The 55975-nt window shown below is 70.9% G+C and carries 54 protein-coding genes (2 of these 54 cut by a window edge); 27 read left to right on the forward strand and 27 right to left on the reverse strand.

Annotated features, from left to right (window positions below; genetic code table 11):
• From M8H82_RS20150 to mce, 7 genes are all read right to left on the reverse strand, one after another.
• Nucleotides 1-351: the beginning of an ABC transporter permease subunit gene (locus tag M8H82_RS20150; RefSeq protein ID WP_250076041.1), read on the reverse strand. 522 nt of this gene lie to the left of the window's left edge; the window shows 351 of its 873 coding nt (coding positions 1-351); the start codon lies at nt 349-351; its stop codon lies beyond the left edge, outside the window.
• Nucleotides 348-1556 carry an ABC transporter ATP-binding protein gene (locus M8H82_RS20155; protein WP_250076042.1) on the reverse strand — a complete coding sequence of 403 codons (1209 nt, stop codon included), beginning with the start codon at nt 1554-1556 and terminating at the stop codon, nt 348-350. Before M8H82_RS20155 ends, M8H82_RS20150 begins: the two co-directional genes overlap by 4 nt.
• A gap of 132 nt (nt 1557-1688) precedes the next feature.
• Nucleotides 1689-2459 (reverse strand): ABC transporter permease, encoded by a 771-nt coding sequence (locus tag M8H82_RS20160; protein ID WP_250076045.1) that lies wholly within the window; start codon nt 2457-2459, stop codon nt 1689-1691.
• A 3-nt stretch (nt 2460-2462) separates the two neighbouring features.
• Nucleotides 2463-3422: an ABC transporter ATP-binding protein gene (locus M8H82_RS20165; RefSeq protein ID WP_250076047.1), complete on the reverse strand. Its 960-nt coding sequence runs from the start codon at nt 3420-3422 to the stop codon at nt 2463-2465.
• Between the two features lie 85 nt (nt 3423-3507).
• Complete coding sequence (locus tag M8H82_RS20170; RefSeq protein WP_250076049.1) at nt 3508-4443, reverse strand: cellulose-binding protein; 936 nt, start codon at nt 4441-4443, stop codon at nt 3508-3510.
• A gap of 183 nt (nt 4444-4626) precedes the next feature.
• Nucleotides 4627-8541 carry a polarized growth protein Scy gene (gene scy / locus M8H82_RS20175; protein WP_250076050.1) on the reverse strand — a complete coding sequence of 1305 codons (3915 nt, stop codon included), beginning with the start codon at nt 8539-8541 and terminating at the stop codon, nt 4627-4629.
• A gap of 210 nt (nt 8542-8751) precedes the next feature.
• A complete protein-coding gene (mce, locus tag M8H82_RS20180; RefSeq protein ID WP_250076052.1) occupies nt 8752-9192 on the reverse strand; it encodes a methylmalonyl-CoA epimerase in 441 nt (146 codons plus the stop codon).
• A gap of 147 nt (nt 9193-9339) precedes the next feature.
• Here mce and M8H82_RS20185 point away from each other — a divergent pair, with 147 nt between their 5' ends.
• Together M8H82_RS20185 and meaB are read left to right on the forward strand one after the other, a co-directional pair.
• A complete protein-coding gene (locus M8H82_RS20185) occupies nt 9340-10533 on the forward strand; it encodes an acetyl-CoA C-acetyltransferase (RefSeq protein ID WP_250076054.1) in 1194 nt (397 codons plus the stop codon).
• Nucleotides 10534-10563: 30 nt separating this feature from the next.
• Nucleotides 10564-11520 (forward strand): methylmalonyl Co-A mutase-associated GTPase MeaB, encoded by a 957-nt coding sequence (gene meaB, locus M8H82_RS20190; protein WP_250076157.1) that lies wholly within the window; start codon nt 10564-10566, stop codon nt 11518-11520.
• Between the two features lie 50 nt (nt 11521-11570).
• Here meaB and M8H82_RS20195 read toward each other — a convergent pair whose 3' ends face one another.
• Complete coding sequence (locus M8H82_RS20195) at nt 11571-12200, reverse strand: PepSY domain-containing protein (RefSeq protein WP_250076056.1); 630 nt, start codon at nt 12198-12200, stop codon at nt 11571-11573.
• Nucleotides 12201-12330: 130 nt separating this feature from the next.
• On the opposite strand from M8H82_RS20195, the gene M8H82_RS20200 reads away from it, so the two are divergent.
• Both M8H82_RS20200 and M8H82_RS20205 read left to right on the forward strand, forming a co-directional pair.
• Complete coding sequence (locus tag M8H82_RS20200) at nt 12331-12996, forward strand: response regulator transcription factor (protein ID WP_250076058.1); 666 nt, start codon at nt 12331-12333, stop codon at nt 12994-12996.
• The gene (locus M8H82_RS20205; RefSeq protein ID WP_250076059.1) at nt 12993-14399 is read left to right on the forward strand and encodes a cell wall metabolism sensor histidine kinase WalK; all 1407 of its coding nucleotides are present in this window, start codon (nt 12993-12995) and stop codon (nt 14397-14399) included. Before M8H82_RS20200 ends, M8H82_RS20205 begins: the two co-directional genes overlap by 4 nt.
• Before the next feature lie 7 nt (nt 14400-14406).
• Here M8H82_RS20205 and M8H82_RS20210 read toward each other — a convergent pair whose 3' ends face one another.
• The 4 genes from M8H82_RS20210 to M8H82_RS20225 form a co-directional block, all read right to left on the reverse strand.
• Entirely contained in the window at nt 14407-14883 is a 477-nt protein-coding gene (locus M8H82_RS20210) for a MarR family winged helix-turn-helix transcriptional regulator (protein ID WP_250076061.1), read from the reverse strand.
• Between the two features lie 95 nt (nt 14884-14978).
• The gene (locus M8H82_RS20215) at nt 14979-15773 is read right to left on the reverse strand and encodes an AIM24 family protein (protein WP_250076064.1); all 795 of its coding nucleotides are present in this window, start codon (nt 15771-15773) and stop codon (nt 14979-14981) included.
• Nucleotides 15770-16420 (reverse strand): AIM24 family protein, encoded by a 651-nt coding sequence (locus tag M8H82_RS20220; RefSeq protein WP_250076067.1) that lies wholly within the window; start codon nt 16418-16420, stop codon nt 15770-15772. Before M8H82_RS20220 ends, M8H82_RS20215 begins: the two co-directional genes overlap by 4 nt.
• Before the next feature lies 1 nt (nt 16421).
• Nucleotides 16422-17054, reverse strand: a complete 633-nt coding sequence (locus tag M8H82_RS20225) for an AIM24 family protein (protein ID WP_250076159.1) — start codon at nt 17052-17054, stop codon at nt 16422-16424.
• 204 nt (nt 17055-17258) lie between these two features.
• Here M8H82_RS20225 and M8H82_RS20230 point away from each other — a divergent pair, with 204 nt between their 5' ends.
• The 7 genes from M8H82_RS20230 (at nt 17259) to M8H82_RS20260 (ending at nt 24475) form a co-directional block, all read left to right on the forward strand.
• Nucleotides 17259-17606: a DUF3817 domain-containing protein gene (locus M8H82_RS20230; protein WP_250076070.1), complete on the forward strand. Its 348-nt coding sequence runs from the start codon at nt 17259-17261 to the stop codon at nt 17604-17606.
• On the forward strand, nt 17603-17899 hold the full coding sequence (locus M8H82_RS20235) for an MTH1187 family thiamine-binding protein (protein ID WP_250076072.1): 297 nt from the start codon (nt 17603-17605) through the stop codon (nt 17897-17899). Before M8H82_RS20230 ends, M8H82_RS20235 begins: the two co-directional genes overlap by 4 nt.
• A gap of 146 nt (nt 17900-18045) precedes the next feature.
• On the forward strand, nt 18046-18807 hold the full coding sequence (locus M8H82_RS20240; protein WP_250076161.1) for a hypothetical protein: 762 nt from the start codon (nt 18046-18048) through the stop codon (nt 18805-18807).
• A complete protein-coding gene (locus M8H82_RS20245) occupies nt 18804-19484 on the forward strand; it encodes a DUF4166 domain-containing protein (protein WP_250076074.1) in 681 nt (226 codons plus the stop codon). Before M8H82_RS20240 ends, M8H82_RS20245 begins: the two co-directional genes overlap by 4 nt.
• A complete protein-coding gene (locus M8H82_RS20250; RefSeq protein ID WP_250076076.1) occupies nt 19481-20128 on the forward strand; it encodes a TetR/AcrR family transcriptional regulator in 648 nt (215 codons plus the stop codon). The genes M8H82_RS20245 and M8H82_RS20250 overlap by 4 nt, the downstream gene beginning before the upstream one ends.
• A gap of 582 nt (nt 20129-20710) precedes the next feature.
• Nucleotides 20711-22516, forward strand: coding sequence for a glycosyltransferase family 2 protein (locus M8H82_RS20255; RefSeq protein WP_250076078.1), 1806 nt, complete (start codon nt 20711-20713; stop codon nt 22514-22516).
• Between the two features lie 3 nt (nt 22517-22519).
• Nucleotides 22520-24475, forward strand: coding sequence for a kelch motif-containing protein (locus tag M8H82_RS20260; protein WP_250076079.1), 1956 nt, complete (start codon nt 22520-22522; stop codon nt 24473-24475).
• 24 nt (nt 24476-24499) lie between these two features.
• Here the strand turns inward: M8H82_RS20260 and M8H82_RS20265 are convergent, their stop codons facing one another.
• Nucleotides 24500-25501 (reverse strand): glycoside hydrolase family 6 protein, encoded by a 1002-nt coding sequence (locus M8H82_RS20265; RefSeq protein WP_250076082.1) that lies wholly within the window; start codon nt 25499-25501, stop codon nt 24500-24502.
• Nucleotides 25502-25678: 177 nt separating this feature from the next.
• Between M8H82_RS20265 and M8H82_RS20270 the strand changes: the two genes are divergently transcribed.
• The 3 genes from M8H82_RS20270 (at nt 25679) to M8H82_RS20280 (ending at nt 28393) form a co-directional block, all read left to right on the forward strand.
• A complete protein-coding gene (locus M8H82_RS20270) occupies nt 25679-26188 on the forward strand; it encodes a MarR family transcriptional regulator (RefSeq protein ID WP_250076084.1) in 510 nt (169 codons plus the stop codon).
• 43 nt (nt 26189-26231) lie between these two features.
• Nucleotides 26232-26570 (forward strand): DUF3817 domain-containing protein, encoded by a 339-nt coding sequence (locus M8H82_RS20275; RefSeq protein WP_250076086.1) that lies wholly within the window; start codon nt 26232-26234, stop codon nt 26568-26570.
• A gap of 122 nt (nt 26571-26692) precedes the next feature.
• On the forward strand, nt 26693-28393 hold the full coding sequence (locus M8H82_RS20280) for a methylmalonyl-CoA mutase (protein ID WP_250076088.1): 1701 nt from the start codon (nt 26693-26695) through the stop codon (nt 28391-28393).
• Between the two features lie 64 nt (nt 28394-28457).
• On the opposite strand, the gene M8H82_RS20285 is transcribed toward M8H82_RS20280, so the two are convergent.
• Nucleotides 28458-29084 carry a TetR/AcrR family transcriptional regulator gene (locus tag M8H82_RS20285; RefSeq protein WP_250076090.1) on the reverse strand — a complete coding sequence of 209 codons (627 nt, stop codon included), beginning with the start codon at nt 29082-29084 and terminating at the stop codon, nt 28458-28460.
• A gap of 192 nt (nt 29085-29276) precedes the next feature.
• On the opposite strand from M8H82_RS20285, the gene M8H82_RS20290 reads away from it, so the two are divergent.
• From M8H82_RS20290 to M8H82_RS20305, 4 genes are all read left to right on the forward strand, one after another.
• Nucleotides 29277-30251, forward strand: coding sequence for a tetratricopeptide repeat protein (locus M8H82_RS20290; protein ID WP_250076092.1), 975 nt, complete (start codon nt 29277-29279; stop codon nt 30249-30251).
• A gap of 651 nt (nt 30252-30902) precedes the next feature.
• Nucleotides 30903-31541, forward strand: a complete 639-nt coding sequence (locus tag M8H82_RS20295; RefSeq protein ID WP_250076094.1) for a DUF6230 family protein — start codon at nt 30903-30905, stop codon at nt 31539-31541.
• Nucleotides 31542-31669: 128 nt separating this feature from the next.
• Nucleotides 31670-32227 (forward strand): DUF6114 domain-containing protein, encoded by a 558-nt coding sequence (locus tag M8H82_RS20300; RefSeq protein ID WP_250076096.1) that lies wholly within the window; start codon nt 31670-31672, stop codon nt 32225-32227.
• On the forward strand, nt 32217-33503 hold the full coding sequence (locus M8H82_RS20305; protein WP_250076098.1) for a hypothetical protein: 1287 nt from the start codon (nt 32217-32219) through the stop codon (nt 33501-33503). Before M8H82_RS20300 ends, M8H82_RS20305 begins: the two co-directional genes overlap by 11 nt.
• Before the next feature lie 99 nt (nt 33504-33602).
• Here the strand turns inward: M8H82_RS20305 and pyk are convergent, their stop codons facing one another.
• The 3 genes from pyk to pta all read right to left on the reverse strand — a co-directional run bounded on the left by pyk (nt 33603) and on the right by pta (nt 38417).
• Entirely contained in the window at nt 33603-35033 is a 1431-nt protein-coding gene (pyk, locus tag M8H82_RS20310) for a pyruvate kinase (RefSeq protein ID WP_250076100.1), read from the reverse strand.
• A gap of 73 nt (nt 35034-35106) precedes the next feature.
• Nucleotides 35107-36330 carry an acetate kinase gene (locus M8H82_RS20315; protein ID WP_250076102.1) on the reverse strand — a complete coding sequence of 408 codons (1224 nt, stop codon included), beginning with the start codon at nt 36328-36330 and terminating at the stop codon, nt 35107-35109.
• Nucleotides 36327-38417: a phosphate acetyltransferase gene (gene pta, locus M8H82_RS20320; protein ID WP_250076104.1), complete on the reverse strand. Its 2091-nt coding sequence runs from the start codon at nt 38415-38417 to the stop codon at nt 36327-36329. The genes M8H82_RS20315 and pta overlap by 4 nt, the downstream gene beginning before the upstream one ends.
• A gap of 206 nt (nt 38418-38623) precedes the next feature.
• On the opposite strand from pta, the gene M8H82_RS20325 reads away from it, so the two are divergent.
• Entirely contained in the window at nt 38624-39649 is a 1026-nt protein-coding gene (locus M8H82_RS20325) for an ATP-dependent 6-phosphofructokinase (protein ID WP_250076106.1), read from the forward strand.
• A 38-nt stretch (nt 39650-39687) separates the two neighbouring features.
• On the opposite strand, the gene M8H82_RS20330 is transcribed toward M8H82_RS20325, so the two are convergent.
• From M8H82_RS20330 to M8H82_RS20350, 5 genes are all read right to left on the reverse strand, one after another.
• Nucleotides 39688-40422: an XRE family transcriptional regulator gene (locus M8H82_RS20330; protein ID WP_250076108.1), complete on the reverse strand. Its 735-nt coding sequence runs from the start codon at nt 40420-40422 to the stop codon at nt 39688-39690.
• Nucleotides 40423-40782: 360 nt separating this feature from the next.
• Entirely contained in the window at nt 40783-41610 is an 828-nt protein-coding gene (locus M8H82_RS20335) for a carbohydrate ABC transporter permease (RefSeq protein ID WP_250076110.1), read from the reverse strand.
• A gap of 3 nt (nt 41611-41613) precedes the next feature.
• Complete coding sequence (locus M8H82_RS20340) at nt 41614-42465, reverse strand: carbohydrate ABC transporter permease (RefSeq protein WP_250076112.1); 852 nt, start codon at nt 42463-42465, stop codon at nt 41614-41616.
• A gap of 10 nt (nt 42466-42475) precedes the next feature.
• Complete coding sequence (locus M8H82_RS20345) at nt 42476-43837, reverse strand: ABC transporter substrate-binding protein (protein WP_250076115.1); 1362 nt, start codon at nt 43835-43837, stop codon at nt 42476-42478.
• A gap of 114 nt (nt 43838-43951) precedes the next feature.
• Nucleotides 43952-44797, reverse strand: a complete 846-nt coding sequence (locus M8H82_RS20350) for a 5'-methylthioadenosine/S-adenosylhomocysteine nucleosidase (protein WP_250076117.1) — start codon at nt 44795-44797, stop codon at nt 43952-43954.
• A 48-nt stretch (nt 44798-44845) separates the two neighbouring features.
• Between M8H82_RS20350 and M8H82_RS20355 the strand changes: the two genes are divergently transcribed.
• Entirely contained in the window at nt 44846-45379 is a 534-nt protein-coding gene (locus M8H82_RS20355; protein ID WP_250076119.1) for a hypothetical protein, read from the forward strand.
• Here M8H82_RS20355 and M8H82_RS20360 read toward each other — a convergent pair.
• Nucleotides 45358-46062, reverse strand: coding sequence for a response regulator (locus tag M8H82_RS20360; RefSeq protein WP_250076120.1), 705 nt, complete (start codon nt 46060-46062; stop codon nt 45358-45360). The genes M8H82_RS20355 and M8H82_RS20360 overlap by 22 nt on opposite strands.
• Nucleotides 46059-47708 (reverse strand): sensor histidine kinase, encoded by a 1650-nt coding sequence (locus M8H82_RS20365; protein ID WP_250076121.1) that lies wholly within the window; start codon nt 47706-47708, stop codon nt 46059-46061. The genes M8H82_RS20360 and M8H82_RS20365 overlap by 4 nt, the downstream gene beginning before the upstream one ends.
• Before the next feature lie 120 nt (nt 47709-47828).
• Between M8H82_RS20365 and M8H82_RS20370 the strand changes: the two genes are divergently transcribed.
• Entirely contained in the window at nt 47829-49241 is a 1413-nt protein-coding gene (locus tag M8H82_RS20370; protein ID WP_250076163.1) for a cation:dicarboxylate symporter family transporter, read from the forward strand.
• Between the two features lie 61 nt (nt 49242-49302).
• Here M8H82_RS20370 and M8H82_RS20375 read toward each other — a convergent pair whose 3' ends face one another.
• Together M8H82_RS20375 and M8H82_RS20380 are read right to left on the reverse strand one after the other, a co-directional pair.
• On the reverse strand, nt 49303-49920 hold the full coding sequence (locus M8H82_RS20375; RefSeq protein WP_250076123.1) for a TetR/AcrR family transcriptional regulator: 618 nt from the start codon (nt 49918-49920) through the stop codon (nt 49303-49305).
• 30 nt (nt 49921-49950) lie between these two features.
• Nucleotides 49951-50391: a MarR family transcriptional regulator gene (locus M8H82_RS20380; protein ID WP_250076125.1), complete on the reverse strand. Its 441-nt coding sequence runs from the start codon at nt 50389-50391 to the stop codon at nt 49951-49953.
• Between the two features lie 84 nt (nt 50392-50475).
• On the opposite strand from M8H82_RS20380, the gene M8H82_RS20385 reads away from it, so the two are divergent.
• Nucleotides 50476-51087 (forward strand): maleylpyruvate isomerase family mycothiol-dependent enzyme, encoded by a 612-nt coding sequence (locus M8H82_RS20385; RefSeq protein WP_250076126.1) that lies wholly within the window; start codon nt 50476-50478, stop codon nt 51085-51087.
• 290 nt (nt 51088-51377) lie between these two features.
• Nucleotides 51378-52028, forward strand: a complete 651-nt coding sequence (locus M8H82_RS20390; protein ID WP_250076128.1) for a TetR/AcrR family transcriptional regulator — start codon at nt 51378-51380, stop codon at nt 52026-52028.
• 34 nt (nt 52029-52062) lie between these two features.
• On the opposite strand, the gene M8H82_RS20395 is transcribed toward M8H82_RS20390, so the two are convergent.
• A complete protein-coding gene (locus tag M8H82_RS20395; RefSeq protein ID WP_250076130.1) occupies nt 52063-52968 on the reverse strand; it encodes an NAD-dependent epimerase/dehydratase family protein in 906 nt (301 codons plus the stop codon).
• Between the two features lie 111 nt (nt 52969-53079).
• On the opposite strand from M8H82_RS20395, the gene M8H82_RS20400 reads away from it, so the two are divergent.
• From M8H82_RS20400 to M8H82_RS20415, 4 genes are all read left to right on the forward strand, one after another.
• Nucleotides 53080-53523: an Lrp/AsnC family transcriptional regulator gene (locus M8H82_RS20400; RefSeq protein ID WP_250076165.1), complete on the forward strand. Its 444-nt coding sequence runs from the start codon at nt 53080-53082 to the stop codon at nt 53521-53523.
• 29 nt (nt 53524-53552) lie between these two features.
• Nucleotides 53553-53924, forward strand: coding sequence for a MerR family transcriptional regulator (locus M8H82_RS20405; RefSeq protein ID WP_250076132.1), 372 nt, complete (start codon nt 53553-53555; stop codon nt 53922-53924).
• Nucleotides 53925-53929: 5 nt separating this feature from the next.
• Nucleotides 53930-54244 carry a thioredoxin domain-containing protein gene (locus M8H82_RS20410; RefSeq protein ID WP_250076134.1) on the forward strand — a complete coding sequence of 105 codons (315 nt, stop codon included), beginning with the start codon at nt 53930-53932 and terminating at the stop codon, nt 54242-54244.
• Between the two features lie 176 nt (nt 54245-54420).
• Nucleotides 54421-55975, forward strand: partial view of a UvrD-helicase domain-containing protein gene (locus tag M8H82_RS20415; RefSeq protein ID WP_250076136.1) — the 5' portion only. It continues 659 nt past the right edge of the window; only the first 1555 of its 2214 coding nucleotides appear in the window; it begins with the start codon at nt 54421-54423; its stop codon lies off the right edge, out of view.

Below are 55975 nucleotides of genomic sequence, written 5' to 3' on the forward strand. Positions count from 1 at the left end.
CTCCGAGGCCGTGGTCAGCACGCCCAGCGTGATGATGCACATGATGCCGAGCAGCAGCCCGAAGAAGCCGAAGGAGAGCGGGTTCTCGCCCGCCAGCTCGCCCTCGCCGGCGTTGGCGGAGACCAGGGCGGCGGCGGCCAGGCCGATGCCGACCACCAGCACGACGAACACGCCGAGCGTCCACATCGTGGAGCGCACCGACCGGATCTTCGTCCACTCCGAGGCGAGGGCGTTGCCGAGGTGGGTGCGCTTGACCGGGATCGGCGAGGTGTAACCGGGGAACGAAGCGCCGGGCGCCGCCTGCCAGTTCGGTGCGGCGGTCCCCGGCATCGGGGGCTGCGGGGTGCTCATCGGGCGTCCTCGGGCTTGGTCGTGTCGGCAGCGGGGGCGGAGGCGGGAGGCGCGGGCTGCGCGTAGGGGTTCGGGGCCGCGGCGGGCGCGGCCGGGGCGCCGTAGGGGCCCTGAGGCGGTCCGGAGGGCGCCGGGGGCCCTCCGGGCTGCCCCTGGGGCATCGCGAACGGCTGACCGCCCTGCTGGGGCGGCGGCGGGGCGTACCAGCCCGGCTGGCCCTGCCCCGGAACCGGCATCGGCGGCTGCGCACCCGGCGGCACCAGCTGCTGCAGTCCGGCCTTCTGGTCGATGGTGGAGCGGTAGTCGACGGCGCCCTGCGTCATCCGCATGTACGCCTCCTCCAGCGAGGCCTGGTGCGGCGACAGCTCCCACAGCCGTACGTCCGACTCGTGCGCGATGTCGCTGATGCGCGGCAGCGGCAGCCCCGTCACGCGCAGCGCGCCGTCCTGCTCGGACAGCACGTGCCCGCCCGCCTCGGCCAGCGCCGAGGACAGCTTCTCGCGCAGCTGCGGCTCGGTGTCGGGGGTGCGCACCCGCGCGAAGCCGGCGGAGTTCGCCGCGATGAAGTCCTGCACGCTCATGTCGGCGAGCAGCTGGCCCCGCCCGATCACGATCAGGTGGTCCGCGGTCAGCGCCATCTCGCTCATCAGGTGCGAGGAGACGAAGACCGTGCGGCCCTCCGCGGCGAGCGACTTCATCAGGTTGCGCACCCAGAGGATGCCCTCGGGGTCGAGGCCGTTGACGGGCTCGTCGAACAGCAGCACCTGGGGGTCGCCGAGCAGCGCCGCGGCGATGCCGAGCCGCTGCCCCATGCCGAGCGAGAAGCCCTTGGAGCGCCTCCTCGCCACGTCCTGGAGGCCCACCACGCCGAGCACCTCGTCCACCCGGCGGGCCGGGATGCCGGAGAGCTGGGCCAGGCTCAGCAGATGGTTGCGGGCCGTGCGTCCGCCGTGCACGGCCTTGGCGTCGAGCAGCGCGCCGACCTGGCGCGGGGCGTTGGGCAGCTTGCGGTACGGGTAGCCGCCGATCGTCACCTGCCCCGAGCTGGGGTTGTCCAGGCCGAGGATCATCCGCATCGTCGTCGACTTGCCGGAGCCGTTGGGGCCCAGGAAGCCGGTGACGGAACCGGGTCGTACCTGGAAGGAAAGGTTGTACACAGCGGTCTTGTCGCCGTAGCGCTTGGTCAGGCCGACTGCCTCGATCATGCTCCGCACCCATCGAAAGGTTCAGGACAGCAGGGCACACGCCCCCGTAAGGGTTAGGAGGATATCCGGGCGCTGACGGTTCCCTTCAAGACCGGGCAAAAACAGTTGGCTCAGGGTGTCGGTCCTCAGGCCTCAGGCGTCTCTCTTCTTCAGCAGCAGGAATCCGCCCGCGAGCGCCGCGATCACCCACAGCACCATGATGCCGAGGCCGCCCCAGGGCCCGTACGGGGTGTCGTCGTCGACCGGGGTGACCACCTGCATGATCTTGCTGCCGGCCTGGTCCGGGAGGTAGCGGCCGATCTTCTTGGTGGCCGGCACGTTGCCGAGGATGTTGGAGACCAGGAAGAAGAACGGCATCAGGATGCCCAGCGACAGCATCGGCGAGCGCAGCATCGCGGCGACGCCCATCGAGAACATCGCGATCAGCGTCATGTAGAGACCGCCGCCGATGACCGCCCGCAGCACCCCCTCGTCGCCGATGGACGCCTTGTGCTCGCCGAGCATCGCCTGGCCCAGGAAGAAGGTGACGAAGCTGGTGACCAGACCGACCAGCAGCGCCAGAGCCGTCGCCACCGCGATCTTGCTGAACAGGAAGGAGCCGCGCTGCGGCACCGCGGCCAGCGAGGTGCGGATCATGCCGGTGCTGTACTCGTTCGACACCACCAGCACCCCGAACACGATCATCGCGAGCTGGCCGAGGCTCATGCCCGCGAAGCTGATGAAGGTGGGGTCGAAGGAGAGCTGGTCCTCGCGGTCCATCTTGTCGAACTCGTTCTTCGACAGCAGCGAGATCAGCATGCCCAGCGCGATCGTCACCACCACGGCGAGGGACAGCGTCCACACCGTCGACGCCACCGACCGGATCTTGGTCCACTCGGAACGGATGACCTGACTCGTCGCCATCGCTCAGCTCTCCTTCCGCCGGCCGTCGCCCCAGGCCTGCCGCGGCTCGGCGGGTGTGTCCGAATGCGCGTGGTACTCCACCGACTCCGCGGTCAACTGCATGAACGCCTCCTCCAGCGACGCCTGCTGAGGGCTCAGTTCGTGCAGCACGAGCTGGTGCTGCGCCGCCAGCTCACCGACCCGCTCCGACTGCCCGCCGTCCACCTCCAGCGCCCCGCTCCCGGTCTGCACGACCGTCATCCCGGCCCGCCGCAGCACATCGAGCAGCCGCTCGCGGTGCGGGGTGCGGACCCGGACGTAGGAGCGCGAGTTCTGCGCGATGAAGTCGGCCATGGAGGTGTCGGCGAGCAGCCGGCCCTGGCCGATGACCACGAGATGGTCGGCGGTGAGGGCCATCTCGCTCATCAGGTGCGAGGAGACGAACACCGTCCGGCCCTGCGCGGCCAGCGACTTCATCAGATTGCGGATCCAGTGGATGCCCTCGGGGTCCAGGCCGTTGACCGGCTCGTCGAACATCAGGATCCGCGGATCGCCCAGCAGCGCCCCCGCGATGCCGAGGCGCTGGCCCATGCCGAGCGAGAAGCCCTTGGCCTTCTTCCGTGCGACCGGCGTCAGACCGACGGTGTCCAGCACCTCGGTCACCCGCTTCTTCGGGATGCCGTTGCTCTGCGCGAGACAGAGCAGATGGTGGTAGGCGCTGCGGCCGCCGTGCATGGCCTTCGCGTCCAGCAGGGCGCCGATGTACGTCAGCGGGTCCTTGAGCTGGTCGTAGTGCTTGCCGTCGATCCGCACGTCCCCTGCGGTCGGCCGGTCCAGACCCAGCATCATGCGCATGGTGGTGGACTTGCCGGCGCCGTTGGGGCCGAGGAACCCGGTCACGATGCCGGGTCTGACGGTGAAGGTGAGATTGTTGACCGCCACCTTCTCGCCGTACCGCTTGGTCAGCCCCTCGAGCTCGATCATGCGGCAACGCTAAAACGGGACAAAGCCCTCTGCCACCTCAGTGGCAGAGGGCTTCGCAGGTGTTCAGCGGCTGTACGCCGGAGCGTTACCGGGACTGCTGCGCGGGAACCCCGCGGGAGATCGGCTCGTCCTCGGCCGGCGTGCCCGCGGCGGCCACCGCGGCACCGGTGAGGGTCGCCAGCATCTCGCGCACGTTCGTCAGCTGGGCGTTGATCGAGTCGCGGCGGTTGGTGAGCGCCGCGAGCTCGCGCTCGGATTCCGAACGGATGCGGTCGGCCTTGGCGTTGGCGTCCGCCACGATGTCCTCGGCCTGGCGCTGCGCGGTCTCCACGGTCTGCCGGGCGCGGCGCTCGGCGTCCGTCCGCAGCTTCTCGGCCTCCAGGCGGAGCTGCTCCGCGCGGTGCTCGATCTCCGCGAGGCGCTTCTCGGCCTTCTGCTGACGGGAGGCCAGGTCGCGCTCGGACTGCTCGCGGCGCTTGGCCAGGTTCGTCTCGAAGTCCGCCGCGGCCTGCGCCGCCTTGGCGCGGGTCTCCTCGAAGAGAGCGTCGGCCTCCTCACGCTTGGACTGCGCGTCCTTCTGCGCCTCGGAGCGCAGCTGGGAGGCGTCGCTCTTGGCCTTCTCGACGATCCGGACGCCCTCGTCCTCGGCCTTGGACTTGCGCTCCGCCGCGAACGATTCTGCGTCGTTGCGGACCTGCTGGGCCGCCGACTCGGCGAGCTCGCGGTGCTGCTCGGCGGCGCGACGGGCCTCCTCGCGCAGGTCCTTGGCCTCTTCCTCGGCGAGGCGGAGGATCTTCTCGACACGCGCGCCGAGACCGGCGTACGACGGCTCGGCGTCGGTTACCTGGGCCTGGGCGTTCTGCGTCTCGAGGTGGAGCTCCTCGATGCGCTTTTCCAGAGCGGTGATGCGGGCGAGAGCGCTGTCACGGTCGGAGACGAGCTTGGAGATCCGTTCGTCCACCTGAGCGCGGTCGTACCCACGCCGCACAAGCTCGAAGCCGTAGGGGGAAGTGTCGCTCATGGGGTTCCTGTCGAATGAGACCGGTGAGGTGATAGGGGGAATCCTAGGGGCCGAAGCGGTGTGTCATCGAGCGGATACGTGTTTGATCTGGAGAATGACACCCCTTTTGAGTGGCTAACCGTCGGACCGCTTGCCAAAAACTCGGGCAAAGGCCCCAGAAAACACCGGAACCGGTTCGCCTGACTAGCCCTCCGGCGCCTTGCCACCCGATCGAGGGGCGCCGACCGTCGCGCCCGCCTTGACACCGGCGTCCTTGCCGGCCGCCGGAGCCTCGAAGGACTCCAACGCCTCCAGCACGTCCTGGACACGGGAGATCTCGGCGTTGATGTCCTCGCGCCGGCGCACGAGCACCTCCAGCTCGCGCTTGCCCTCCTCGACCGTCCGCTTCGCCTCGCGGATCGCCTCGGCGCGCAGCTCCTCGGCCTCCTTGATCAGCGAGGACTTCTTCTGCTCGGCCTCCTTGAGCAGCCCCTCGGCCTTCTTCACCGCGGCGATACGGACCTTGCCCGCCTCGGAGTTGGCCTCCGAGACCAGCTCCTTCGCCTTCGCCTGGGCCTTCCCCAGCTGCTCCTCGGCGGCCTTGATGAGCGCGTCGCAGCGGTCGCCGGTCGACTTCATCGTCTCCGCGGCCTCGCGGCGGGCCCGCTCGTGCAGCTCCTCGATCTCGCTGGTGATGCGGTCGCGCAGCTCCTGCGCGCGCTCCCTTATCGCGGCGGCGTCCCGGCGGGCGCCGACGAGCAGCTCGTCCGCGTCCGTACGGGCCTTCTCCACCAGGGAGTTGCCCTCGACCGTCGCCTCCGCGACCAGCCGGTCGGCCTCCTTGCGGGCGGCGCCCACCATGGTGTCGGCCTGCGACTCGGCGTCCGCGGTGGTCTTCAGCGCCTGCTTCTGCGACTCGGCCAGCAGCTTGTCGGCCTCCGCCGCGGTCTCCGTGATGAGCGTGTCGACCTGCTCGGCGGCCTCCGAACGCCGCTTGTTGGCGTCCTTGCGTGCCTCGTCCAGGGTCCGCTCGGCCTCCTCGCGGGCGGCCGCGGTGACCCGCTCGGCCTCCGCCAGCGCCTCGGCCTTCAGCCGCTCCGACTCGCCGCGCACCCGCTCGGCGTGCTGTTGCGCGGAGCCCACCGTCTCGGCGGCCTCGGCACGCAGCCGCTCCGCGTCGCCGGTGGCCTCCGACAGCAGCTGCTCAGCCGTCGCCACCGACTCGGCACGGACCCGCTCGGCCTCGGCGACGGTCTCGGACCGCAGCCGCTCGGCCTCGGCGACCGTCTCGGTGCGCAGCCGATCGGTGTCGGTCAGGGTCTCGGTGGTGAGGCGCTCCGCCTCCGCGCGCGCCTCGGTGATGAGGGTGTCGGCCTGCGTCGCCGCATCCGACCGGATGCGGTTGGCGTCCTCCCGGGCGTCCGCCCGGGTCCGAGCGGCGGCCTGGTCGGCCTCGGCGATGGCGTCCGCCGCCTCCGTGCGCGCCCGCTGGGCGTGCTCGGACGCGTCCGTGCGCAGCCGCTCGGCCTCCGCGATGGCCTCCGAGACCGTGCGCTCGGCCAGCGCCTTGGCGGCCTCCGTCTCCTCCGTCGCCTCGCGCCGGATCCGGCCCGCGTCCTGCGAGGCCCGCTCCCGCTCGGCGTAGGCGTCGCCGCGGACCCGGTCCGCCTCTTCCTCGGCCTCGCGCCGGGTCCGGTCCGCCGCGTGCTCGGCCGCGCTGCGCAGCCCCTGGATCTCCTCCTGGGCCTGCTCCTGCAGCCCGGCGACCGAGTCCCGCACCTGCTGGGCGTGGAGCTCGGCGGCCGACACCATCTCGGTGGCCCGCCGGTCCGCCTCCTCGACCAGCCGTACCGCCTCGGTCTGCGCATCCTCCACGCGCTTGCGCGCCGAGGCCAGCAGCTCCTCGCTCTGCTCGCGGGCCCGCTCGCGCTCCTGGTCGGCCTCCTGCCGCGCGGAACCGAGGGTCTCCTCGGCCTCGCGGCGGCGCCGGGCGGCCTCCTCCTGGGCGGCGGCCAGCGTCTCCGACGCCTCGGCCGCGATCCGCTCGGCGGCGGCCTGCGCCTCCGCCCGCACCCGGTCGGCGCTGTCCTGGGCCTCCGACTTCAGCCGCTCCGCCTCGGCAGCGGCCTCCGAGCGCAGGCGTACGGCGAGGGCCTCGCCCTCCGCGCGGGACGCGGACGCGTCCGAGGCGGCCTCGGTGCGCAGGCGTTCGGCCTCCGCCTCGGCCTGCTGCTGCAGCGTGCGGATCCGCTCGGCGGCCTCCGCGCGCAGCCGCTCGGTCTCCTCGGCGGCCTCGCGGCGGATCCGGGTGGCCTCCTCGCGGGCCTCGGTCAGCGCCTGCTCGGCGGCGGTCACCCGCTGCTCGGCCTCCGACTGGAGCCGGGTCAGCTCGGCGGCCGCCTCCGCCCGGCGGGCCTCCATGGCCCGCTCGGTCTCCTCGCGCAGCTCGCGCGCGGCGCGCTCGGCCTCGTCCCGGATGCCCTCGGCCTGCTCGACGACCTCGGCGCGGTGCCGCTCGGCCTCCTGCCGGGTGCGCTCCAGCGTCTCCTCGGCCTGCCGGCGCAGCGTCGTGGCGCGCTCGATGGCCTCGGTGCGGACCTTCTCGCTGTCCGCCGTGGCGCTCTGGCGGAGCTCGTCGGCGTCCGCCTTGGCCTTGGCCAGCAGCTCCTCGGCGGTCCTGGCCGCCTCCTCGATCTGCTGGACGGCCTCCCGGCGGGCCTCCGCGCGGATCTTCTCGCCCTCGGCGACCGCGTCGGCGCGCAGCTGCTCGGCCTCCCCGCGCAGCCGGCGGGCCTCCTCCTGGAGCTCGACCGTCTTGGCGCGGTACTCCTTGGTGTCGTCCTTCGCCGCGCCCTTGAGCTGCTCGGCGATGTCGTGCGCCTCGGCCCGCAGCCGGTCCGCCTCGGCCTCCGCCTCCCGGCGGATCCGCTCGGCCTCCTCGGCGGCGGCCCTGGTGGTGCTGCGCGCGTCCTCCTGCGCCTTGTTGAGGACGTCCTCGGCGGTCTTGGCCGCCTTCGACAGCTGGGTCGCGCTCTCCTCGGCGGTGAGCGTACGGGCTTTCTCGGCGGCCTCCGCCAGGACCTTCTCGGCCTGGGCGCGGGCGTCGGCGACGAGCTGCTCGGCCTCCGCCTTGGTGGCCTCGGCCTCCTTGGTGGCCTCGCTGACCAGCCGGGCGACCTGCTCCTTGGCCGTACGGGTGCGCTGCTCGTTGGCCGACTCGGCGCTGCTGAGGGTCTTGCCCGCGGCCTCCTTGGCCTCGGTGAGGACCTTCTCCGCCTCGGCCTGCGCCTTGCGCAGCGCCTCCTCGGCCGCCGCCATGCGCTGCTCGGCGGCCCGGCTCAGCTCGGCGGCCTCGCGGCGGGCGGCGTCCGACTCGGTGACGGTGGAGCTGCGCAGCTGTTCGGCGTGGTCGGTGGCCTCCTGGGCCTGGGTGGAGGCGGCGTTCAGCAGCCGCTCGGCGTCGGTGCGGGCCCGCCGCAGCAGCTGCTCGGCCTCCGCGCGGGCGGCCTCCGCCTCGCTCTGCAGGCGCTGGCGGGCCTCCGCGGTGATCCGCTCGGCCTCCGCGCGGGCGGCGGCCATGGCCTGATCGGCCTCGGCGCGGGACTCGTCGAGGAGCCGGCGGGCCTGGGACTCACTGCGGGCGCGCAGCTGCTCGGCCCACGCCACGTTCTCGTTGACGTGCGACTCGACGGTCTGGCGGCGCTCGGCGAGCTCCTGGTCGAGCTGCTGGCGGCGGGTGACCGCCTCCTGGTGCAGCTCCGCCTGGAGCCGCGCGGCCTGCTCGGCGTGCTCCTGGAGGATCCGCTGCGTCTGCGCGCGGGCCTGGCTCAGCTCGCGCTCGGCGTCCTGCCGGAGCTGGTCGGCCTGGATCTGCGCGTTCCGCAGGAGTTGCTCGGCCTGGTAGCCGATGTCACCGCCGCCGAAGTCGGGCCGGGACATGATGGTGCGCCGCGCCTCGTGCAACTTGGCGCGCAGCACCTCGACCTGGTAGCCGAGGTCCTCGGCGTGCTGGATCGCCTTTTCCCGCTCGGTCTTCAGCCGCTCCATCTCGGCCTCGAACCGAGAGAGGTGGTCGACGTCAGCCGCCGGCTCTCGCTCCTGGCGTTCGTAGCCCCGCACTGCGCGGTCCCATCCGTCCCCTGGTCGCAAGTCACTCCATACGAGCTCCGTCCATCCGCCGAACGGGGCCCCCGGGGAATGGTGTCAGATCACGACGGAGCATGGGCTGCTGCCCCGACGCTCGTCCCCCGAAACCCGGACCCCGGCCCGCGGTCGAACGCCCGAAGAGCGACGACCGACCCCAACCCTACCGGCCCCTATGTACGAGGGTCAGTGCTCAGGTGACTCAACGGGCGCCGAAGTGACCAGTTCTGTGAGTACGCCATGGCAATCCTTGGGGTGCAGGAAGGTGATCCGCGACCCCATGGAGCCGCGCCGGGGCTCCTCGTACAGCACGCGTACGCCCTTGTCCTTGATGTCCGCGGCGTCCGCGTCGACGTCCGCCGTGCCGAAGGCGATGTGGTGCACGCCCTCGCCGTTCTTGGCGAGCCACTTCGCGACGGTGGAGTCATCACGGGTGGGTTCCAGCAGCTGGAGGTACGAGGCGCCGCCGTCGGACGTATCGTTGATCTTGAGCATGGCTTCACGGACGCCCTGCTCCTCGTTGATCTCGGAGTGGAACACCTCGAAGCCGTAGGTGGCCCGGTAGAACTCGACGGTCGCGTCGAGGTCGAAACAGGCGATCCCGATGTGGTCGATTCGCGTCAGCATGCTGTTAGTGCAGCGCTCCTGAGGTGGTTACGCAACGTGCCAGCGATCACACCGACAGCCCGGTGACGGCACGGAGTGCCATCAGTACATTCGGAGTAAACCCTCGTTCACTCCTCGGCTGTGCAGGCTGGAAGGGGATCGCACGACATGTCTTCTGCAACTTCCGTGATCGTCGCGGGCGCTCGGACGCCCATGGGACGACTGCTCGGCTCACTCAAGACCTTCTCCGGAGCCGACCTCGGTGGCTTCGCGATCAAGGCCGCCCTCGACCGTGCGGGAATCGGCGGCGACCAGGTGCAGTACGTGATCATGGGCCAGGTGCTCCAGGCCGGGGCAGGGCAGATCCCGGCGCGCCAGGCCGCGGTCAAGGCCGGCATCCCGATGAGCGTCCCGGCGCTCACCATCAACAAGGTCTGTCTCTCCGGCCTCGACGCCATCGCCCTCGCCGACCAGCTGATCCGCGCCGGCGAGTTCGACGTGATCGTCGCCGGCGGCCAGGAGTCCATGACCAACGCCCCGCACCTGCTGCCGAAGTCCCGCGAGGGCTTCAAGTACGGGGCGATCGAGATGCTCGACGCGATGGCCTACGACGGCCTGACCGACCCGTGGGAGAACATCCCCATGGGCCAGTCGACGGAGAAGCACAACACGCGGCTCGGCATCGCCCGCGAGGCGCAGGACGAGATCGCCGCGCTGTCCCACCAGCGGGCCGCCGCCGCGCAGAAGAACGGCCTCTTCGAGGCCGAGATCACGCCGGTGGAGATCCCGCAGCGCAAGGGTGAGCCGGTCGTCTTCAGCAAGGACGAGGGCATCCGCGCCGAGACCACCGCGGAGTCGCTGGCGAAGCTGCGTCCGGCGTTCGCGAAGGACGGCACGATCACCGCCGGTTCGGCCTCGCAGATCTCCGACGGCGCCGCCGCTGTCGTCGTGATGAGCAAGGCCAAGGCGCAGGAGCTGGGCCTGGAGTGGATCGCCGAGATCGGCGCCCACGGCAATGTGGCGGGCCCGGACAGCAGCCTGCAGTCGCAGCCGTCCAACGCCATCCTGCACGCCCTGAAGAAGGAGGGCCTGGAGGTCTCCGACCTCGATCTGATCGAGATCAACGAGGCGTTCGCGGCGGTCGCGGTCCAGTCAATGAAGGACCTCGGCGTGTCCACGGAAATGGTGAACGTCAACGGTGGCGCGATCGCCCTCGGCCACCCCATCGGCATGTCCGGCGCGCGTCTCGTGCTGCACCTGGCGCTGGAGCTCAAGCGCCGGGGCGGCGGCGTGGGCGCGGCGGCGCTGTGCGGCGGCGGCGGTCAGGGTGACGCGCTGATCGTGCGGGTAGCGAAGGCCTGACCCGACTATCTCTGAGTGAACGGAGCTGTGATGCAGGACGTCTCCACGCTGGTGGCCCAGGCCAGGGAGGGCAGGCCGCGGGCCGTGGCTCGCCTGATCTCCCTGGTGGAGGGGGCGTCCCCGCAGCTCAGGGAGGTCATGGCGGCGCTGGCTCCGCTGACCGGCGGGGCGTACGTGGTGGGCCTGACGGGCTCGCCGGGGGTCGGCAAGTCGACGTCGACGTCCGCGCTGGTGACGGCGTACCGCAAGCAGGGCAGGCGGGTCGGCGTGCTCGCCGTGGACCCGTCGTCGCCGTTCTCGGGCGGGGCGCTGCTCGGTGACCGGGTGCGGATGTCGGAGCACGCCTCGGACCCCGGGGTCTACATCCGCTCGATGGCGACCCGGGGCCACCTGGGCGGCCTCGCCTGGGCGGCCCCCCAGGCGATCCGGGTCCTGGACGCGGCGGGCTGCGACGTGATCCTGGTGGAGACGGTCGGCGTGGGCCAGTCGGAGGTGGAGATCGCCTCGCAGGCGGACACCTCCGTGGTGCTGCTGGCTCCGGGCATGGGCGACGGCATCCAGGCCGCGAAGGCGGGCATCCTGGAGATCGGTGACGTCTACGTCGTCAACAAGGCCGACCGGGACGGCGCGGACGCCACCGCCCGCGAGCTGAACCACATGCTGGGCCTGGGCGAGTCCCGGGGGCCGGGCGACTGGCGGCCGCCGATCGTGAAGACGGTGGCGGCGCGCGGCGAGGGCGTCGACGAGGTCGTCGAAGCCCTGGAGAAGCACCGCGCCTGGATGGAGGAGCGGGGCGTCCTGGTGGAACGGCGCCGGTCCCGCGCCTCCCGCGAGGTGGAGACCATCGCGGTCACCGCCCTGCGCGAACGCATCGGCGACCTGCACGGCGACCGCCGCCTGAGCGCTCTGGCGGAGCGCATCGTGGCGGGGGAACTGGACCCCTACCGGGCGGCGGACGAACTCGTGGCGGGTCTTACGGAGGGCTGAGACTGCCTTCAGGGGGCGGGGACGGGGAGCGCCGGGAGTGAGGGCCGAGGTCAGTCGTCGTCCGCCTGGCGGTCGTCGTCCTGGCTTCGGCTGAGCTCGGCCGTCCTGGGGTCGACCTTCCACTCGCCCTTCGTGGTCTCCACGGTCCACACCGCGGGGCCGTCGTCGTCCAGGTCGACCTCGGTCACGGTGCCCTTCGCCGCGCCGGCCCGGGCGGCCTCGCGGGCGTCCACGGTCGTGCCCTTCAGGGCGGCGAGGTCGTCACGGCCGTCGCTGTCGTCGTCGTCACGGTCGGCGCCGAGGACCTCTCCGGAACCGGCGGCGATCCTGACGGTGTACTCGGTGCCGTCCGACGTCACGACGTCCACCTCCCAGGCGTCCTCTCCGTCGTCCTCCCGGTCCACGGAGACGGCCGTGCCCGGGGTGCGCTTCAGCGCGGCCGTCACGGCGTCGGCCGCGGTCACCTCGGCGGTGCGGGCCTCGGCGGTGTCGTCGTCCCGGGTGCCGTCCTGACTGTCGTCGCGGCTGTCGTCGCGGTCGTCGTCCCGGTCGTCGGCGACCCGGGTGTTCGAGTCCCGCTGGGCGGGTGCGCTGTCGTCCCCGGACGCGTAGGCCGCGACCGTGCCGCCCGTGACGAGTGCCGCGGCGGTGACGGTGGCGATGACGATGTTGCGCTTCATCCTGGTTCCTCCCGAGTCGGTTCTCTTCGCGTCGTTTCGTTGCGACGGGAACCAATCTGGCGAACCGACGCTGAGGAGAACCTGAAGGACCCTGAAGAGCTCTTCAGCTTCGCTTTGCCAAGCTGTGCCCATGCGCCTGTTGATCGTGGAGGACGAAAAGCGGCTCGCCCTGTCGCTCGCGAAGGGCCTGACGGCCGAGGGCTACGCCGTCGACGTCGTCCACGACGGCCGCGAAGGGTTGTACCGCGCCTCGGAGGGCTCGTACGACCTGGTGATCCTCGACATCATGCTGCCCGGCATGAACGGCTACCGCGTCTGCGCCGCCCTGCGCGCCGCAGGCCACGAGGTGCCGATCCTGATGCTCACCGCCAAGGACGGCGAGTACGACGAGGCCGAAGGGCTGGACACCGGCGCCGACGACTACCTCACCAAGCCCTTCTCCTACGTCGTCCTCGTCGCCCGGATCAAGGCGCTGCTTCGCCGTCGCAACGCCGGTACCGGCTCCCCGGTGCTCACCCTCGGCGAGCTCCGCGTCGACACCGGCGCCCACCAGGTCTTCCGGGACGGCACCGAGATCCCGCTCACCGCCAAGGAGTTCGCGGTGCTGGAGCAGCTCGCCCTGCACGCGGGCCAGGTGATCTCCAAGGCGCACATCCTCGACCACGTCTGGGACTTCGCCTACGACGGCGACCCCAACATCGTCGAGGTGTACATCAGCAATCTGCGCCGCAAACTCGGCGCCGGCCTCATCCGCACCGTCCGCGGCGCCGGATACCGACTGGAGTCCGGCCGATGAAGCGCCTCTTCGGTTCCGTCCGCGCGCGAGCGGCCCTCGCCGCCACCCTCGTCGTGGCCGTGGCCCTCGTCGCCGCCGGGGCGGTCGTCCTGCTCACCCTGCGCAGCAACCTCACCGGGCAGGCCGACTCCGAGGCCGACGACGCAGCCCGCTCGGTCGCCACCCAGATCGCGCAGGACGTGCCGTACGCCGACCTCGACCTGGACGAGGACCACCCGGTGCAGGTGGTGGACGCGGACCGACGGGTGCTCGCGGTGTCCGAGGGCCTGGAGACGATCAGCGGCACCGGTGTCAGGGGGGTGACGCCCATGACGGGCGGCACCGAGAGTCCCGACGACGAGGGCGATGACGGTGACGATGCCGACGATCTGCGGATCGGGGAGCTGGGGGACATCTCCTGGCACGGCCAGGGCTGGGCCACCGTCGACGGTGAGCGCACCGAGTACCGCTTCGCCCGGATCGAGGTCACCGACCCGCGCGACCGGACCGTCCTCGTCCACGCCGGCGCCTCACTGGAGGCCGAGCGGGACGCCGTACGCACCGCCTCGACCGTCATGCTGATCGGGCTGCCCGCCCTGCTCGCCGTGGTCGGCTCGGTGACCTGGCTGGTCACCCGGCGCGCCCTGCGCCCGGTGGAGGGCATCCGGCGGGAGATGGCCGAGATCACCGCCTCCGAGGACCTGTCCCGGCGGGTGCCCGAGCCGGGCACCCACGACGAGGTCGCCCGGCTGGCCCGGACCACCAATGAGACGCTCAGCGCCCTGGAGACCTCCGTCGAACGCCAGCGCCGCTTCGTCGCCGACGCCTCCCACGAGCTGCGCAGCCCGATCGCCTCGCTGCGCACCCAGCTCGAAGTGGCCGCCGCCCACCCGGAGTTCCTGGACCTGGACGGGGCGGTCGAGGACACCGTACGGCTGCAGCGCCTCGCCGCCGACCTGCTGCTGCTCGCCCGTCTCGACGCGGGGGAGCGGCCCGCCGGCGCGCGGATGGATCTGGCCGCGCTGGCCGGGGAGGAGGCCGAGGGGCGGGCCGGGGTGGTGGTGAGGGCGGACGGGCCGGTGGAAGTGACCGGATCCCGGGGGCAGTTGGGGCGAGTGCTCGCCAATCTGCTCGACAACGCGGCCCGGCACGCCCGTTCCGCGGTCACCGTGACGGTCCGGCGGGAGGGGGAGCGGGCGGTGCTCCGGGTCGCCGACGACGGGGACGGGGTGGCCGTCGCCGACCGGGAGCGGATCTTCGAGCGGTTCGTCCGCCTCGACGAGGCCCGCAGCCGCGACGACGGCGGCGCCGGGCTCGGACTCGCCATCGCCCGCGATGTCGCCGAGCGGCACGGCGGCACCCTCACGGTCGGGGACGCGCCGGCGGGCGGAGCCCTGTTCGAACTCCGCCTGCCGCTCGCCTAGTGGAAGGTCAGGGTCGGCCGCGCTGTCCGCGCAGGTGCTCCGCGATCGGCTTGAGCGCCTTGCTGAGCTCGGTCAGTGCCTCGGGGGAGAGCAGGTCGATGAAGTGCCTGCGCACCGACGCCACATGGTGCGGGGCGACCTTCTGCATGGTCTCCATGCCGTGGTCGGTGAGGACGGCGTAGAGCCCGCGGCGGTCGGACTCGCAGTTCTCGCGCCGCACCAGGTTCGCGTTCTCCATGCGCGTGATCTGGTGGGAGAGGCGGCTCTTGGACTGCAGGGTGGCGGACGCGAGGTCGCTCATCCGCATCCGTACGTCCTCGGACTCGGAGAGGTTCACCAGGATCTCGTAGTCGTTCATTGTCAGGCCGAACGGCTGGAGGTCCCTCTCGAGCTGGTACGTCAACAGCCTGTTGACCTCCAGGTGGGTGCGCCAGGCGCACTGCTCCGCATCGGTCAGCCAGCGCGTGGCCGTCTCGGTCTCCATAAATGAAGTCTACCTAAAATGTTGAAAAGCGAACTAGTGAGGGCGGTGTGACAGTGCGCACGCGTTCGAAGTCGTCACACTCCGCAGACTACCGCTCACAGCCCGAAGCGACGCTGGAGGTCTCCCAGCTGTCCGGGAAGGCGCGGTGTGCCGGCTTGCGGTGAGCCACCTGTGGAACCACCGCTTCCGGGCACCCCCGCCTGATGCGGAACGACCCCCGTCGCCTGCTCGGCCATGAGGGCCTCGGAGGACTGCAGAAGCACCGTGCCGGCGCCCACGAACTCGAACTGGTGCTCCTCTCCGGAGGCCCCTCCGAGGCCTGTCATCGCACGTAGACCGCCCATCAGGCCGGTCATGTAGCCGTAGTCGTAGTGATGGCACGGGGAGGGGCAGTCGGCCCAGCCGACGAGCGCCTGGGGATCCACCCGGATCGGGGGCTCCATGAACACCACCGGACCGTTAGATGCGGCCACGAACTTTCCGGTTCCGATCAGTGTCAGAAAACCTGGCACGATCGACTGCTTCAGCGAAAGACTTGGCTGAAAAGCGAGCAGGTTGCCTGAGCGAATGGTCAAGTTGCCGTCGGTGAGGTCGTACGAATTCACGTCGAAGGCCCGGTCGGCGAGGAGCATCTTGCCCGAACCCTCGGCCACGACCCAGTCGCTCGCGTGCAGAGGCGAATGGAACGACGTACGCACCAGACGGTCCAGTCGGCCGTGCCCGATGCCGTTGAAGTCGATCGAACCGTAGTAGGCGATCATCTTCCCCTTCTGCAGGAACCACTGGGTTCCCTTGAGCTCGACGCAGAAGGTGTAGGGATTGACCTTGTCGTCGGACGGCAGGGTCGTCGGGTCGTGGACGACGGGACCCGCGCCCGGGTAGGTGCTCACAGCTTCTCCTCCGAGGCCTGGACGTACACCGCACCGCTGCCGCTGAGCTCCAGCTGGAAGGCCTCGCCGGAGCCCCGGCCCACCATGTCCCGCCAGCCGAGGGCGGTCGACAGCTTGTTGCGCACGTCGCCGTGGTGGGCGACGTAGGCCTGCGGGTCGACGTGGACCGGGCGCTGGGGCGTGATCGGGATCTCCAGCACACCGCCGTGCGCCATGACGGCGACCGCGCCGTGTCCCTTCAGGGTCGTGGTGAACAGTCCCTGGCCGGTGACCTGGCCGCGGACCATGCCCATCACGCCGCCCTGCGAGCCCAGGAACATCGTGCCCTGCTCCAGGGTGCCCTCGAAGGCCAGCAGCCGGTCCGCCTCGACGCACAGGGTGTCGCCGGTGAGGGCGATCACCTGGACGTGGTGGCCGCCGTGCCCGAACAGGACGGTGCCGCTGCCCTCGACGGTCATCAGCGGGGTGGCCTCGCCGGCGACCCGGCGTCCGACCATCGACATCAGACCGCCCTGGCCGCCCGTGGTGTTGGGGGTGAAGGACACCTCGCCCCGGTAGGCGAGCATCGCGCCGCGCTGGCTGAACAGCCGCTGCCCGGGCGTCACGGTCGCCTCGACCATCTTGGAGTTGATCTCACGCAAGGCCATGTCAGACGTCCCCCGCGATCGTGTTCCGCTCGCTCGGCTGCACGTAGACCAGGCCGTCACCCTCGAAGCGGATCTGGAAGGCCTCGCCGCCGCCCTCGCCCATCAGCGTGCGGAAGGTCACGCCCGACTGGAAGGACTGCCGCAGGTCGCCCTGGTGGGCGATGTACGCCCCGGGGTCGACGGTCAGCGGGTACCGCGCGCTCACCCGCAGCACGACCGCCGGGCCGTCCGAGGTGATCGCCGCCTGTCCGTGCCCCTCGACGGTCGTGGTGAACAGGCCGTTGCCCTGCGAGGCCCCGCGCACTCCGGTGAACGTGGTGCCGGTGCGCAGTCCGCCGTCGGTGGCGAGCAGATTGCTCGACTCCACGTACAGCTTGTCCCCCTGGAGGCCGACGAGGTTGATCTCGGACGCCCGGTCCGCGAACCAGCAGGTCCCGTGTCCCTTCACCTCCATCACCGTCAGCTGCTCGCCGGTGATGCGCCGGGTCACCATGCCCCGGATGCCCTCACCGCCGCCGCTCATCTTCTTGAACGCCATCTGTCCGTCGTACGCGACCATCGAGCCGTTCTTCGCCTTCACGGCGTCCCCGGTCATCTCGACGGCGAGCACCTTGCTGCCCTGAAGTCGGAACATCGCCACGCAGCGAAGGTAGCCGCGAGGGGCTGCCGCCGAACAGGGCCCGGAGGGGGAGATGGACCCTGAATGTGCCCTTAGGGGCGGTGTGCGAGTGGTTCCGTGGGACCCCGGCCCGGACCACCCCCGCCCGTTTGCCACAATGGACGAACGTTTGTGCATGCGTTCACAAACCCCCGCCGTTTCTTCCACCGAAGGTGACCCGTGGACATCAAGACCGCCACCGCCCTCCGCCGCCTCCGCCTCGTCTCCGCGCCCGAGGCGGTCTCCTTCCTCCTCCTGCTGGTCTGCTCGGTGCTGAAGCGGACCACGGACTTCAACGCGGTGCCCGTGATGGGCGCGATCCACGGCTTCCTGTTCATCGTCTACGTGATCTTCTGGGCCGACGCCTGGAACCGCGCGAAGTGGCCCTTCGGGACCGCCGCCCTCTACTTCGTCCTCTCCGTCCTGCCCGCCGGCGGCTTCTTCGCCGAGCGCAGGCTCAAGCGGGAGACCGAGGACGCGGTCATCGCCTCCCGCGCCCGCCAGGAGGGCGCGGTGAAGGCCTCGTGATCGTCGCCTTCTCCGTGACGCCGCTCGGTGTCGGCGAGGAAGTGGGGGAGTACGTCGCCGATGCCGTCCGTGTGGTCCGCGAGTCCGGCCTGCCCCACCGCACCGACGCCATGTTCACCTCGGTCGAGGGCGAGTGGGACGAGGTCATGGACGTCGTGAAGCGTGCGGTCGCCGCCGTCGAGGCGCGCGCCCCGCGCGTATCCCTGGTCCTCAAGGCGGACGTCCGCCCCGGAGTGACCGACGGTCTGACCTCCAAGGTGGAGACGATCGAGCGGTACCTCGCCGCCGAGTAGTCGCCGAGCATCACCGGGAACCCCGGCCCCGCGCGGGCCGGGGTTTTCTTGTGCCCAGGGTTTGAGCAGTCGCTCAAAACCGTGTACCTTCCCGATCAGGGAGTTTGAGCAGTCGCTCAAACAACGGGCTGACCTGGGGGAACAGCATGGGCCACACCGGTCTGTACATAGAAGCGCGGATCCGCGCCGACCTCGACGACCTGTGGTCACGCACACAGGAGCCGTCCCAGCACCAACGCTGGGACCTCCGCTTCACCGAGATCCACCACCTCCCGCGCGCGGAGGGCGAACCGCAGCGCTTCCGCTACGCCACGCGCGTGCTGCCCTTCCTCACCGTCGCCGGCACCGGAGTCTCGGCCGGCGAGAAGGAACGCCCCGACGGCACCCGCACCTCCGCCCTGCGCTTCTCCTCCGCCCACCCGCTCTCCCTGCTCGCCGAGGGCAGCGGCTACTGGCGTTACGTCCCCGACGGCGACGGCGTCCGCTTCCTCACCGGCTACGACTACCGCCCCCGCTGGGGCGCCCTCGGCGCACTCGCCGACCGTCTGCTGTTCCGCCCGCTCATGGGCTGGGCAACGGCCTGGTCCTTCGACCGGCTGCGGCTGTGGCTGGAGTCCGGCGTCACCCCGGAGCGGGCCCGCCGGAACTGGCTGACGGAGCTGCTGGTCCGTGCCCTGCTGCTGGCCGCCACGGCCACGGGCCTGGTCACCGAGTCCGTCCTGCCCGCCTTCGGGCCGCTGGCCGCGCCGATGGCGTTCCTGTGGCCGCTCCTGCTGGCGGTCGTGTGCTGTCTGACCCTGGTCGCGCCCCCGCTGCCCAGCACCCCGGCCGCCCGCCGCTGCCTGCGCCGACCGCCGACGCGCGCGCGGGCCCCCCGACTCCTGCACACCCTCGAGGACCCGCGATGACCTCCATCTTCCGTACCGCCATGGGCGCCGACTTCGACCGACTGCACCCGCAGCTCCAGCGCCGCTTCTCCGTGGGCCTGAGCAGCGGGGAGGCCTGCACCGGCCGGGGTGTCATGGACCGCGTCTGGCACGGCGGGGCCTTCGTGAAGCCGTTCCTCGCCCTCGGCACCACCCGCAACATCCTCGTCCCGCGAGCGGGGCGCCGGGTGCCCTTCGTGATCGAGAACGTGCCGTACACCGACGGCTTCGGGCGTGAGACGGTGAGCTTCGTGCGCACCTTCGACCTGCCCGGCCGGCCTCGCCGCTTCGACGCCCAGATGGTGCTGGGCCCCCGCGGCGACCGGGTCCTCGACTACCTCGGCACCCACCAGCACCTCGCCACGGACCTGTACTTCAGCGCCGAGCCCGACGGATCGCTCCTCATCCGCTCCGGCGAACACCGGTTCCGGGAGGGCGTGGTGGACGTCCGGGTGCCCGAACTGATCGGCGCGACGGCCGAGGTGCGCGAGTCCTACGACGACGCCACCGGCCGGTTCCGCATCCGGGTCCGGGTGGAGAACCGGTACTTCGGGCCGCTCTTCGGCTACGAGGGCTCCTTCCGCGCCACCTACACCGACATCCGGCACTGCGGCGTACGACCCGGTCTGCGCCCGGTGCGCGAGGAGGCGCGCGCGTGAGCCCGGAGACCGCCAAGTCCCTGGAGACGAAGACCAAGCTCCTCGACGGCGCGCTGCGGACCTTGACCGAGCAGGGCATCGCCAAGACGTCGGCGCGTACGGTCGCGGCGGCCGCCGGGGTCAACCAGGCTCTGGTCTTCTACCACTTCGGCTCCCTGAACGACCTGCTCGCGGCGGCCTGCCGGTACGGCGCCGAACAGCGGGTCGCGCGCTACCGCGACCGCTTCGACACGATCACCTCGCTCTCCGAACTCCTCGCCTTCGGGCGTGAGATGCACGAGGAGGAACGGGCCTTCGGCCATGTCTCCCTGCTCGGCCAGCTGCTCGCCGGCGCCCAGACCCACGAGAGCCTCGGCAGCGCCACCGTCGCCGGACTCGACCTGTGGATCACCGAGATCGAGAAGGTCCTCGACCGGGTCCTGGCGCACACCCCGTTCGGCGAGTTCGTGGACCCGCCCGGTCTCGCGCGGGCGGTCGCGGCGTCGTTCGTGGGCATCGAGCTGTACGAAGGCGCGGACCCGGAGGGGGCGGGCGCGGCGCTGGACGCGCTGGAACAGCTCGGGCGCCTGGTCGCCGCGCTGGACGACCTGGGGCCGGTGGCCCAGCGCGCGGTCCGGCACCGCCTGCGACGCACCCAGCGCTGAGCCGCCGGGGCGCAACGCCGTGCCGTGCCGGGGGCCTCCGGCCGGTGGCCGGGGGCGGGAACGTCAGCCGCTTCCTCTCCTGCGCCGCACGGTACCGGTGACCGCTCCTCACCTTCGCCGTGGCGGTAGAGCCCCGCGCTCTCGTCGCACCGGCCATCAGGCGCCCCGAGCCTGGGCGCGACGACTGCTGGGCACCGCCGCCGCTCTGTCCGGCTGTGTCGTAGTCGTACGTTGCGGGCGCCCGCTGGGCCGGATCGGGGCACGGTCTGCCCGGTGAGGGCGGCCTCTCGGTGGCGCAGGCGTCGTCCTGGCCGGCACCCCCGCCCACCGCCCGGCCGATCCCTGCCCCTCCCGCCGAGAGTGTCGCGGCGTTCGATTTCGGCGGCAGTACGGGTGCCCTGCCCGCTCACACCCGTCGTCCGGCGCCGCGACCTCAACGCCCCCCGCAACCCCGCCCTGAAGCGAACGGGTCGGCCGGACGGCGCGGTGGCCGTTCGGCGGCTGACGGGCACCCACCTGGACGCCCTCAGTTCGACATGCCCCGATATCTCCACTTGTGTAGGGGTATCGGCGCGATCGTCGATGACTCCTCACTCACTGGAGGGCGCTGTGCGGCCGGAGGGCTATGACTACGACACCCACAGCCAACTCGCCGGCCCGCTCACCGAGCCGGCCGGCGCGGGGTACCGGGTGCAGTACGCCTCGCTACTCGCCCGTGAGCCGCACCGAATACGAGCCGTCCTCCTGATGACCCTGGCGCCCCTGCTCACCGGCGCCCTGCTGGTCTACCTCATCTGGCCGACCCACTGGGTGGAACGCGAGGGCGCCGACCGCTGGCTGATCGGCCTCGACGTCACCATGCTCATATCGATCGGGCTCATCGAGCTCTTCATGGTCGTCAACGTCGCGTCCGTCGCCCACGCCACCCTGGTGGCCCGCGACCCCGTCCCGGTCACGCCCGAACCCGGCACCCGCGTCGCCTTCCTCACGACCTACGTCCCGGGCAAGGAACCCCTCTCCATGGTCCGGGCCACCCTCGAGGGCGCCGCCCGGATCACCCACCCCGGCCCCCTGGACATCTGGCTCCTCGACGAGGGCGACGACGACCTGGCCAAGGCCCTCTGCGCCGAACTCGGCGTCCGCCACTTCACCCGCCTCGGTGTCCCGGAGTGGAACCGGACGGAGGGCGTCCACAAGGCCCGCACCAAGCACGGGAACTACAACGCGTGGATCGCCATGCACGGTGGCGACTACGACTTCTTCGCCTCCGTCGACACCGACCACGTCCCGCTCCCCAACTTCCTGGAACGGATGATGGGCTACTTCCGCGACCCGGACGTCGCCTTCGTGGTCGGCCCCCAGGTGTACGGCAACTACCACAACCCCGTCACCAAGGCCGCCGAGTCCCAGCAGTTCCTCTTCCACGCGCTCATCCAGCGCGCCGGAAACCGCTACCGCGCCCCCATGTTCGTCGGCACCAACAACGTCGTACGGATTTCCGCCATCCGCCAGATCGGCGGGCTGTACGACTCCATCACCGAGGACATGGCCACCGGCTTCGAACTGCACCGGCACCGCAACCCGAGAACCGGCGTCCACTGGCGGTCCGTCTACACCCCGGACGTACTCGCCGTCGGCGAGGGACCGGCCTCCTGGACCGACTTCTTCACCCAGCAGATGCGCTGGTCACGGGGGACCTACGAGACCCTGTTCAAGCAGTACCGGAAGGCGCCGTTCAGCATGCCGGCCGGCCGCCTCTTCTCGTACACCATGATGCTCGTCTACTACCCCATGACGGCCGTCAACTGGTTCCTCGGCATCCTCAGCTGCTCCCTCTTCCTCTGGTTCGGCGCCTCCGGCACCCAGGTCGCCGCGTCGGTCTGGATGATGCTCTACAGCGACGCGGCCGCCCTCCAGATCGGCCTCTACCTGTGGAACCGCCGGCACAACGTCTCCCCGCACGAGCCGCGGGGCTCCGGCGGACTCGCCGGCATGGCGATGTCCGCGCTCTCCGCGCCGATCTACCTCAAGTCCTTCGGCGAGGCGCTGCTCCGCCGTCCCAGCCGGTTCGTCGTCACCCCCAAGGGCGGGGACGCGAGCCCCGACCGGCTGCTCACCTTCCGCATCCATCTGGGCTGGGCCGCGCTGCTCGCCGTCTCGCTCGTCGCCTCGTCGGTCCTCGACCACACCCATGCCGCCATGCGCACCTGGGCGGTGCTGGCCATGGCCATCTCCCTGGCACCGGTGGCGGTATGGGCCTGCACCCAGCACGCGGAGCGCCGCGCGCGGCAGGCGCCGTGCCCCGCCCCACGGCCCGTCGAGGGCACCGAGCCCGCCCTCGCCACCAGCGGCGCGACCGCCCCCGGCAGTACGACAGGAGGCAACTAGCCCATGGCCTACCAGCCCTCCCAGAAGACCAAGAAGACCGTCCTCGGCATCGGCGGCATCGCCATCCTGGCCGGCCTCAACGCCCCGGCCGCACTGGACTTCGCGGGCGAGCGGTACCACGAGTACAAGATCGCCCAGCCCGCCTACAAGGCCCGGTACGGCTCCTGGACGCAGGTCGACATCCCCGAGGAGTACCGCACCAACGCCATCCACGCGGCGCTGCTGCACACCGGCAAGGTGCTGATCGTGGCCGGCTCGGGCAACGAGCAGAAGAAGTTCGACAAGGGCTCCTTCGACACCGTCCTGTGGGACCCGCAGAAGAACACCTTCAAGAAGATCCCGACGCCCGACGACTTCTTCTGCTCCGGCCACGCCCAGCTCCCCGACGGCCGCCTGCTGGTGGCCGGAGGGACGGCCCGCTACGAACTCCTCGACGGCGAGGTCGAGCGGGCCGGCGGCGGCATGCGGGTCAAGAACGAGAGCCCCGACAAGGCCGTGTTCCTGAAGAAGGGCACCCGCTTCCGCTCACCCGCGGGCGTCGAGTACGTCACCCGGTTCGACGTCACCGTCCCCAAGGCCAAGCGCACCTTCAAGGTGACGTACACCAGGTCCGGCGCGATGCGGCCCTGGCAGACCAAGGTCACCGCCAGTGAGGCCCGGGTCTTCGTGGAGGCCGTGGAGAAGGGCCCTCTGTCGGTCACCGACACCCAGGCGCAGTACGAGGTCGTCGGGCTGACCGGCCGGGACGCGGACAACGTCTACGGCCTCTCCGAGAAGATCACGCTGGAGAAGCAGGACTTCCAGGGCATCCGCGCCGCCTACGAGTTCGACCCCGTCGCCGAGAAGTACATCCCCGTCGAGCCCATGGACAAGGCCCGCTGGTACCCCACCCTGGTCGGACTGGACGACGGACGGGTCCTGGCCGTGTCGGGGCTGGACGACGTCGGTGTGGTCGACCCGGGGGACAACGAGATCTACGACCCGGAGACCAAGACATGGTCCCCGGGTCCCAAGCGGTACTTCCCCACCTATCCGGCCCTCTTCCTCACCAAGGGCGGCAAGCTCTTCTACCCGGCGGCCAACGCCGGCTACGGCCCGGACACCATGGGGCGCGAACCGGGGCTGTGGGACCTGAAGTCCAACACCTTCCAGAAGGTGCCCGGCCTGCGCGACCCGGACGAGACCGAGACCGCCGCATCCCTCCTGCTGCCCCCCGCCCAGGACCAGAAGGTGATGATCCTCGGCGGCGGAGGCGTCGGCGAGTCGAAGAAGTCCACGCCGCGCACGGCCGTCGTCGACCTGAAGAAGGACAACCCCGTCTTCGAGGACGGCCCCGACCTCCCCCAAGGCACCCGCTACCTGAACAGCGTCATCATGCCGGACGACACCGTCTTCACGTCGAACGGCTCCGAGGACTACCGCGGGCGCAGCGCCAGCAACATCCTCAAGGCGCAGTTCTATCTGCCCAAGGAGAACGTCTTCCGGGAGGCCGCCGCCCCCAAGGTGGGCCGCAACTACCACTCCGAGGCACTGCTGCTGCCCGACGGCCGGGTCGCCACCTTCGGCTCCGACCCCCTCTTCGACGACCAGCAGAACACCAAGCTCGGCCACTTCGAGCAGCGGATGGAGGTCTTCACCCCGCCCGCCCTGCACCGCAACGGCGCCGACCGCCCCGTACTGAAGGACGGACCGAAGCGCCTCGACCCCGAGCACCGGGCGGTCTTCCGCACCGACCACCCGGAACGGATCGTCAAGGCCCGCCTGATGCGCCCCAGCGCGGTCACCCACACCACGGACGTCGAGCAGCGGTCCATCGAGCTCGGCCTGACCAAGGGCGCCCGCTCGGTGACGGTCACCGTGCCGAAGGACCCGGCGCTGGTGCCGCCCGGCTGGTACATGCTGTTCGTCACCGACGCGGAGGGCACCCCGTCCGTGGCGCACTGGATCAAGGTGAAGTGACCCACCCGCAGTGCTGTGCCCGGCCTACCCGGCGGCGGAGTTGCGCGCCAGCCCCAGCGCGTACTCCGGCCACCACTGCCCGGCCTTCGGACCGCCCGCGCAGGTCCCGTCCGACTCCCCGGGGCGCTTCACCCACAGATAGGCGTCCAGGGCGGGCTCGCCGGTGTCCGTCGAGGGCGGGGTGCCGAGGGCGCGCCCCGGCGGGTTGCACCAGACACCGGGCAGCGGGCCGTTGCCGTTGCGGCTGGTGTCGATGACGAAGTGCTTGCCGCCGAGGCTGCGGGACAGCTGCAGGCCGTACTCCTTGGTGACCGCGTCGGTCTGGAAGTTGGAGACGTTCAGCGCGAAGCCGTCCGCGTCGGCGATCCCGGCCCGCCGCAGCGGCTCGACCAGCTTGGCCGGCTCCTTGATCCAGGACGGGTTGCCCGCGTCCAGGTACACCGTGGTGTGCGGCTGCTGCTTGAACCGGCGGATCGCCTCGCCCAGCAGCTGCTCGCGCTCGGCGTGGAGCTCGGCCGGTGTGCAGCCGTCCACGATGTGCGCCACCGCGTCCGGCTCCAGCACGACCAGCGCCTTGCTCCGGCCGAGCGCGGTCGCGAACTTCTCGATCCAGCTCCGGTACGCGTCGGCGTCCGCTGCCCCGCCCGCCGAGTGCTGTCCGCAGTCCCGGTGCGGGATGTCGTACGCCACGAAGAGCGCGGTCCGCCCCTCCTTGGTGGCCGCCTCGGTGGCCCGGCGGACCGCGGGGCCGGGGTCGCTCTCGGCGGGCGGCCACAGCGCGGCCGGCCGGTCGGCGATCCGGCGCAGCAGCCGCGCGTCCTCGGTGCGGCCGTCGCGTTCCCACTGCGCGATCTGCCGGGCGGCCGGACTGTCGGGGTCGACCCAGAACGGTGAGGCGGACGCCGGGTTCCCGTTTCTGGAGGCGGCGCCGGCGACGGAGGCCTCGTCGACGTCGGACCCGGGGGCGCAGCCCGCCGCGAGTCCGAGCACCGCGAGAGCCGCGAGGGTATGGATCAGCCGGGGCATGCTGCTCCCTTGGTGAGGGGGTGACGGTCAGTGGCGACAGGTGACGATGTGTCATCAATCGTTGCATAGCGGTGCTAATCACCCTGGAAAAGACATGGCGCACACGGGCTCGGGCGGGTCGACCGAGGAGCGAGACAGGGCTGACCGCCATGTGACCGGCCGGTAAGGTCTGGTGCCGTGCCGAAGCCGCTCAGTCTTCCCTTCGACCCCATCGCCCGCGCCGACGAACTCTGGAAGCAGCGCTGGGGAAACGTGCCGTCCATGGCCGCGATCACCTCGATCATGCGCGCCCAGCAGATCCTGCTCGCCGAGGTCGACGCGGTGGTCAAGCCGTACGGGCTGACCTTCGCCCGGTACGAGGCGCTGGTGCTGCTCAACTTCTCCAAGGCCGGCGAGCTGACGATGTCCAAGATCGGCGAGCGGCTGATGGTGCACCCCACGTCGGTGACCAACACCGTCGACCGGCTGGTCAGATCGGGCCTGGTCGCCAAGCGCCCCAACCCCAACGACGGGCGCGGCACGCTCGCCTCCATCACCGAGAAGGGCCGCGAGGTGGTCGAGGCGGCCACGCGCGACCTGATGGCGATGGACTTCGGTCTCGGGGTGTACGACGCGGAGGAGTGCGGGGAGATCTTCGCCATGCTGCGCCCGCTGCGCATCGCCGCGCACGACTTCGAGGAGCAGTGACCCGGGGAAAGATCGCCCGGAACGGGCGGTTACGCTCGACCGTATGAAAAAGAGCGTGCTGACCCGCTACCGCGTCATGGCCTACGTCACCGGTGTGCTGCTGGTGCTGCTGTGCCTGTGCATGATCGGCAAGTACGTGCTGGACGTGGACGGCGCGGCGGACGCGACCCGGGTCGTCTCCATCGCGCACGGCTGGCTGTACGTCCTCTACCTGGTCTTCGCCTTCGACCTGGGCTCCAAGGCGAGGTGGCCGGTGGCCAAGCAGCTCTGGGTGCTGCTGGCGGGGACGATCCCGACGGCCGCGTTCTTCGTGGAGCGGAAGATCAGCCGCGAGCTGGACGCCCAGGTGGCCGAGGACTCGCCCGCGGTCGCCAAGGCGTAACCGCCCCCACCGCCGGACGGCCTCGACCGTCCGGCGGTTCTTGCTGGTGTCTTGCTAGGGCAACCCCCGCGAATGGCCGACAGCCATCGACATTTACTAGGACGTCCTAGTAATTTGGAGTCATGGACGCTGACGCCATCGAGGAGGGCCGCCGTCGCTGGCAGGCCCGGTACGACGCCGCACGCAAGCGCGACGCTGACTTCACCACGCTCTCCGGGGACCCCGTGGAGCCGGTGTACGGTCCCCGTCCCGGGGACACCTATGAGGGCTTCGAGCGGATCGGCTGGCCCGGGGAGTACCCCTTCACCCGAGGTCTGCACCCGACCGGCTACCGCGGGCGTACCTGGACCATCCGGCAGTTCGCCGGGTTCGGCAACGCCGAGCAGACCAACGAGCGGTACAAGATGATCCTCGCCAACGGCGGCGGGGGGCTGTCGGTCGCCTTCGACATGCCGACGCTGATGGGCCGCGACTCGGACGACCCGCGCTCGCTGGGCGAGGTCGGCCACTGCGGGGTGGCGATCGACTCGGCGGCGGACATGGAGGTCCTGTTCAAGGACATCCCGCTGGGGGATGTCACGACCTCGATGACGATCAGCGGCCCGGCGGTGCCGGTGTTCTGCATGTACCTGGTGGCGGCGGAGCGCCAGGGCGTGGACCCGGCCGTGCTGAACGGCACGCTCCAGACGGACATCTTCAAGGAGTACATCGCCCAGAAGGAGTGGCTCTTCCAGCCCGAGCCGCATCTGCGGCTGATCGGCGACCTCATGGAGTACTGCGCGGCCGGCATCCCCGCCTACAAGCCGCTGTCGGTCTCCGGCTACCACATCCGCGAGGCCGGGGCGACGGCCGCGCAGGAGCTGGCGTACACGCTGGCGGACGGCTTCGGCTACGTCGAGCTCGGCCTGTCCCGGGGTCTGGACGTGGACGTGTTCGCCCCCGGCCTGTCCTTCTTCTTCGACGCGCACCTCGACTTCTTCGAGGAGATCGCCAAGTTCCGTGCGGCGCGGCGCATCTGGGCCCGGTGGATGCGGGACGTCTACGGCGCCGCCTCGGACAAGGCCCAGTGGCTGCGCTTCCACACGCAGACGGCGGGTGTCTCGCTGACGGCTCAGCAGCCGTACAACAACGTCGTGCGTACGGCGGTGGAGGCGCTCGCGGCGGTGCTGGGCGGGACGAACTCGCTGCACACGAACGCGCTGGACGAGACGCTGGCGCTGCCGAGCGAGCAGGCGGCGGAGATCGCGCTGCGCACCCAGCAGGTGCTGATGGAGGAGACCGGCGTCGCGAACGTCGCGGACCCGCTGGGCGGTGCCTGGTACGTCGAGCAGCTCACGGACCGCATCGAGGCGGACGCGGAGAAGATCTTCGACCAGATCAAGGAGCGGGGGCTGCGGGCGCACCCCGACGGCCGCCATCCGATCGGCCCGATCACCTCCGGGATCCTCCGGGGGATCGAGGACGGCTGGTTCACCGGCGAGATCGCGGAGTCGGCGTTCCAGTACCAGCGGTCCCTGGAGAAGGGTGACAAGAAGGTGGTGGGCGTGAACGTCCACACCGGGTCCGTCACCGGCGACCTGGAGATCCTGCGGGTGAGCCACGAGGTGGAGCGGGAGCAGGTGCGCGAGCTCGCCGGGCGCAGGGCGGCCCGGGACGAGGCGGCGGTGCGCTCCGCGCTGGACGCGATGCTCGGGGCGGCCCGGGACGGGTCCAACATGATCGGGCCGATGCTGGACGCCGTACGGGCCGAGGCGACGCTGGGCGAGATCTGCGGGGTGCTGCGGGACGAGTGGGGGGTGTACACGGAGCCCGCCGGGTTCTGACCCAAAGACCGGCTTCGGCCGCCGGGGGAGCGGTCGGCACCTCCCCCGGCGGCCGAAGCCGGCCTCACTGCGCGGCCGTTGCCGCCAGCCCCGCCACCAGTACCTTCGTGAAACCCCGTACCCACTCCTCGTCCACCGGTTCCGCGCTGACCAGACAGCGGTGGACCACCGCGCCGGCGACCACGTCGAAGATGAGGTCCACCGTGCGGGCCGCCTCCGACTCGTCCCTCTCCAGCGGGAGTTCGCCGCGCGCCTGGGCCCGTTCCCTGCCCTCCAGGACGAGGCGCTTCTGCCGGTCGACGATGGAGGTGCGGATGCGTTCGCGCAGCGCTTCGTCGCGGGTGGACTCCGCGACCACCGCCATCAGGCCGCTCTTCGCCTCCGGGCGGGCCAGGATCGCCGCGAACTGCAGCACCACTCCCTCGATGTCCGCGCCCAGCGTGCCGCGGTCGGGGAGTTCGAGTTCGTCGAAGAGCTCGGCCACGGCGTCGACCACCAGCTCGTTCTTGCCCGCCCAGCGGCGGTAGAGCGTCGTCTTCGCGACCCCGGCCCGGACGGCCACGTCCGACAGGGTCAGCTTCGACCAGCCCAGCTCCACCAGCGCCTCCCGCGTCGCCGCGAGGATCGCGGCGTCCGCCGCCGCGCTGCGGGGACGCCCGGTGGCACGTGGGGCGGGAAGGCTGCTCTGCATCCCCAGACCATAACCACCGAGGTTCCCGTTGCCGCCGTGAGAGAGATCACCGGAGCACGCTGTACCGGAGGCACCCGATGCCATTACGCTACGACTCGTAGCGAAACCACTGGCGTGGGGTGGGGACCCGGCGTCCGATCGGCTTTTCTCAACGCTTTTCACTCGCGCGCGAAGACGGGGGAGGATAGACGCATGCAGCCACGGAACATGTCCATGAGCGGAGTCGTCGACCTCGCCGCGGTGAAGGCGGCCCAAGAGGCCAAGGCGAAGGCGGAGCAGGCGCGCGCCGAAGCCGCCCGGCAGGGCGGGGGAGGGGCCGTGTCGCCCGCCGACCTCGTCCTCGACGTCGACGAGGCCGGGTTCGAGCGAGACGTACTTCAGCGGTCCACCGAGGTGCCCGTCGTCATCGACTTCTGGGCCGAGTGGTGCCAGCCCTGCAAGCAGCTCAGCCCCGTCCTGGAGCGGCTCGCCGTCGAGTACAACGGCCGCTTCGTCCTTGCCAAGATCGACGTCGACGCCAACCAGATGCTGATGCAGCAGTTCGGAGTGCAGGGCATCCCGGCCGTGTTCGCCGTCGTCGCAGGCCAGGCGCTCCCGCTCTTCCAGGGTGCGGCCGGCGAGGCGCAGATCCGGGGGACCCTCGACCAGTTGGTGACGGTGGCCGAGCAGCGCTTCGGGCTCACCGGTCTCGCCGTCGACCCGGAGGCCGACCCCGGCGCCGCCCAGCCGGCGCCCGCGGCACCGGCCGGCCCCTACGACGCGCTGCTGGAGGCCGCCGTACAGGCCCTCGACGCGGGGGACTTCGGCGGGGCGGTCCAGGCCTACAAGAACGTGCTGAGCGACGACCCGGGGAACACCGAGGCGAAACTGGGTCTGGCGCAGGCCGAGTTGCTGCAGCGGGTGCAGGGCGCCGACCCGGCGCGGGTGCGCAAGGAGGCGGCGGACCGGCCGGCCGATCCGCAGGCGCAGATCGCCGCCGCCGACCTGGACCTGGTGGGCGGTCACGTGGAGGACGCCTTCGGGCGGCTCATCGACACCGTGCAGCGCACCGCGGGCGACGAGCGGGAGTCCGTACGCCTGCGGCTGCTGGAGCTGTTCGAGGTCGTCGGAGCCGATGACCCGCGAGTGGCGGCGGCGCGCAGGGCGCTCGCGCGCGCTCTCTTCTGACCGGGGTGCGAGCCCCGCTCTGACCAGTCACTAAACGCGAGGGCACGTGTTGCCCGAGTGAAATAACTGCCGACGGAGCATCAGAGCGGCCGCGCTTTGCCAAATCTTGGCAATCGCGGCCGCTGTTACTTCCAGTAAGTCGAGGGCGTTGTTCTGTCGGCTTCTGTCCGGCCATTCCGGGACATGTCCGCCCTCCTTGCGCCACCCTCCGTCGATCTCCGAGACCGGTGGGTCGTTGTTCGGTTATCCGGCCGTTACTAGCGAGTAACGAACCCCCTTGTGCACGCGCCGAGAATGCACCACGATCGGCGACGCTCGGTCCATTCCCGAACTACCCGACAGCCGGTCGGGTCACGGGAGTCCAGGGTCCCCACCGAGCAGAGCCGGCGGCAGTGGCGCCGGCTCTCGGGCAGGGGGGTCTTCGCCACCAGGCGAAGCCTGTCCAGCAAGGTTGTGCGTGATGCGTGTCAGGCGCGACCAGTGGTTGTCGCTCGGGGGTGATCGCCGGTGATTCGGGCGCGTTTCGCGCTGCCGAGCGCGGGCGCTCTCCTTACCGAGGACGTAGCACTTCTCCCATCCCTGCCCGGCTGAGCCGCCGCGTTCGACAGCGGCAGTCAGGGCCAGGAGATGTACGTCCGAGAAGGAGGAAATATGGAGTCCCAGGTGCGTGGCGGGACCAGATGGAAGCGGTTCGCCGTCGTGATGGTGCCCAGCGTGGCCGCCACGGCTGCGATAGGTGTCGCCCTCGCGCAGGGCGCTCTGGCCGCATCGTTCAGCGTGTCGGGCCAGTCGTTCAAGGTGACGACCAAGCAGCTCGACGGTACGGGCTTCAGCCAGTACGGCGCCCTTGACGAGGGCTACACGCTCAGCGGCAAGAAGACGGTTCACCCCGTCGCGGTCTCGGCCTTCAAGACCGCGACCATCAACAGCCTGTGCCAGTCGGTCGTCACCCCCGACATCCCGATCCTCGGGAGTGTCAGCCTCATCCTGCGGGCCGGCCAGGACCCGAACAAGCCGGTCGAGGCCGAGAACCTGTACATCGACGTGGCCGAGCTCGAGGCCGACGCGACGTTCAAGGGCATCGACATCGGCGTGGCCGCGAAGGACGCCACCAAGGGTCCGGGCATGAAGGGCGGCAAGGAGCAGTCCAACCCGTTCGGCTTCGCGCAGCAGGCCGACTCGGTCGTGCTGAAGGACGTGAAGCAGACGGCGTGGGCGACCACCGCCGGAACCTTCAAGCTCAGCGGTCTGTCGATGAAGCTGTCGACGGGTGTCAAGGAGTGCTACTAAGCACTCGCTGACGGGCGGGGGAGCCGATGGCGCCCCCGCCCGTCCACACTCCGGCCGTGTCCGCACATCCCCGGCTCGAGCCGTACAACTCACCACCACAGCAAAGCCGTACCAGGGAGCTGTTTTCCATGAGCGCCGAGACTCCTGCCGTACCCGGCCGCGACGAGCACTACCTCCGGGTCATCAGGCGCAACTTCCGCGCCTGGCGGGGCGAGAGGCCTTTCTGGGCCGGTCTGTTCGTCATCCTCGGCGGACTCCCCATCGCCTACTTCCCGTACGCGAACCTCCAGATCGGTCACCTGACGCTGGCGATGGCCACCACCGCGGGCGCCGGGTCCCTGATCATCGGTGTGCTGCTCGTCGTCCTCGGCGTCAGCCTCTGGTTCCAGAAGCACGTACGCACCTTCGCGGGTGTCGCGGCGATCCTGCTGGGGCTGGTGTCCCTCCCGGTGTCCAACCTCGGCGGCTTCCTGATCGGCTTCCTGCTCGCCCTCGTCGGCGGCGCGATGGCCGTGTCGTGGGCGCCGGGTGAGCCGCAGGAGCCGCAGCCGGTGGCGGCGCCGGTGGCCACGGCCGAGCAGCACGACGCCCCCGCGGGCGCGCTCCCGGCCGAGCCGGACGCGGAGAACGATCTGTCAGGAACGAGCCCGGCGAACGGGGCGAACGGGAGGCACAGTGCCGGCTGACGAGGTGACCCACGGGACTGATGTGGAGTCCCGTGCGAGAACCGGGCCGCGGCACGCGGCTCCCAAGAAGCCGCTGTTCACCCGGTTCCACATGCCGGCCGGCAAGGCGATAGCCCTGGCCGCGATGCCGACCGCGGTCCTCATGGGGATGGGCTTCACGCCGACGCTCGCCAACGCGGAGGACCAGCCCGCCGCCAAGAGCCTGACGGCCGACGAGTACAAGGACTGCGTGGCCGCCCTGGAGGGCGAGACCGCGTCCCCGTCGCCGTCCGCGAGCGCCAGTGAATCCCCCGCCGAGGACGACACGGCGGAACCGACACCCACCCCGTCGGCCTCCACGAGTGAGCCCTCTTCGCCGGATTCAGGTTCCGACGACGAGGCCGAGCCCACGCCGTCCGCGTCCGAGAGCAGGACCACCGAGCCGCAGGCCGGTGCCGAGGAGAGCCAGACCGCCTCCCCGTCGCCGTCGCCCACCGCGTCCGACGGCAATGTGCTGGAGGACATCGGCGACGCCCTCGAGGGCATCCTCACCGGCGGCGAGGACGAGACGGCGAGCGCGAGCCCGTCGCCCTCGGCCACCCCGTCGGCCTCCGAGTCGCCGAGCGTCGAAGCCTCCGACCCGGTCAAGGAGACCACCGACGAGGTCACCGACACGGCCGAGGACGCGGTCGACGACGCCACCGACGCGGCGTCGGAGGCGGCCGAGGACACCGGCGAGGCGGCGGAGGACGCGGCCGACGAGGCCACCGCCACTCCCACCGCCACCCCGAGCCCGTCGGAGAGCGCCACCACCGACCCCGAGGACTGCCCGGCCGCCACGGACGACGTGGGCGGGGTCGACAACACCGTTCCGCTGCCCGACGACCCGTGGTACCTGAACGCCAGCTCGCTGCTGCTCAAGGGCGCCGACTACCAGGGCATCGTCAAGGTGAAGACGGCCAACGGCACCACCAAGGAAGTGCTGAAGTACGTCATCTCCGACGGCACCGACATCGGCGATCTGCACCAGACGGTGCAGGACCCGCAGTCGGGCAAGACGTACCACGTGCAGGCGGGCGCCGGGACGACGTCGACGATCCGCGACGGCGAGACGATCATGTACACCGAGTCCATCTCCGGCAATCTGCTGGGGCTGATCCCGGTGACCTTCGACCCGGAGCACCCGCCGCCGCTGAACATACCGCTGATCTACTTCACCAAGGTGAAGGTCGTGCAGGCCGGCCAGTTCGGCGGAACCCTGCACGTGCCGGGGCTGCATCAGTTCATCACCGACTGAGCACCCCCCGAGACCCGTCCGGGAGCCGCACAACGCCTGAGGGCGCCCCCTGATCCAGGGGGCGCCCTCAGGCATGGTGCACGGCCCTTCGCGGGACCGTCAGTTGGTGTGGTCGCCACCGAGGTGGTGGACGCGGACCATGTTGGTGGTGCCGGGGACGCCGGGGGGCGAACCGGCCGTGATGATGACGATCTCGCCCTCGTTGAAGCGGCCCAGCTTGACCAGTTCACCGTCGACCAGGTCGACCATCTCGTCGGTGCTGTTCACGAACGGGACGACGTGCGACTCCACGCCCCAGCTGAGGGTGAGCTGGTTGCGGGTGGCCTCGTCGGTGGTGAAGGCCAGGATCGGCTGGGCGACGCGGTAGCGGCACAGCCGGCGAGCGGTGTCACCGGACTTGGTGAAGGCGATCAGGCCCTTGCCGCCGAGGAAGTCGGCGATCTCGCAGGCCGCGCGGGCGACCGAACCGCCCTGGGTGCGCGGCTTCTTGCCCGGGACGAGCGGCTGCAGGCCCTTGGCGAGCAGCTCCTCCTCGGCCGCCTGGACGATCTTCGACATCGTCTTGACGGTCTCGATCGGGTACGCGCCCACGCTCGACTCGGCGGAGAGCATGACGGCGTCGGCGCCGTCCAGGATCGCGTTGGCCACGTCGGAGGCCTCGGCGCGGGTCGGGCGGGAGTTGGTGATCATCGACTCCATCATCTGGGTCGCCACGATCACCGGCTTGGCGTTGCGGCGGCACAGCTCGATGAGCCGCTTCTGCACCATGGGGACCTTCTCGAGCGGGTACTCGACGGCCAGGTCGCCACGGGCCACCATCACGGCGTCGAACGCCGCGACGACCGCCTCCATGTTCTGCACCGCCTGCGGCTTCTCCACCTTGGCGATGACCGGGACGCGGCGGCCGACCTCGTCCATGACCTTGTGCACGTCCTGCACGTCGTGGGCGTCCCGCACGAACGACAGGGCGACCATGTCGCAGCCCATGCGCAGCGCGAACCGGAGGTCCTCGACGTCCTTCTCGGAGAGCGCCGGCACGTTCACGGCCGCGCCCGGCAGGTTGATGCCCTTGTGGTCGGAGACGACACCGCCCTCGATGACGATCGTCTTGACCCGGGAGCCCTCGACGTCCAGGACCTTCAGCTCGACGTTGCCGTCGTTGATGAGGATCTGGTCGCCGCGCGAGACATCGCCCGGCAGACCCTTGTAGGTGGTTCCGCAGATGTGCTTGTCACCGGGGACGTCCTCGGTGGTGATGACGAACTCGTCACCGCGCTCCAGCTCCACCGGGCCCTCGGCGAAGGTCTCCAGCCGGATCTTCGGACCCTGGAGGTCGGCGAGCACACCGATGGCCCGGCCGGTCTGCTCGGCGGCGGCCCGGACGCGGTCGTACCGCCCCTGGTGCTCTTCGTGCGTGCCGTGGCTGAAGTTGAAGCGGGCCACGTTCATGCCGGCCTCGATCAGCGACACGAGCTGTTCCTGGGAGTCGACCGCGGGGCCGAGAGTACAGACGATTTTAGAACGGCGCATGGGGCGATCCTATCGGTTTGTTTCGCTGCGGAATATTCCGTCTGGCGGAAAATACAAAAGGGCGGGATGCCGCTCAGGTGAGGTTCCGTGAGCCATTTACCAGCGCGTACGTCTGAGTAGCAATCTCCAGTTCCTCGTCGGTCGGCACCACGGCCACGGCCACCCGTGCGTACTCCGGCGAGATCAGCCGCGGCTCGTCACTGCGTACGGCGTTCAGCTCGCCGTCCACCACCAGTCCGAGCTCCTCCAGACCGGCCACGGCAGCTTCTCGCACGGGACTCGCGTTTTCCCCGACTCCCGCTGTGAAGGCGACCGCGTCCACCCGTCCGAGTACGGCGTAATAGGCGCCGATGTACTTCTTCAAGCGGTGAATGTAGATGTCGAAGGCGAGTTGCGCCTCTTTGTCACCCTCGTCGATCCTGCGCCGGATCTCGCGCATGTCGTTGTCACCGCACAGGCCGATCAGACCGCTCTTCTTGTTGAGAAGAGTGTCGATCTCATCGGTGGACATTCCGGCAACACGCATCAAATGGAAGATGACGGCCGGATCCATGTCTCCCGAGCGCGTACCCATCACCAGGCCCTCCAAGGGCGTGAGTCCCATGGAGGTGTCCACGCACCGGCCGCCCCGGACCGCCGAGGCGGAGGCGCCGTTGCCGAGGTGCAGCACGATGACGTTCACGTCTTCCGGCGACCTGCCCAGCAGCTCGGCCGTCGCCCGGGAGACGTAGGCGTGCGAGGTGCCGTGGAAGCCGTAGCGGCGGATGCGGTGCTCGTCGGCGGTCCGCACGTCGATCGCGTAGCGGGCGGCCGACTCCGGCATCGTGGTGTGGAACGCGGTGTCGAAGACCGCGACCTGCGGCAGATCCGGCCGCAGCGCCTTGGCCGTGCGGATCCCGGTGAGGTTCGCCGGGTTGTGCAGCGGGGCGACCGGGATCAGCCGTTCGATCTCGGCGAGCACCGCGTCGTCGATCACGGTCGGCTCGGTGAAGTGCTTGCCGCCGTGCACGACCCGGTGCCCGATCGCGGCCAGCTCCGGGGAGTCGAGCCCGAGCCCGTCCCTGGCCAGCTCCTCCGACACGGCCTTCAGGGCGGCCCCGTGATCGGGGATCGGGTCGGTCCGCTCGCGGGACTCGGCGCCTTTCGGGGTGTGCTTGAGCCGGGAGGTGTCCTCGCCGATGCGCTCGACGAGGCCCACCGCGAGCCGGCTGCCGTCGCTCATGTCGAGCAGCTGGTACTTCACCGACGAGGAGCCGGAGTTCAGGACGAGGACGCGGGTGCCGCGCGGGGAGCTCACTGCTGGGACGCCTTCTCGAGGGGGGACTGGGCCTGGATCGCCGTGATGGCGACGGTGTTGACGATGTCCTGCACGAGCGCGCCGCGGGACAGGTCGTTGACCGGCTTGCGCAGGCCCTGGAGGACCGGGCCGACGGCGATGGCGCCGGCCGAGCGCTGCACGGCCTTGTAGGTGTTGTTGCCGGTGTTGAGGTCGGGGAAGATCAACACGCTTGCCTGTCCGGCGACTTCGGAGCCCGGCAGCTTGGTCGCGGCGACCGACGGCTCGACGGCGGCGTCGTACTGGATCGGCCCCTCGATCATCAGATCGGGCCTGCGCAGCCGCACCAGCTCGGTCGCCGCGCGCACCTTGTCGACATCGGCGCCCGACCCGGACGTACCCGTGGAGTACGACAGCATCGCGATCCGCGGCTCCACGCCGAACTGCTCGGCGGTGGCGGCCGACTGGATGGCGATGTCGGCGAGCTGCTCGGCGTTCGGGTCGGGGTTGACCGCGCAGTCGCCGTAGACGAGGACCTTGTCGGCGAGGCACATGAAGAACACCGAGGAGACGATCGACGCCTCCGGCTTGGTCTTGATGATCTCGAAGCCCGGGCGGATGGTCGCGGCCGTGGAGTGCACGGCACCGGAGACCATGCCGTCGGCCAGGCCCTCCTGCACCATCAGCGTGCCGAAGTAGTTCACGTCCGAGACGACGTCGTAGGCCAGCTCCACGGTCACGCCCTTGTGGGCGCGCAGGGCGGCGTACTTCTCGGCGAAGGCGTCGCGCAGTTCGGAGGAGGCCGGGTCGATCAGCTGCGACTCGCCCAGGTCGATGCCGAGGTCGGCGGCCTTCTTGCGGATCTGGTCCACCGGGCCGAGCAGCGTCAGATCGCACACCCCGCGCCGCAGCAGCACCTCCGCCGCGTGCAGCACCCGCGGCTCGGTGCCCTCGGGCAGCACCACGCGCCGCAGGTCGGAGCGGGCCTGTTCCAGCAGCTTGTGCTCGAACATCATCGGAGTGACCCGGTCGCTGCTGGGGGCGCTGACCCGCTGGAGCAGGTCGCCGGTGTCGGCGTACCGCTCGAACAGGCCGAGGGCGGTCTCCGCCTTGCGCGGGGTCGCCGCGTTGAGCTTCCCCTCCAGGGAGAAGAGCTGCTCGGCGGTGGGGAAGCTGTTGCCGGGCACCGAGAGCACCGGGGTGCCGGGGGCGAGCCGGGCGGCGAGGGTGAGGACGTCGTCGCTCGGGACCTCGTTCAGGGTGAGCAGCACACCGGCGATCGGCGGGGTGCCGGCGCTGTGCGCGGCGAGCGCGCCGACCACCAGGTCCGCCCGGTCGCCCGGGGTCACGACCAGGCAGCCCGGCGTCAGGGCGCCCAGGAAGTTCGGCAGCATCGCACCGCCGAAGACGAAGTCCAGCGCGTCCCGGGCGAGCCCCGACTCGTCGCCGAGGAGCGTCTTCGCGCCGAGGGCATGGGCGATCTGCGCGACCGTGGGCGCGGACAGGGCGGGCTCGTCGGGCAGGACGTAACAGGGGACGGGCAGCCGGTCGGCGAGCCGCTCGGCGATCTCGTCCCGGTCGCCCCGCGCGACCCGGTTGGTCACCATGGCGAGGACGTCGCAGCCGAGGCCGTCGTAGGCGCGGTAGGCGTTGCGGGTCTCGGCGAGCACCGACTCGGCGGGCTGCTTGCGGCCGCCGACGACGGGTATGACGGAGGCGCCGAACTCGTTGGCGAGCCGGGCGTTCAGGGAGAGCTCGTCCGGGAACTGGGTGTCGGCGTAGTCGGTGCCGAGGACGAGGACGACGTCGTAGTCGCGGGCGACCAGGTGGAAGCGGTCGACGAGGGTGGAGACCAGCTCGTCGGTGCCCTGCTCGGCCTGGAGCGCGGACGCCTCGTGGTAGTCCATGCCGTAGACGGTCGCCGGGTCCTGCACCAGCCGGTAGCGGGACCGCAGCAGCTCGAAGAGCCGGTCGGGGCCGTCGTGGACCAGGGGCCGGAAGACACCCACCCGGTCGACCCGGCGGGTCAGGAGCTCCATGACCCCCAGTTCGACGACCTGGCGGCCGTCACCGCGGTCGATACCGGTCACGTACACGCTCCGCGTCACGCGTGGTCTCCCCTTCGTCCGTGTGGGCAAGGTGTCGGCTGGTCAACGTCATAAAAATCGCCCACCGAGGTGAGCAGAACCCTCTTGACAATACCTCTGCCGCTAGATAAGGCGCCCGTCAGATGCGGGATGCGGCATCCCTCTCCGGGACGTGAAACAATCGGACTGGCTCATTGGTGTCAACAGCGAGCAGGAGACACAGCACGATGCGTATCGGAGTTCTCACCGCAGGCGGCGACTGCCCCGGCCTGAACGCAGTGATCCGGTCGGTCGTGCACCGCGCCGTCGCCCAGTACGGCGACGAGGTCATCGGGTTCGAGGACGGCTATGCCGGTCTGCTGGACGGCCACCACCGCACCCTCGACCTCGACGCGGTCAGCGGCATCCTGGCCCGCGGCGGCACCATCCTCGGCTCCTCCCGCCTGGAGCGCGACCGGCTGCGCGAGGCCTGCGACAGCGCTCCCGACATCGCCCGGGAGTTCGGCATCGACGCCCTCATCCCGATCGGCGGCGAGGGCACCCTGACGGCCGCGCGGATGCTGTCGGACGCCGGGCTGCCGGTGGTCGGCGTGCCGAAGACGATCGACAACGACATCTCCTCCACCGACCGCACCTTCGGCTTCGACACCGCGGTGGGTGTCGCGACGGAGGCGATGGACCGCCTGAAGACCACCGCCGAGTCCCACCAGCGGGTGATGGTCGTGGAGGTCATGGGCCGCCACGCCGGCTGGATCGCCCTGGAGTCCGGCATGGCCGCCGGCGCCCACGGCATCTGTCTGCCCGAGCGCCCGTTCGACCCGGCCGACCTGGTGAAGATGGTCGAGGAGCGCTTCGCGCGCGGCAAGAAGTTCGCCGTCATCTGCGTCGCCGAGGGCGCCCACCCCGCCGAGGGCTCGATGGACTACGGCAAGGGCGCGATCGACCAGTTCGGCCATGAGCGCTTCCAGGGCATCGGCACCGCCCTCGCCTTCGAGCTGGAGCGGCGCCTCGGCAAGGAGGCCAAGCCGGTCATCCTCGGCCACGTCCAGCGCGGTGGCGTGCCCACCGCCTACGACCGGGTCCTCGCCACCCGCTTCGGCTGGCACGCCGTGGAGGCGGCGCACCGGGGCGAGTTCGGCAGGATGACGGCGCTGCGCGGCACCGAGATCGTGATGGTGCCGCTGGCGGAAGCGGTGACCGAGCTGAAGACGGTGCCGAAGGACCGGATGGACGAGGCCGAGTCGGTCTTCTAGGCCCCGGCCCACCGGACCCGGTCCCGCGGCCCGCCCGTTCAGGCTCCGCCTGGCGAACGATCACCGACCCGGGTCCAGAAGTGGTCCACGATCCGGTCCAGGAACTCCCGGCCGGACGCGCTGGACCCGCTCTCGCCGCCGCCCCAGCTCAGGGTGGCGACCATCTGGCCGTGGTAGTCGCCGTGCAGTTCCTGGAGGGCGTCCTCCAGGATCCGCCGGTCGAGCGGGCAGAGCTTGCCGATCGGGCGGACGTACGCCTGCCAGCGCGTCGTCACCGCACTGCGCAGCAGGTCGGCGAGCTTGCCGTCGCGCCCGGTGACGGTGACGAAGTCGGCCAGCGAGAGCCCGAGCAGTGCGGAGAGCTCGGCGGTCTGCCGCTCGGTGCCCCGCCAGTCGTCGCTCTCCTCCATCCGCAGATAGGCGGGCAGTTCGTGCCCCACGGCACGGGCGACGTCCTCGGCGGCGAGACCGCGGGCCATGCGGTGCTCACGCAGGGTCCGCGGACGGCCGAGCAGCTCACCGGGCGAGCACCACAGCACGCCCGCCAGCGCGGTGAGTTCGGGGTTGGAGGGCGAGGTGACCCCGCGTTCCCAGGCGACCACGAGGTCCGGGGTGACGTAGGGCAGGCCGTACGAGACGCGCATGCCGTAGGCGACATGTTCGGGGCCCATGTTCAGGGCGGCGCGGAGCCGGCGGGCGGCGGGGGCGTTGAACGGGGGAGTCGGCGGAATGGACTGGTTCGGTTGAGCTGGGGGTCGGCGCACGGGCCACAAGCTAAGGGCACGGGGGAGCGGTGACTACGGTCTGTTCGGCCAGGATCACGGATTGTAGGAACGTACGGTTCCGGCCGTCGGAGGCGGATGGCCGAAGATCGCCGGTCGGTGGGGGTGGGCGCAGGAGGGGGCCGCGCCGGGGTGCTCGCCCGGTCGACGGCCACCCGAGGAACGGCAAGGTCAGCGGGCATATTCGCGTCTGCTTCCAGGCCCCGGACGGCAGGCATGCCGCCACGGCCGGCCCCGGCGGGGCGCCCCACGTTTCGCCCAGGTGTGCGGACGTGCGGCACACCGATCGGGCCCGTACGGACGAGTACCCGCGGCGCAATTCGTACGTTTCGCCGTACCGGCGCGGCCTTCTCACCCCTTGACCGCCCCGCCCAGCGCGAACCCCCCGCCCAGCCGCCTCGCCACCAGGACGTACAGCAGGATCACCGGCGTCGAGTAGATCACCGAGAAGGCCGCCAGCTGCCCGTACACCACCGTCCCGCGATTGCCGAAGAACTCGTTGATGCTCACCGCGGCCGGCATCTGGTCCGGGGTGAGCAGCAGCATGAAGGGGACGAAGAAGTTCCCCCACATCATCACGAACGAGAACACCGTCACCACCGCCACCCCGGGTCCCATCAGCGGCAGGACGATCCGGAGCAGCGACTGCAACGGCGAGGCCCCGTCCGTCCAGGCCGCCTCCTCCAGCTCCTTCGGCACGCCGTCCATGAAGTTCTTCATGAGCCAGATGGCGAACGGCAGTTGGGAGGCGGCGAAGAAGAAGATCGTGCCCCGCATGGTGTCGATCAGGTTCACCTGGACGAACAGCGCGTACACCGGGACCATGATCGCCGTGATCGGCAGGCAGGTGGCGAACAGGATCGTCAGCAGGAACGGCCGGTTCAGGCGGGAGCGGAACCGCGACAGCGGATACGCCGCCAGCGCCGCGCACACCACCGTCAGCACGGTCCCGCCCCCGCACAGCAGCAGGCTGTTGAGCAGCGGGGTGAAGGTGATGTCGTCGGTGAGGACCGCGTCGAAGTTGTCCCAGGTCACACCGTCCGGGACGGTCACCGACAGGTCCGCGTGCGGATCGACCGCCGACAGGATCACCCACGCCAGCGGGAGCACGAAGGCCGCAGCGACGGCCAGCAGGCCCGCGTCGGCGGCGAGGCGACGAGTCGTCCTTTGGGAGCGCACGCCCTACACCTCCGTCCGCAGCAGCCGCAGGTACACCACCGAGAACAGCGCACCGACCACCAGCAGCAGCAACGCCACCGCCGTCCCGTAGCCGATCATGCTCTTCTGGAAGGCCTCCTCGTACATGAAGAGCGGGAGCGTCTGGCTCTTGCCGCCCGGGCCGCCTCGCGTCATCACCCAGATCAGGCCGAACACGGACAGCGTCTGGAGGGTGATCAGCATCAGGTTCGTGCCGATGGAGCGGCGGATCATCGGCAGCGTGATGTGCCACAGGCGGCGCCGGCCGCTCGCGCCGTCGACCTCCGCCGCCTCCGTGATCTCCTTCGGGATCTCGTTCAGCGCGGCCGAGTACACCAGCATCGAGAACGCCGTGCCCCGCCACACGTTCGCGAACGACACCGCCAGGATCGGAAGGGTGAACAGCCAGTTCTGGGTGGGGAGATGGAGCCAGTCCAGGAGGGCGTTGAGGGTGCCCTCGCGGCGGAAGAACGCGTACAGCAGGAAGCCGGCCACCACCTCCGGGAGCACCCAGGCGGCGATGACGATGCCGCCCGTCAGTGTGCGGACCGGCTTGGACGCGCGCTGCATCAGCACCGCGAGGGCCAGGCCCAGGGTGTTCTGGCCGATCAGCGCCGACACGACCGTGAAGACGAGGGTCAGCCGGACGGCGTTCAGGAAGTCCTCGTCGCCGAATGCCGTACGGAAGTTCTCGAAGCCGACGAAGGACTCCTCGGCCTGGCCGGTGAGCTGGAGGTCGGTGAAGGCGATCCAGGCGCAGTAGGCGATCGGGCCGGCGAGGAAGAGGAGGAGGACGACGGCGGGGACGAGCGGGAGCGCGCGGGTGATCGTCCTCATGCGCGCCGGCTCATTTCCGGATCACCTGGCCGTCGGTGGCGGCCTCGAGCTCCTCGTCGTAGTTCCGCGCCGCCTCCTCCACCGACGCGTCACCGGTCGTCACGCTCTCCATCGCCTCCTGGACGGCCGTGGAGACCTTCGGGTACGCCGGGTAGGCGGGCCGGTAGTGGGTGCTCGCGACCAGGTCCGTGAAGAACGCGATGCCGGGCTGGGCCCCGGCGTACGCGGGGTCGTTCGCGACGTCCTCGCGGACCGCGATGCCGGAGTTGGCGATGTACCACTTCCGGGCGTTCTCCTTGGTCTGCATCGTCTTGATGAAGTCGAAGGCGAGGCCGGGGTTGGCGGCCTTCGCGGGGATCGCCCAGGTCCAGCCGCCGGACATGCTCACCTTGCCGGGCGCCTGGCCGTGCTGGGTCGGCATGGCCGCCAGGCCCAGCTTCTCGGACCACTCGGGCCATTCGTGGCCGCTGCCCTCCAGCCAGTCCTGCGGGAGCCAGGAGCCGTCGAGGGCGATGCCGAGCTTGCCCTGGGGGAGGAGTTCACCGCGCACGCGGGTGCCGAAGTTGGGGTCCAGGGCGTCGGCGACGTCGGGGCCGAGCTTCTCCCGGTAGACCGTCTCGACGAAGGCGAGGGAGTCCTTGAAGCCCTGGCTGCCGGCGATCCACTTCTTCGTGCGCTCGTCGTAGAGGCGGTCCTCGGTGCCGTACAGGAGCATCTCGAAGCCCTGCATGGTGGCGGCCTCGCCCGCGGGCTTGCCGGTGTAGACGTTCAGCGGGGTGACGTCCGGGACCTTCTCCTTGATCGTGCGGGCCGCTTCCAGGACGTCGTCCCAGGTCTTCGGCTGCCAGGGAGCGGGGAGGCCCGCCTTGGCGAAGACGGCCTTGTCGTACCAGAGCCCGCGGGTGTCGGTGCCGTCCGGGACGCCGTACGTCCTGCCGTCCTCGCCCTTCGCCGCCGCCTTCGCCGAGTCGATGAACCGGTCCCAGTCCGGCCACTTGGCGAGGTAGTCGTCGAGGGGCTTGAGGTAGCCGCTGGTGATGTCGGAGTTGATGAGGAAGGTGTCCTCGTAGACCAGGTCGGGGGCGGTCTTGGGGGAGCGGAGCATCTGCTGGAGCTTGGTGTAGTACTCCGAGTCCGGGGCCTTGATCGGGATGAACTCGACCTTCTTGCCGGGGTACTTCTTCTCGAACTGCTTCTTGATGTCCGCGAGGAAGGTGTCCATCACCTTGATGTTGTTGTCCGTCGACTGCTTGAAGGACACCTTCAGTGTGTCCGGATCGCTTCCGGAACCGCCGCCGCAGGCGGTGAGGGTCGTCGCGGCGGCGAGGGCGAGGAGGGTGGGGAGCAGGGCGGCGGTGGGGCGCACGGGCATGACGGCATGACCTCCTGCGGGCTCACGTCGTTGTGGCGCGGGGATGGCTGCCCGGTGAACGTAGGTGGGGTGGTCCGGTCGGGTCAATGCGTCTGCGGAGGATCGACCGCCCGGCTACCGCTCCCGGTCGACCCGCTTGCCGACGACAGGCCCGTGGAAGACCCCGCCCCGGAAGTCGAGGTGATCGCCGCCGTAGCGGGCCCCCTCCGCGGCGCCGGCCCGGGCGGAGGCCTCCCGCGGACGGTGCTTGCGCAGCACCGCCACCGCCACGGCCGCCGCCTGTGCCGCCGCCCGCCGCTGCGAACCGCCCGCGTCCGCCGCCGACTTGTGGGCATCGGCCCGGTCGCTGATCCCCCGGATCACGAGCGCGTCCACCTGCCCGCTGACATGCGCCGCGTGGACGGCCCCGGCGCCCTCCGTCTCGATCGCGTTCGCGTCGTCGTAGTGGCGCCCGATGAACTCCGCGAACGCCGACCTGTCGTCCGTCAGGACCACATCCCCGCACGCGATCGGCTTCAGGTGTCCGCGTACGTCCGCCGGCCCCCGCAACGCCGACCGCGCCGCCTGCACCAGCCGGTTCGAGCCGTGCCAGACCTCGGGGCGGGCCCGGAAGCCCTCCGGGGTCAGCTTGCCGCCCTGCACCGCGTACACCTTCGTGCCGACCACGACGTCACCGAGCGCGACATCGGCCTTCAGCGCACCCGCCACGCCCACCAGCAGCACCGCCTCCGGCCGCAGCCAGCCCAGGATCTGCGCCGTCAGCGCGGACGCGTTCACCGCCCCCTCGCCCAACTCGGCCAGGGCCAGCGTCCATTCGGTGCCCGGCAGCCGCCCGCATTCCACCCGCGTTCCGTCCTCGTGGACCAACTCCTCGGCACCGGCGCCGAGATGGGCGCGTACGGCGTCGTACTCGACGGCCAGCGCGGTCACGACGACGACGGTGTGTGAAGTCTGCGGCACGCATTTAAGGTACTGCCAAGCACGACCACCGGGGGAAGGAAGAACACCGTGGCGGAGCGCGACGTCACCATCGGCCAACTGCTCCTCACCGAGTACCAGACCGTCAAGGACGAACAGAAGACCCGCATCGGCTTCCGCGACAACCTCCTCTACGTCACCCTCACCGTCGTCGCCGCGGTCATCGCCGCCGCCGCCCAGACCCAGCGGTCCGCCATGCTGCTCGCCATCCCGCCCGTGTGCGTGGTCCTCGGCTGGACCTACCTCGTCAACGACGAGAAGATCTCCGCCATCGGCAAGTACGTGCGCGAGGACCTCGGCCCGCGGCTCGCCCAACTGGCCGAGGGAGAGCGCCTGTTCGCGTGGGAGACCGCCCACCGCACCGACCCCCGGCGCCGCTCCCGCAAAGCCGTCCAGTGCGCCATCGACCTGTCGGCCTTCTGCGTCGTGCCGCTCGCCGGGCTCGCCGTCCACTGGAGCGCCGGGCAGACGTCCCCGGGACTGCTCGCCGTCTCCGTCCTCGAAGCCCTCGCGCTGTGCGGCCTCGCCGCCCAGGTCGTCGCCTACGCCCGGCCGTTCACCTGAGGGCCGGGGACCCACCGGTACTGCAGCTCCGGCCGCCCCACCGTCCCGTACTGCGGACTGCGCGCCGCCCGCCCCGCGTCCACCAGATGCTCCAGGTACCGGCGCGCGGTGATCCGCGAGATGCCCACCGCCTCCGCCACGCCCGCCGCCGTCAGCCCCTCCGCGCAGTCCCGCAGCGTCACCGTCACCCGCTCCAGGGTCGGCGCGCTCAACCCCTTCGGCAGGGCGGCCGGGCCCGGGGCCCGCAGGGTCGCCAGGGCGCGGTCGACCTCGTCCTGGCCGCTCGCCTCGCCCGCCGCCGCGTGGAACTCGGCGTACCGCACGAGCCGGTCCCGGAGGGTCGCGAAGGTGAACGGCTTCAGGACGTACTGGACCACGCCCAGCGACACACCCTCCCGCACCACCGCGAGATCCCGCGCCGACGTCACCGCTATCACGTCCGCGTGATGGCCCGACGCCCGCAGCGAGCGGGCCAGCTGCAGCCCGTGCACGTCCGGCAGGTGCAGGTCGAGCAGCAGCAGGTCCACGCGGGTGCGCTCCAGCGCGCGGCGCGCCTCCGCACCCGTGTGCGCCTTGCCGACGGCGGTGAAGCCGGGGACCCGGTCGACGTACAGGACATGCGCGTCGGCGGCGACGGGGTCGTCCTCCACGACCAGGACACGGATCTGCTGCGGGGTGGTCATACGGGGCCTCCAGAGAATGCGCCCCCAGAAACTACGCCCCCGCCCGCCCGCACGGCCCCCAGCGGCAGCCGGACCTCGAACTCCGCCCCGCCCTCCTCGGCGTCCGCCACCGTCAGCGCCCCCGCGTGCCTGCCCACCGCCTGCCGTACCAGCGCCAGCCCCAGCCCCCGCCCACCGGGACCGGACGCCGGCTTGGTCGAGAAGCCCCGCTCGAACACCGCCTCCGCGAGCGCCGGGTCCACGCCCGCCCCGGTGTCCGAGACCCGCAGCACCAGCTCGGACGCCTCCGTGCACGCCCGGACCGTCACCCGGGCCCGCGTGCTGCCCTGCGCCGCGTCGACCGCGTTGTCGATCAGGTTGCCGAGGATGGTGACCAGGTCCCGGGCGGGCAGCGACGGCGGCAGCAGCCCGTCGTCGAGCCGGCTGTCCTGCGACACCACCAGCTCCACGCCCCGCTCGTTCGCCTGGGCCGTCTTGCCCAGCAGCAGCGCCGCCAGCACCGGCTCGGCGACCGCCGCCACCACCTGGTCGGTGAGCGCCTGCGCCAGCTCCAGTTCGGCCGTCGCGAAGGCCACCGCCTCCTCGGCCCGGCCCAGCTCGATCAGCGAGACCACCGTGTGCAGCCGGTTGGCGGCCTCGTGCGCCTGCGAGCGCAGCGCCTGGCTGAAGCCCCGCTCGGAGTCCAGCTCACCCATCAGGGACTGCAGTTCGGTGACGTCCCGCAGGGTCACGACCGTGCCCCGGCGCTCCCCGCCCGACACCGGGGAGGTGTTGACCACCAGCACCCGGTCCGCCGTCAGGTGCACCTCGTCCACCCGGGGTTCCGACGCCAGCAGCGCACCGGTCAGCGACGGCGGCAGCCCGAGGGCTGCCACGGAGGTGCCGACCACCTGGTCCGAGACGCCCAGCAGCTCCCGGCCGCCGTCGTTGATCAGCGCCACCCGGAACTGCCCGTCGAGCATCAGCAGTCCCTCGCGCACCGCGTGGAGGGCGGCCTGGGTGTAGTCGTACATCCGGCTCAGCTCGGTCGCGTTCATGCCGTGCGTGTGCCGGCGCAGCCGGGCGTTGACGACGTACGTGCCCACCGCGCCGAGTGCGAGCGCGCCGCCCGCCACGCCGATCAGCGCGGTCAGCTGGCCCTGCACCCGCTTGCTGATCTCCTCCACCTTGATGCCGGCGCTGACCAGACCGACGATCCGCCCGCCGTCCCAGATGGGCGTGACCGCGCGGACGGAGGGGCCGAGGGTGCCGGTGTAGGTCTCGGTGAAGGACTCGCCCCCCAGCGCGTCCTCGATATGACCGATGAAGCGCTGGCCGATCTCCTCGGGGTCGGGGTGGGTCCAGCGGATGCCCCGCGTGTTCATGATCGTGACGAAGTCGACCCCGGTGTCCCGCTGGACGTGCAGCGCGTACGGCTGGAGCGAGGAGGAGGGGTCGTCGGTGCGGATCGCCTGCCGGACCGAGGGGGCGTCGGCGATCGAGCGGGCCACGGCCAGTGCCTCGCGGCCGGCCGCTTCCTCGGCCTGGCTGCGGTCGCTGACGTACGTGAACAGCGCGTACCCGGCGACGACCACCGCTATCAGCACCGCCTGCATGGCGAAGAGCTGGCCTGCGAGGCTGCGGGGCCGGGGGACGGGGAGGCGCATGCCGTCAGTGTGCCTGCCGTCCGAGCGTGAACTAAATGAACGGAAGGGTGACCGCCCTCACAGGGCGGGAGATAGTCACGGCATTCCCCGAATCCCCCGGACGTGAGCCGCACGCCGGTGATGCCGACGAAGACGTCAAGGAGGGCAGCCGTGGCCGCCAGCACCCCCGATACGGCACCCGCAGCCAAGCGGGACCGCACGCACTATCTCTACATCGCGGTGATCATCGCGGTCGCCCTGGGCATCACCGTCGGCCTGGTCGCACCCGACTTCGCGGTGGAGCTGAAGCCGATCGGCACCGGGTTCGTGAACCTGATCAAGATGATGATCTCGCCGATCATCTTCTGCACGATCGTGCTCGGCATCGGGTCGGTCCGCAAGGCCGCGAAGGTCGGTGCCGTCGGTGGTATCGCGCTGGTCTACTTCACGATCATGTCGCTGGTCGCGCTGGGCATCGGCCTGGTCGTCGGCAACATCCTGGAGCCGGGCACCGGCCTCGCGGTGACCGACGCGGTCAAGGACGCCGGTCACGCCCAGGTCGACGCCGAGGCCAAGGACACCACCGAGTTCCTGCTCGGCATCATCCCGACCACGATGGTCTCCGCCTTCACCGGCGGCGAGGTCCTGCAGACCCTGCTCATCGCCCTGCTCGCCGGCTTCGCGCTGCAGGCCATGGGCCCGGCCGGGCAGCCGATCCTGCGCGGTGTGGAGCACCTGCAGCGGCTCGTCTTCCGCATCCTCGCGATGGTCATGTGGGCCGCGCCGATCGGCGCCTTCGGTGCCATCGCCGCCGTGACCGGTTCGGCCGGCCTCGACGCCCTCAAGAGCCTCGCCGTCCTGATGCTCGGCTTCTACGTCACGTGCGTGCTGTTCGTCTTCCTGGTGCTCGGCGTGCTGCTGCGGGTCGTCGCGGGCCTGAACATCCTGACCCTCTTCAAGTACCTGGGCCGGGAGTTCCTGCTGATCCTGTCGACGTCCTCCTCCGAGTCCGCGCTGCCGCGGCTCATCGCGAAGATGGAACACCTGGGCATCAGCAAGCCGGTGGTCGGCATCACGGTGCCGACGGGCTACTCCTTCAACCTCGACGGCACGATGATCTACATGACCATGGCCTCGCTGTTCATCGCGGACGCCATGGGGACGCCGATGTCGGTCGGCGAGCAGATCCCGCTGCTGCTGTTCCTGCTGGTCGCCTCCAAGGGCGCGGCGGGCGTCACCGGGGCGGGGCTGGCGACGCTGGCCGGCGGTCTGCAGTCGCACAAGCCCGCGCTGGTGGACGGCATCGGTCTCATCGTCGGCATCGACCGGTTCATGAGCGAGGCCCGCGCCCTGACGAACTTCGCGGGCAACGCCGTGGCCACGGTCCTGATCGGCACCTGGACCAAGGAGATCGACCGGGGCCGGGTCGACCAGGTGCTGGGCGGTCACATCCCGTTCGACGAGGCGACCCTGCTGGACGACGGGGGCGCCGAGCGGGAAGCGCCGGCCGAGGTTCCCGGACAGGGCGGCGAGAAGGAGCTGGCGAAGGCGTAGCCCCGGCTCCCGCAGAACGCCGAGCGGTCAGGCACTCCCCCCACGGGCCTGGCCGCTCGGCTCATGTGTTCAGCCGCGCCGCGAGTGCGGTGGCGTCCGAGGCGGGTACGCCCGCCGTGGTCAGCACGGTGGCCGCGGCCGAGCGGCCCGCTTCCCCGGGTGCGAGGAGCCCTTCGTTCACCGCCTCCATCAGGGCGATCAGGGTCTGCTCATGGACGTACGCCAGGGCGGGCGCCGGCAGCGGCGAGGTGAACACGCCCTGGGCCAAGCCGCGTCGCAGGAGCTCCGCCGCCGTCTCGCGGACGGGGGCCAGCCGGCCGCGGATGCCCTGCACGGTGACGCTGCGCTGGGCCAGCGCCACCAGGATGCGGTAGCGGTCGGCGACCTCCCAGACCGCCAGCACCGAGCGGGCCAGCGCCTCCGCCGGATCCTCGATCCCCTCGCACCCGGCCGCGTGCGCCGCGGCGACCGCCTCCACGGCATCGTCGACGAGCGTGCCGACCAGCGCCTCACGGCTGGGGAAATGGCCGTACACCGTCCGCCGTACGACGCCCGCGGCGCGCGCGATCTGGTCCATCGACGCGTCGGGATCGCGCAGGAGTTCGGTGAGGGCGACGTCCAGGATGCGGCGGCGGTTGGCGTCGGCGCGGGTGGTCTGACCGGTGGGCATGGCAGCCATTCTGCCCGCCGGGGGTGGTGGGCAGAGGTGCTACGCCCAGGGGTCGGTGATCTCCCGGAGAAGGGTGAGCGCCTCGCGCAGCTGCTTCATCCGCCGCTTGCCGAGGTGTTCCTCCCACTCCCGCTCCACCTCGGCGATCACGGCGTCGGCGACCTCCTTGGCCGCCCGGGCCTTCTCCGCGCCGCACACCAGCCGGGCCCGCTTGTCGGTGGGGTCCGGCACGCGCCTGACGTAACCGGACTTCTCCAGCTGGTCGACGAGGAACCCGGCGGTCTGCTTGGTGATCTGTGCCTGCTCGGCGAGGTCGGTGAGACGGGTGCCGTGGGGTCCGATGCGCTGCATGACGCGGGCCTGCGCGGGCGTGAAGTCGTCGAACCCGGCCTCGGCGAGGGCGGCGAAGACGCGGTTCTCCAGGGCGCGGTACGGGAGGAACAGCAGCACGCCGGTGTTGATCTCACTCTCGCCGACCACGGCGGACACTCCCTCGACTCTCGCTTGACAGTAGTCAGACTCCCTGACTACTTTAGTCAGAGAAGCTTACCACTTGAGTGGGCGGTGATTCCCGTGGGTGCGGTACTGGGGACGGACGAGCGGTGGCAGATCGTCGACGCGGAGCGGGCGAGTCTGGCGGACCTCCTGGAGGGGCTGACCCCGGAGCAGTGGGAGACCCCGACGGCCTGCGGGGACTGGCGGGTCCGCGATGTGGCGGCCCATCTGACGCTGGCGCCCCGCTTCTCCTACGGCGACCTGGTGGGCGCGTGGGTCCGGGCGCGGGGCAACATGGACCGCCTGATCCACGACACGGCGGTCCATGAGGCGCGGTTGCCGACCCCGGAACTGGTGGCCAACCTCCGCGGCATCGTCGGCAGCCGCCGGCTGGCGCCCACGACCACACCCCGGGAACCCCTCCTGGACATCCTGGTCCACGGCCAGGACATCGCGCTGGCCCTGGGCCGCCGACGCGAGATGCCGCCGGCGGCGGCACGGGACGCGGCGGACCGGGTCTGCACCATGCGCTTCCCCCTGCGCCCCTGGCCCCGTCCGCAGGCCCGCCTGGTGGCGACGGACATCGAGTGGAGCTGGGGAGTCGGAGAGGAGATCCGGGCGCCGATCGCAGAGCTCCTCCTGCGTCTGACGGGCCGCACGGTCAGCCCGTCGGGGGTGTGAGGGGCGGGGTTCGGGGGGCCGCTCCGGTCGGCGGGGGTATTCGGGGCGCGGCGGGGTCGTGTCTCAGCCCGTCCGGCGTTTGAGGACGAGGCCCTTCAAGGGTCGAACCGGGGGGTCTGGGGGCGGAGCCCCCTGGATGGGACGGGTAGGGGCGGCGGGGGCGAAACGCAGCCGGAAGCCCTCCCCCCGCCGCGAGACGGCCCGAGGCCCCACCCCTCGGCGCGCCGCGAACCCCAACCGGTGATAACCTATAGCGAACCCTTGATGCTATAGCCCCACCGGTCAGGAGCATGCCCATCGTGCCCGAGTCGGACCCCAAGACGCCCCGCGAGCGCTACCGCGCCCAGGTGCGGGACGAGATCAAGACCCGCGCCTGGGAGCAGATCGCCGGCGCCGGCGCCTCCGCGCTGTCCCTCAACGCCATCGCCAAGCAGATGGGCATGAGCGGCCCCGCCCTCTACCGCTACTTCGCCAACCGCGACGAACTGATCACCGAGCTGATCAGGGACGCCTACCGGGGCCTCGCCGACCGCTTCCAGGCCGCGGCCAAGGCGGGCGTCGGCCTCCCGGACCTCGCCCGGACCATGAGGGACTGGGCCCTGGAAGACCCCCACCGGTACTTCCTCGTCTACGGCACCCCCGTTCCCGGCTACCAGGCACCCCCCGACACCACCCTCATTGCCTCCGAGGTGATGGCCGTACTCCTCGACGCCTGCGAGGCCGAGGGAGTCGCCGAGGACCCGTTCCAGACCCACATCGCCGAGCACCGCTTCTGGGCGGGCGACCACGCCGCCCCGCCCGCGGCCCTCCACCACGCCCTGGTCTTCTGGACCCGCCTGCACGGCACCCTGTCCCTGGAACTGGCCGGCCACTTCACCGGCATGGGCTTCGATCCCGCCGAGCTGTACGCCGCCGAGACCCGGGCCCTCGCCACCCCCTGACGGCGGCGGCAGAGGCCGCGCACCTCCTGCGCACTCACGTCCCCAGCACCTCGGCGACAGCCTTCGGCAGCCACTGCCGTACGTCGCCGAAGGGGAAACCGAGCCGAGTGGCCCGGGCGTTGTCCATGCCGTAGGAGCGGGTGAAGGAGAACGGCGACACCTCACCGACCTCGACGCCCCGCAGCACCACCCTGCCCCCGGGCACCTGCGCCGCCACCGCCTCGCACAGGTCACCGGTGCCCAGCAAGCCGTGCGAGGCCGCGTTGACCGGTCCGGTGAAGTCCTCGCCCACCGTCCAGGCCAGGAAGTCGGCGATCTCCTCGACATGGATGTAGGTGGCGGGCCGGTTCACCGCCGGTACCGCGATCGGCGCGCCCGTGCGGATCCGCTCGGCGTAGTGCGCGAGCCGTCCCGTGAAGTCGTCGTCCCCGCCCAGGACATGGGCGACGCGCACGGCGACGTACGGGAAACCGGGGTCGGCGGCCAGGACCGCCTCCGCCTGCCGCTTGCCCTCGCCGTAATGGGTGTCGCGGAACTCCGGTTTATGCCAGGGCAGTTCGGTGTCGACCCGCACCGCGCGCGGGTTCACGGCCGCTTCCGTGACCAGGGCGGGGGAGTCCTCGTGCTCGTACACCTCGACCGTCGACGTCATCACATACCGGCGGGTGCGTCCGGTGAACACCCTGCGCGCGAGGACCGCTTGGCGCGGTGTGTAGCAGACCTGGTCGACCACGGCATCGAAGGTGCGGGAACCGAGCGCCGCCCGCAGGGAGTTCTCGTCGTCGCGGTCGGCGACGAGGTGGACGGTGCCCGGGGGTGGCGTCGCGGAACCCCGGTTGAGGACCGTCACGCGGTCACCGGCCGCCAGCAGGCGGCGGATCAGGCGCTTGCCGATATAGCGGTTGCCGCCGATGACCAGTACCTCTCGTGGCTTTTCCATGACCATAATTCTCTTGCTGGATGACCGCGTTCTGAAGGGGGAATCATGGGAGTTGAGGCGGCCGTGCAAAAAGAACCGCGGCGTCCGCGCGCCGCCGCCGAGGAAACCTCGGTGGCCTTCGACGCGCTCGACCGGCAGATCCTCGCGCTCCTCCAGACGGACGGCCGGATCAAGCTCAGCGAGCTGGGCCGCCGGGTGCGGCTCAGCCCGGCGGCGGTCACCGAGCGGGTGCGCCGCCTGGAGTCGGCAGGCGTGATCAGCGGCTACGGCGCCCACGTCGTCCCGGCCCGGCTCGGCTACGGCATCCAGGCGTTCATCCGGGTCGATCCGCACGGCGGCTACACCCTCAAGCACCCGAGGACCCTGGAGCTGATGGAACGCCCGGAGATCACCGAGGCGCACCATGTGGTCGGCGAGGACTGCTGGATCCTCAAGGTGGCTGTGCGGGACACGGTCCATCTGGAGGAGGTCCTGGAGGAGGTCTCCGCGCTCGGCCGGACGACGACGTCGATCGTGCTCACCTCCCCGGTGGAGCGCAAACCGCTGTTGCCTTGACGCCGGGGTCAAGGCTTACGTTCATCCGCATGCGAATCGGCGAGCTGGCCGAGCGGGCCGGGACGACGACCCGGACCCTTCGGTACTACGAGTCGCGCGGCCTGCTGCCCGCGCGGCGCACCGGCAACGGCTACCGGACCTACGACGAGAGCGATCTGCGGCTGCTGCGGCAGATCAGGACGCTCCAGGACTTCGGGTTCGACCTGGAGGAGACCCGGCCGTTCGTCGAGTGTCTGCGGGCCGGGCACCCCGAGGGCGACGCGTGCCCGGCCTCGCTCGCGGTCTACCGGCGCAAGCTGGACGAACTCGACGCGCTGATCGGCGAGTTGCAGGCCGTGCGGGCGCAGATCGGGGTGCGGCTCGCCCTCGCCGAGGATCCGAAGTGCGAACTGGGAGGGTAGCCGTGGTGAGTGAAGTGACCGACGCCGACTTCGAGAGGGAAGTCATCGGGTCGGACCTGCCGGTGCTGGTGGAGTTCACCGCCGACTGGTGCCCGCCGTGCCGGCAGATGGCGCCGGTGCTGCGTGCGCTGGCGACGGAGGAGGGGGAGCGGCTCAAGGTGGTGCAGCTGGACGTGGACCACAACCCGCTGACCACCAACGCCTACAAGGTGCTGTCCATGCCGACCTTCATGGTCTTCCGGGGCGGTGAGCCGGTGCGGTCCATGGTGGGGGCCCGGCCGAAGCGGCGGCTGCTGGAGGAGATCGCCGACGTGCTGTGAGCTGTGCGGCCCGTACGGAGTCAGCAGAAATCCCCCGGGTAATTGCGCCCGGGGGATTTCTTTGCGTATATTCAATGATTCGCGACTTCAAAAGAATTGGGTCGCGAGAAGCTGAGTAAGCGCAGTATATCCGGGCGGGAGTGGAATTGTCAAACAGCGAATTTCCGGACGATGAAATGCGCGGCGAGCAGGAATTCATCGACGGCCTGTACGCGCGCGTGGACGCGCTGCGCGGTGACACCGAGACCTCCGTGGCCGACGCGCTCGCCCAGGGCAACACGCCCATGCAGGCCCGTCTGGAGCGGGACATCCTCGTCGCCGAGCGCTCTGGGCTGCTCGCCGCGCTGAACGCGGTCGACGGCTCGCTCTGCTTCGGCCGGATCGATCTCGCCTCCGGAGTCAGCCATCACATCGGCCGGATCGGACTGCGCACCGAGGACGAGGCCCGCACCCCGATCCTCATCGACTGGCGGGCCGAGGTCGCCCGCCCCTTCTATCTGGCCACCGGCCACACCCCGATGGGCCTGCGCAGGCGCCGGCACATCAGCACCAGCGGCCGTACGGTGACCGCGCTGCACGACGAGATCCTCGACCTCGGGGACCAGGAGCGCACCGGCCACGAGGACCCCAGCGGGGACGCCGTGCTGCTCGCCGCCCTGAACTCCGCGCGCACCGGCCGCATGGGCGACATCGTGCAGACCATCCAGGCGGAACAGGACGAGATCATCCGCGCCCCGCACCGCGGAGTCCTGGTGGTGGAGGGCGGCCCCGGCACCGGCAAGACGGCCGTCGCCCTGCACCGGGCCGCGTATCTCCTCTACGAGCACCGGGAACTGCTCGCCAAGCGGGCCGTCCTGATCGTCGGCCCCAACCCCGCCTTCCTCGGTTACATCGGCGAGGTGCTGCCCTCGCTCGGTGAGACGGGCGTGCTGCTGGCGACGGTCGGCGAGCTGTTCCCCGGCGTACGCGCGAAGGCGGCGGACACCCCGGAGGCGGCCGCCGTGAAGGGCCGCGCCGACATGGCGGAGGTGCTCGCCGCCGTCGTACGCGACCGGCAGGCGCTGCCCGATCCGGTGATCGCGATCGAGCACGACCGCGAGATCCTGATGCTCGACGACGGCCTGGTGGGCGTCGCCCGCGACCGCACCCGCTCGGCGCGGCTGCCGCACAACGCGGCGCGGGAGTACTTCGAGGGCCACATCCTCAACACCCTCACCGACATGGTCGCCGAGCGCATCGGCACCGACCCCTACGACGGGACGAACCTGCTCGACCCGAGCGACATCACCCAGATCCGCGACGACCTCGCCGAGAACCCCGAGGTCTGGTCGGCCATCGACCGGCTGTGGCCGCTGCTCACCCCGCAGCGGGTGGTCGCCGACTTCCTCGCCGAGCCGGAAGGGTACCTGTCCGCCGCCGACGCGGCCGCCGTCCGCCGCCCGATGACCCGGGCCTGGACCGTGGCGGACGTCCCCCTGCTCGACGAGGCCGCCGAACTCCTCGGCGAGGACGACCGGGTGGCCCGGCTGCGGGCGGATCGCGAACGGGAGACGCAGATCGCCTACGCGCAGGGCGTGCTGGACGTGTCGTACGCCTCACGCACCTACGAGTTCGACGACAAGCACGACGAGGACTCGGAGGTGCTCTCCGCGCACGACATCATCGACGCCGAGCGGTTCGCCGAGCGGCAGGAGGAGGACGACCACCGCAGCGCCGCCGAGCGCGCGGCGG

It is taken from the genome of Streptomyces sp. YS415, from assembly GCF_023544665.1.
GTDB lineage: Bacteria > Actinomycetota > Actinomycetes > Streptomycetales > Streptomycetaceae > Streptomyces.

Excerpts from the sequence above, each read along its gene's own strand:
- M8H82_RS20155 (WP_250076042.1), bottom strand. The coding sequence starts at position 1,556 with ATGATCGAGGCAGTCGGCCTGACCAAGCGCTACGGCGACAAGACCGCT.
- M8H82_RS20160 (WP_250076045.1), bottom strand. The coding sequence starts at position 2,459 with ATGGCGACGAGTCAGGTCATCCGTTCCGAGTGGACCAAGATCCGGTCG.
- M8H82_RS20165 (WP_250076047.1), bottom strand. The coding sequence starts at position 3,422 with ATGATCGAGCTCGAGGGGCTGACCAAGCGGTACGGCGAGAAGGTGGCG.
- M8H82_RS20170 (WP_250076049.1), bottom strand. The coding sequence starts at position 4,443 with ATGAGCGACACTTCCCCCTACGGCTTCGAGCTTGTGCGGCGTGGGTAC.
- mce (WP_250076052.1), bottom strand. The coding sequence starts at position 9,192 with ATGCTGACGCGAATCGACCACATCGGGATCGCCTGTTTCGACCTCGAC.
- M8H82_RS20185 (WP_250076054.1), top strand. The coding sequence starts at position 9,340 with ATGTCTTCTGCAACTTCCGTGATCGTCGCGGGCGCTCGGACGCCCATG.
- meaB (WP_250076157.1), top strand. The coding sequence starts at position 10,564 with ATGCAGGACGTCTCCACGCTGGTGGCCCAGGCCAGGGAGGGCAGGCCG.
- M8H82_RS20195 (WP_250076056.1), bottom strand. The coding sequence starts at position 12,200 with ATGAAGCGCAACATCGTCATCGCCACCGTCACCGCCGCGGCACTCGTC.
- M8H82_RS20200 (WP_250076058.1), top strand. The coding sequence starts at position 12,331 with ATGCGCCTGTTGATCGTGGAGGACGAAAAGCGGCTCGCCCTGTCGCTC.
- M8H82_RS20205 (WP_250076059.1), top strand. The coding sequence starts at position 12,993 with ATGAAGCGCCTCTTCGGTTCCGTCCGCGCGCGAGCGGCCCTCGCCGCC.
- M8H82_RS20210 (WP_250076061.1), bottom strand. The coding sequence starts at position 14,883 with ATGGAGACCGAGACGGCCACGCGCTGGCTGACCGATGCGGAGCAGTGC.
- M8H82_RS20220 (WP_250076067.1), bottom strand. The coding sequence starts at position 16,420 with ATGGCCTTGCGTGAGATCAACTCCAAGATGGTCGAGGCGACCGTGACG.
- M8H82_RS20225 (WP_250076159.1), bottom strand. The coding sequence starts at position 17,054 with ATGTTCCGACTTCAGGGCAGCAAGGTGCTCGCCGTCGAGATGACCGGG.
- M8H82_RS20240 (WP_250076161.1), top strand. The coding sequence starts at position 18,046 with ATGGGCCACACCGGTCTGTACATAGAAGCGCGGATCCGCGCCGACCTC.
- M8H82_RS20245 (WP_250076074.1), top strand. The coding sequence starts at position 18,804 with ATGACCTCCATCTTCCGTACCGCCATGGGCGCCGACTTCGACCGACTG.
- M8H82_RS20255 (WP_250076078.1), top strand. The coding sequence starts at position 20,711 with ATGACTCCTCACTCACTGGAGGGCGCTGTGCGGCCGGAGGGCTATGAC.
- M8H82_RS20260 (WP_250076079.1), top strand. The coding sequence starts at position 22,520 with ATGGCCTACCAGCCCTCCCAGAAGACCAAGAAGACCGTCCTCGGCATC.
- M8H82_RS20265 (WP_250076082.1), bottom strand. The coding sequence starts at position 25,501 with ATGCCCCGGCTGATCCATACCCTCGCGGCTCTCGCGGTGCTCGGACTC.
- M8H82_RS20275 (WP_250076086.1), top strand. The coding sequence starts at position 26,232 with ATGAAAAAGAGCGTGCTGACCCGCTACCGCGTCATGGCCTACGTCACC.
- M8H82_RS20280 (WP_250076088.1), top strand. The coding sequence starts at position 26,693 with ATGGACGCTGACGCCATCGAGGAGGGCCGCCGTCGCTGGCAGGCCCGG.
- M8H82_RS20285 (WP_250076090.1), bottom strand. The coding sequence starts at position 29,084 with ATGCAGAGCAGCCTTCCCGCCCCACGTGCCACCGGGCGTCCCCGCAGC.
- M8H82_RS20290 (WP_250076092.1), top strand. The coding sequence starts at position 29,277 with ATGCAGCCACGGAACATGTCCATGAGCGGAGTCGTCGACCTCGCCGCG.
- M8H82_RS20295 (WP_250076094.1), top strand. The coding sequence starts at position 30,903 with ATGGAGTCCCAGGTGCGTGGCGGGACCAGATGGAAGCGGTTCGCCGTC.
- M8H82_RS20300 (WP_250076096.1), top strand. The coding sequence starts at position 31,670 with ATGAGCGCCGAGACTCCTGCCGTACCCGGCCGCGACGAGCACTACCTC.
- pyk (WP_250076100.1), bottom strand. The coding sequence starts at position 35,033 with ATGCGCCGTTCTAAAATCGTCTGTACTCTCGGCCCCGCGGTCGACTCC.
- M8H82_RS20325 (WP_250076106.1), top strand. The coding sequence starts at position 38,624 with ATGCGTATCGGAGTTCTCACCGCAGGCGGCGACTGCCCCGGCCTGAAC.
- M8H82_RS20340 (WP_250076112.1), bottom strand. The coding sequence starts at position 42,465 with ATGAGGACGATCACCCGCGCGCTCCCGCTCGTCCCCGCCGTCGTCCTC.
- M8H82_RS20345 (WP_250076115.1), bottom strand. The coding sequence starts at position 43,837 with ATGCCCGTGCGCCCCACCGCCGCCCTGCTCCCCACCCTCCTCGCCCTC.
- M8H82_RS20360 (WP_250076120.1), bottom strand. The coding sequence starts at position 46,062 with ATGACCACCCCGCAGCAGATCCGTGTCCTGGTCGTGGAGGACGACCCC.
- M8H82_RS20365 (WP_250076121.1), bottom strand. The coding sequence starts at position 47,708 with ATGCGCCTCCCCGTCCCCCGGCCCCGCAGCCTCGCAGGCCAGCTCTTC.
- M8H82_RS20370 (WP_250076163.1), top strand. The coding sequence starts at position 47,829 with ATGCCGACGAAGACGTCAAGGAGGGCAGCCGTGGCCGCCAGCACCCCC.
- M8H82_RS20375 (WP_250076123.1), bottom strand. The coding sequence starts at position 49,920 with ATGGCTGCCATGCCCACCGGTCAGACCACCCGCGCCGACGCCAACCGC.
- M8H82_RS20390 (WP_250076128.1), top strand. The coding sequence starts at position 51,378 with ATGCCCATCGTGCCCGAGTCGGACCCCAAGACGCCCCGCGAGCGCTAC.
- M8H82_RS20395 (WP_250076130.1), bottom strand. The coding sequence starts at position 52,968 with ATGGAAAAGCCACGAGAGGTACTGGTCATCGGCGGCAACCGCTATATC.
- M8H82_RS20405 (WP_250076132.1), top strand. The coding sequence starts at position 53,553 with ATGCGAATCGGCGAGCTGGCCGAGCGGGCCGGGACGACGACCCGGACC.